This is a genomic window from Fretibacterium sp. OH1220_COT-178 (assembly GCF_003860125.1).
Classification (GTDB): domain Bacteria; phylum Synergistota; class Synergistia; order Synergistales; family Aminobacteriaceae; genus CAJPSE01.
The window spans coordinates 115,343-173,013 of the sequence record NZ_RQYL01000005.1 but is presented as its reverse complement, the minus strand read 5'-3'; the positions used below and the strand labels follow the sequence as shown (position 1 = coordinate 173,013).

50 protein-coding genes and 1 pseudogene (2 of these 51 running past the window's edge) are annotated in these 57,671 nt (G+C 64.4%); 25 read left to right on the top strand and 26 right to left on the bottom strand.

Annotated features, from left to right (window positions below; translation table 11 throughout):
* On the top strand, nt 1-2,195 hold the 3' portion of the coding sequence (locus EII26_RS03830) for a methyl-accepting chemotaxis protein (protein WP_148092541.1). 25 nt of this gene lie to the left of the window's left edge; the window shows 2,195 of its 2,220 coding nt (coding positions 26-2,220); its start codon lies beyond the left edge, outside the window; the stop codon is at nt 2,193-2,195.
* A gap of 94 nt (nt 2,196-2,289) precedes the next feature.
* Here EII26_RS03830 and thpR read toward each other — a convergent pair whose 3' ends face one another.
* The 6 genes from thpR to EII26_RS13090 form a co-directional block, all read right to left on the bottom strand.
* The gene (thpR, locus tag EII26_RS03825; protein WP_124887819.1) at nt 2,290-2,832 is read right to left on the bottom strand and encodes an RNA 2',3'-cyclic phosphodiesterase; all 543 of its coding nucleotides are present in this window, start codon (nt 2,830-2,832) and stop codon (nt 2,290-2,292) included.
* The gene (locus EII26_RS03820) at nt 2,825-3,484 is read right to left on the bottom strand and encodes an HAD family hydrolase (protein ID WP_124887818.1); all 660 of its coding nucleotides are present in this window, start codon (nt 3,482-3,484) and stop codon (nt 2,825-2,827) included. Before EII26_RS03820 ends, thpR begins: the two co-directional genes overlap by 8 nt.
* A gap of 119 nt (nt 3,485-3,603) precedes the next feature.
* Nucleotides 3,604-4,776 carry a tryptophan synthase subunit beta gene (trpB, locus tag EII26_RS03815; protein ID WP_199735056.1) on the bottom strand — a complete coding sequence of 391 codons (1,173 nt, stop codon included), beginning with the start codon at nt 4,774-4,776 and terminating at the stop codon, nt 3,604-3,606.
* 319 nt (nt 4,777-5,095) lie between these two features.
* Entirely contained in the window at nt 5,096-6,817 is a 1,722-nt protein-coding gene (locus tag EII26_RS13600) for a S8 family serine peptidase (RefSeq protein ID WP_124887816.1), read from the bottom strand.
* Between the two features lie 311 nt (nt 6,818-7,128).
* Nucleotides 7,129-8,712, bottom strand: coding sequence for a Na+/H+ antiporter NhaC (nhaC, locus tag EII26_RS03805; protein WP_124887815.1), 1,584 nt, complete (start codon nt 8,710-8,712; stop codon nt 7,129-7,131).
* 138 nt (nt 8,713-8,850) lie between these two features.
* A complete protein-coding gene (locus EII26_RS13090; RefSeq protein WP_158612144.1) occupies nt 8,851-9,261 on the bottom strand; it encodes a hypothetical protein in 411 nt (136 codons plus the stop codon).
* 176 nt (nt 9,262-9,437) lie between these two features.
* Here EII26_RS13090 and EII26_RS03800 point away from each other — a divergent pair, with 176 nt between their 5' ends.
* The 16 genes from EII26_RS03800 to EII26_RS13665 all read left to right on the top strand — a co-directional run bounded on the left by EII26_RS03800 (nt 9,438) and on the right by EII26_RS13665 (nt 25,483).
* The gene (locus tag EII26_RS03800) at nt 9,438-10,541 is read left to right on the top strand and encodes a dipeptide epimerase (protein ID WP_124887814.1); all 1,104 of its coding nucleotides are present in this window, start codon (nt 9,438-9,440) and stop codon (nt 10,539-10,541) included.
* A gap of 61 nt (nt 10,542-10,602) precedes the next feature.
* Nucleotides 10,603-11,907, top strand: a complete 1,305-nt coding sequence (locus EII26_RS03795; RefSeq protein ID WP_124887813.1) for a GntT/GntP/DsdX family permease — start codon at nt 10,603-10,605, stop codon at nt 11,905-11,907.
* Between the two features lie 5 nt (nt 11,908-11,912).
* Complete coding sequence (locus EII26_RS03790; protein ID WP_124887846.1) at nt 11,913-12,692, top strand: serine hydrolase; 780 nt, start codon at nt 11,913-11,915, stop codon at nt 12,690-12,692.
* A gap of 21 nt (nt 12,693-12,713) precedes the next feature.
* On the top strand, nt 12,714-13,910 hold the full coding sequence (locus EII26_RS03785) for a DUF819 family protein (RefSeq protein ID WP_124887812.1): 1,197 nt from the start codon (nt 12,714-12,716) through the stop codon (nt 13,908-13,910).
* 67 nt (nt 13,911-13,977) lie between these two features.
* A complete protein-coding gene (locus EII26_RS03780; RefSeq protein ID WP_124887811.1) occupies nt 13,978-15,225 on the top strand; it encodes a C40 family peptidase in 1,248 nt (415 codons plus the stop codon).
* Nucleotides 15,226-15,403: 178 nt separating this feature from the next.
* Nucleotides 15,404-15,811, top strand: a complete 408-nt coding sequence (locus tag EII26_RS03775) for a MarR family winged helix-turn-helix transcriptional regulator (RefSeq protein ID WP_124887810.1) — start codon at nt 15,404-15,406, stop codon at nt 15,809-15,811.
* A gap of 73 nt (nt 15,812-15,884) precedes the next feature.
* Entirely contained in the window at nt 15,885-16,772 is an 888-nt protein-coding gene (locus tag EII26_RS03770; protein ID WP_124887809.1) for a pirin family protein, read from the top strand.
* Nucleotides 16,773-16,954: 182 nt separating this feature from the next.
* The gene (locus EII26_RS03765; protein WP_124887808.1) at nt 16,955-17,503 is read left to right on the top strand and encodes a DJ-1 family glyoxalase III; all 549 of its coding nucleotides are present in this window, start codon (nt 16,955-16,957) and stop codon (nt 17,501-17,503) included.
* Between the two features lie 44 nt (nt 17,504-17,547).
* Nucleotides 17,548-17,829, top strand: a complete 282-nt coding sequence (locus EII26_RS03760) for a hypothetical protein (protein ID WP_124887807.1) — start codon at nt 17,548-17,550, stop codon at nt 17,827-17,829.
* Nucleotides 17,830-18,367: 538 nt separating this feature from the next.
* On the top strand, nt 18,368-20,722 hold the full coding sequence (locus EII26_RS13085) for a hypothetical protein (RefSeq protein ID WP_233572587.1): 2,355 nt from the start codon (nt 18,368-18,370) through the stop codon (nt 20,720-20,722).
* Between the two features lie 263 nt (nt 20,723-20,985).
* Nucleotides 20,986-21,861: an HlyD family secretion protein gene (locus EII26_RS03755; protein WP_158612142.1), complete on the top strand. Its 876-nt coding sequence runs from the start codon at nt 20,986-20,988 to the stop codon at nt 21,859-21,861.
* 1 nt (nt 21,862) lies between these two features.
* A complete protein-coding gene (locus EII26_RS03750) occupies nt 21,863-23,266 on the top strand; it encodes a TackOD1 domain-containing metal-binding protein (RefSeq protein WP_124887805.1) in 1,404 nt (467 codons plus the stop codon).
* A gap of 6 nt (nt 23,267-23,272) precedes the next feature.
* Nucleotides 23,273-24,598 (top strand): glycosyltransferase family 2 protein, encoded by a 1,326-nt coding sequence (locus EII26_RS03745; RefSeq protein WP_124887804.1) that lies wholly within the window; start codon nt 23,273-23,275, stop codon nt 24,596-24,598.
* Nucleotides 24,599-24,682: 84 nt separating this feature from the next.
* Entirely contained in the window at nt 24,683-24,937 is a 255-nt protein-coding gene (locus EII26_RS13255; protein WP_199735054.1) for a hypothetical protein, read from the top strand.
* The gene (locus EII26_RS13250) at nt 24,934-25,338 is read left to right on the top strand and encodes a DDE-type integrase/transposase/recombinase (protein WP_199735053.1); all 405 of its coding nucleotides are present in this window, start codon (nt 24,934-24,936) and stop codon (nt 25,336-25,338) included. Before EII26_RS13255 ends, EII26_RS13250 begins: the two co-directional genes overlap by 4 nt.
* Entirely contained in the window at nt 25,292-25,483 is a 192-nt protein-coding gene (locus EII26_RS13665; RefSeq protein ID WP_446718749.1) for an integrase core domain-containing protein, read from the top strand. The genes EII26_RS13250 and EII26_RS13665 overlap by 47 nt, the downstream gene beginning before the upstream one ends.
* A gap of 156 nt (nt 25,484-25,639) precedes the next feature.
* Here EII26_RS13665 and EII26_RS03735 read toward each other — a convergent pair whose 3' ends face one another.
* From EII26_RS03735 to EII26_RS03720, 4 genes are all read right to left on the bottom strand, one after another.
* Nucleotides 25,640-26,125, bottom strand: coding sequence for a prepilin-type N-terminal cleavage/methylation domain-containing protein (locus EII26_RS03735; protein ID WP_124887803.1), 486 nt, complete (start codon nt 26,123-26,125; stop codon nt 25,640-25,642).
* A gap of 131 nt (nt 26,126-26,256) precedes the next feature.
* Nucleotides 26,257-27,498 (bottom strand): type II secretion system F family protein, encoded by a 1,242-nt coding sequence (locus tag EII26_RS03730; RefSeq protein WP_124887802.1) that lies wholly within the window; start codon nt 27,496-27,498, stop codon nt 26,257-26,259.
* Nucleotides 27,499-27,525: 27 nt separating this feature from the next.
* Complete coding sequence (locus tag EII26_RS03725) at nt 27,526-28,611, bottom strand: type IV pilus twitching motility protein PilT (RefSeq protein WP_233572586.1); 1,086 nt, start codon at nt 28,609-28,611, stop codon at nt 27,526-27,528.
* Nucleotides 28,612-28,672: 61 nt separating this feature from the next.
* A complete protein-coding gene (locus EII26_RS03720; RefSeq protein WP_158612141.1) occupies nt 28,673-30,940 on the bottom strand; it encodes an ATPase, T2SS/T4P/T4SS family in 2,268 nt (755 codons plus the stop codon).
* A 362-nt stretch (nt 30,941-31,302) separates the two neighbouring features.
* Between EII26_RS03720 and hisS the strand changes: the two genes are divergently transcribed.
* Complete coding sequence (gene hisS, locus EII26_RS03715) at nt 31,303-32,568, top strand: histidine--tRNA ligase (protein WP_199735049.1); 1,266 nt, start codon at nt 31,303-31,305, stop codon at nt 32,566-32,568.
* A 126-nt stretch (nt 32,569-32,694) separates the two neighbouring features.
* On the opposite strand, the gene EII26_RS03710 is transcribed toward hisS, so the two are convergent.
* From EII26_RS03710 to EII26_RS13075, 8 genes are all read right to left on the bottom strand, one after another.
* A complete protein-coding gene (locus tag EII26_RS03710) occupies nt 32,695-34,332 on the bottom strand; it encodes an ABC transporter substrate-binding protein (RefSeq protein WP_124887798.1) in 1,638 nt (545 codons plus the stop codon).
* Between the two features lie 86 nt (nt 34,333-34,418).
* On the bottom strand, nt 34,419-35,378 hold the full coding sequence (locus EII26_RS03705; protein ID WP_124887797.1) for an ABC transporter ATP-binding protein: 960 nt from the start codon (nt 35,376-35,378) through the stop codon (nt 34,419-34,421).
* A gap of 66 nt (nt 35,379-35,444) precedes the next feature.
* On the bottom strand, nt 35,445-36,437 hold the full coding sequence (locus EII26_RS03700) for an ABC transporter ATP-binding protein (protein ID WP_124887796.1): 993 nt from the start codon (nt 36,435-36,437) through the stop codon (nt 35,445-35,447).
* A gap of 14 nt (nt 36,438-36,451) precedes the next feature.
* Nucleotides 36,452-37,360, bottom strand: coding sequence for an ABC transporter permease (locus EII26_RS03695; RefSeq protein ID WP_124887795.1), 909 nt, complete (start codon nt 37,358-37,360; stop codon nt 36,452-36,454).
* On the bottom strand, nt 37,353-38,279 hold the full coding sequence (locus EII26_RS03690) for an ABC transporter permease (protein ID WP_124887794.1): 927 nt from the start codon (nt 38,277-38,279) through the stop codon (nt 37,353-37,355). Before EII26_RS03690 ends, EII26_RS03695 begins: the two co-directional genes overlap by 8 nt.
* Nucleotides 38,261-38,410, bottom strand: coding sequence for a hypothetical protein (locus EII26_RS13080; RefSeq protein WP_158612140.1), 150 nt, complete (start codon nt 38,408-38,410; stop codon nt 38,261-38,263). Before EII26_RS13080 ends, EII26_RS03690 begins: the two co-directional genes overlap by 19 nt.
* 141 nt (nt 38,411-38,551) lie before the next feature.
* Nucleotides 38,552-39,727, bottom strand: a complete 1,176-nt coding sequence (locus EII26_RS03685; protein WP_124887793.1) for a M20 metallopeptidase family protein — start codon at nt 39,725-39,727, stop codon at nt 38,552-38,554.
* Between the two features lie 44 nt (nt 39,728-39,771).
* A complete protein-coding gene (locus EII26_RS13075; protein WP_158612139.1) occupies nt 39,772-39,936 on the bottom strand; it encodes a hypothetical protein in 165 nt (54 codons plus the stop codon).
* Between the two features lie 181 nt (nt 39,937-40,117).
* On the opposite strand from EII26_RS13075, the gene EII26_RS03680 reads away from it, so the two are divergent.
* The 3 genes from EII26_RS03680 (at nt 40,118) to EII26_RS03670 (ending at nt 43,875) form a co-directional block, all read left to right on the top strand.
* Nucleotides 40,118-42,025: a S9 family peptidase gene (locus tag EII26_RS03680; protein WP_124887792.1), complete on the top strand. Its 1,908-nt coding sequence runs from the start codon at nt 40,118-40,120 to the stop codon at nt 42,023-42,025.
* A 190-nt stretch (nt 42,026-42,215) separates the two neighbouring features.
* Nucleotides 42,216-42,896 (top strand): peptide-methionine (S)-S-oxide reductase, encoded by a 681-nt coding sequence (locus EII26_RS03675; RefSeq protein WP_199735048.1) that lies wholly within the window; start codon nt 42,216-42,218, stop codon nt 42,894-42,896.
* Between the two features lie 37 nt (nt 42,897-42,933).
* Nucleotides 42,934-43,875 carry a ketopantoate reductase family protein gene (locus EII26_RS03670; protein ID WP_124887791.1) on the top strand — a complete coding sequence of 314 codons (942 nt, stop codon included), beginning with the start codon at nt 42,934-42,936 and terminating at the stop codon, nt 43,873-43,875.
* Nucleotides 43,876-43,915: 40 nt separating this feature from the next.
* Here EII26_RS03670 and EII26_RS03665 read toward each other — a convergent pair whose 3' ends face one another.
* Together EII26_RS03665 and EII26_RS03660 are read right to left on the bottom strand one after the other, a co-directional pair.
* Nucleotides 43,916-44,776, bottom strand: a complete 861-nt coding sequence (locus EII26_RS03665; RefSeq protein WP_124887790.1) for an EFR1 family ferrodoxin — start codon at nt 44,774-44,776, stop codon at nt 43,916-43,918.
* A 54-nt stretch (nt 44,777-44,830) separates the two neighbouring features.
* Nucleotides 44,831-45,799, bottom strand: a complete 969-nt coding sequence (locus tag EII26_RS03660; RefSeq protein ID WP_124887789.1) for a ribokinase — start codon at nt 45,797-45,799, stop codon at nt 44,831-44,833.
* Between the two features lie 183 nt (nt 45,800-45,982).
* On the opposite strand from EII26_RS03660, the gene EII26_RS03655 reads away from it, so the two are divergent.
* Both EII26_RS03655 and EII26_RS03650 read left to right on the top strand, forming a co-directional pair.
* Nucleotides 45,983-46,348 (top strand): hypothetical protein, encoded by a 366-nt coding sequence (locus tag EII26_RS03655; protein WP_124887788.1) that lies wholly within the window; start codon nt 45,983-45,985, stop codon nt 46,346-46,348.
* The gene (locus tag EII26_RS03650; protein WP_124887787.1) at nt 46,345-47,724 is read left to right on the top strand and encodes a hypothetical protein; all 1,380 of its coding nucleotides are present in this window, start codon (nt 46,345-46,347) and stop codon (nt 47,722-47,724) included. The genes EII26_RS03655 and EII26_RS03650 overlap by 4 nt, the downstream gene beginning before the upstream one ends.
* An 86-nt stretch (nt 47,725-47,810) precedes the next feature.
* Here the strand turns inward: EII26_RS03650 and EII26_RS03645 are convergent, their stop codons facing one another.
* From EII26_RS03645 to guaD, 6 genes and pseudogenes are all read right to left on the bottom strand, one after another.
* A complete protein-coding gene (locus EII26_RS03645; protein WP_158612138.1) occupies nt 47,811-49,097 on the bottom strand; it encodes a DUF2254 domain-containing protein in 1,287 nt (428 codons plus the stop codon).
* 141 nt (nt 49,098-49,238) lie between these two features.
* A pseudogene (locus tag EII26_RS03640) lies at nt 49,239-49,550 on the bottom strand (arsenate reductase family protein); the annotation flags it as partial.
* Nucleotides 49,551-49,632: 82 nt separating this feature from the next.
* Nucleotides 49,633-50,976 carry a 23S rRNA (uracil(1939)-C(5))-methyltransferase RlmD gene (rlmD, locus tag EII26_RS03635; protein ID WP_158612137.1) on the bottom strand — a complete coding sequence of 448 codons (1,344 nt, stop codon included), beginning with the start codon at nt 50,974-50,976 and terminating at the stop codon, nt 49,633-49,635.
* A 131-nt stretch (nt 50,977-51,107) separates the two neighbouring features.
* A complete protein-coding gene (locus EII26_RS03630) occupies nt 51,108-52,490 on the bottom strand; it encodes a sodium-dependent transporter (protein ID WP_124887783.1) in 1,383 nt (460 codons plus the stop codon).
* 77 nt (nt 52,491-52,567) lie between these two features.
* On the bottom strand, nt 52,568-53,713 hold the full coding sequence (locus EII26_RS03625; RefSeq protein ID WP_124887782.1) for an aldo/keto reductase: 1,146 nt from the start codon (nt 53,711-53,713) through the stop codon (nt 52,568-52,570).
* A 141-nt stretch (nt 53,714-53,854) separates the two neighbouring features.
* Nucleotides 53,855-55,126: a guanine deaminase gene (guaD, locus tag EII26_RS03620; RefSeq protein WP_124887781.1), complete on the bottom strand. Its 1,272-nt coding sequence runs from the start codon at nt 55,124-55,126 to the stop codon at nt 53,855-53,857.
* Nucleotides 55,127-55,491: 365 nt separating this feature from the next.
* Here guaD and EII26_RS03615 point away from each other — a divergent pair, with 365 nt between their 5' ends.
* Nucleotides 55,492-57,426, top strand: coding sequence for a heavy metal translocating P-type ATPase (locus EII26_RS03615; RefSeq protein WP_124887780.1), 1,935 nt, complete (start codon nt 55,492-55,494; stop codon nt 57,424-57,426).
* 177 nt (nt 57,427-57,603) lie between these two features.
* On the top strand, nt 57,604-57,671 hold the beginning of the coding sequence (locus EII26_RS03610; RefSeq protein ID WP_124887779.1) for a Fic family protein. Its footprint extends 979 nt past the window's final position; 68 of the gene's 1,047 nt are visible here — the first part of the coding sequence; it begins with the start codon at nt 57,604-57,606; the stop codon falls past the right edge of the window.

The following is a 57,671-nucleotide window of genomic DNA, read 5'->3' as shown; positions in this document are numbered from 1 at the left end:
CCCGTCCCGGAGCCCTGCGTTTGAGGGGCAGAATGCTCCTGAGCATTTTGTCCGTCGTATTCGTCATCTTTTCCGCCGTCATCGCCTACGTGGCCGTGTCCTCCTCGGCCAAGGTATCGCGCGACGCCGAGGCCCTCACCCTGGCCTCCTCCAAGGCGGCCGCGCTCACCATCACGGACACGTTCACGAGCAACATCAATATCCTGACGACGATCGCAGGCGCCATCCCCCGTATCGACAGCAGCTTGGGAAGCGCTCGGAACACCGTGACCGCGTTGCTCGAGGCTGGGGTCCTCCAGAAACCCGAGATTGCCTCCATGTGGCTGGCCTTTGAGCCAGACGCCTTCGACGGCCGGGACAAGGACTTCATCGACGACGGGTGGTACGGCAAAACGGGGCAGTTCACCGCATCCTTCGTGGAGAGGGACGGCAAAGCCATCCGTACTCGCGACGTGACCCCGGAGACGATCTATGCTCCCGGCAGCGGAGATTACTATACCGTTCCCCTCAGAACGGGCGAGACCACCGTCGGCAACCCGCAGTTCTTCACCTTCGAAAACGGGACAAAGACCTTGATCACCAGTATCTCCGTCCCCATCAGAAACGCCAAGGACAAGCTCATCGGCGTCGTAGGCATCGACCTGGACTACGAGATCATCCAGGAGGAGCTGAAAAAACTCCGCATCATCAGCGACCGTGCAGCCATTATGCTGATGGACGACGACGGTTTTGTGATCTACGCCACTGTCGGTGACTACATCGGCCGGCAGCTTGGCGAGCTCATCCAGGGGCAGCCGAACGTCGACACGGTCCTTCGGAGCATCAAGGAGGGCAAGGAGTACTTCCAATACGCCCATTCCACCTCCACAAAGGGGACGGCACTGAAGACGTACACGCCGGTGCACCTCCCTCCCGCCAAGCAGACACTTTCCCTCAACGCCATGGTCCCGGTGGAGGACATGCTCTCGGAGTCCCGGGCCATGACCCGCAACACGATCCTGGCCGCCCTCCTGGGACTGCTCCTGATCTCCGGTGTGGTCTACTGGCTCACCGGGCGCATCCTTCGGCCCATCAATGCCTTCGGAGAGCTCCTGAAACGGGCCTCCACCCTCAACTTCTCGACCGATAACTCCAAGCTCTGGCTGTACGACTACAAGGACGAGATAGGCGACATGACCCGCAGCTACTCCCAGCTGAAGCACAGCATCGTGGACATGCTGCACAAGCTGAACGACCAGGCGCACAGCTTCGCCGATTCCGCCCAGAACCTCGCGGCCATCTCCGAGGAGGCCGTCGCCTCGATGGAGGAGGTCAAGGCCTCCGTCGACGAGGTAGCACGACTCTCCGAGGAGAACTCGAGCTCGTTGATGCGCACGAATACGGGCGTGGAGGAGGTCTCGCACGCCGCGACCGCCACGGCCCAGTCCGCAGAGGAGGGCGCGGGCATCGCCGCACGCACCGCCGACCTGACCGAGAAGGCCACCGTGGAGGTGAACGAGGCGGTCGAGAAGGTCCGTCAGGCCGGAGAGCGTTCCCGTACCGGCGGGGAGTCCATCCGCAAGGTCAACGGCTCCGTGGAGTCCATCGCCGGGTTCGTCTCCACCATCACGGGCATCGCCGACCAGACGAACCTGCTGGCCCTGAACGCGGCCATCGAGGCCGCACGGGCCGGAGAAGCGGGACGAGGCTTTGCGGTCGTCGCCGAGGAGGTGCGCAAGCTGGCGGAGGAGTCCGGACACGCCGCCCAGGAAATCCAGAAGCTCATCGCGGGCCTCGAGGGCGACGCCGACAAGGCGAGCTCGGTCGTTCGCGACCTCGAGACCCTGCTCGACGAGACGGTGCGGAAATCCGGCGAGGCCCAGGAGAGCCTGAGGAAAAGCCTCGACGAGGTCAACGCTTTGAGTGGACACATGCAGACCATCGCGGCCGCGGCGGAGGAGCAGGCGGCCTCGAGCAGCGAGATGGCCGAGTCCATCGGGCTGGTGACCGGCGCGACGTCGGAGGTGGGCGATACGCTCGAGAACATCAAGCGCGCCACGACGGATACCGCCACGGCCAGCGAGAACGTGGCCGGAGAGGCCCAGAGGATGACCGAGGGCGTCGCGCGCTTGGAGGAACTGCTCGGCCTCTTCCGGTATGACGGCAAGGGGGAGGGGACCGAGCCCCGGGGCGCCCTGCCCCCGTCCAAAGGCTGACTCCCGGCGGTACGAAACCAACTTGACGCCAGGTAAAAAGAGAGAGGCCTGCCCCTTATTCAACGGGGGCAGGCCTCTCTCTTTTTATCTGGGGTCACAATTTCGTGTAGACCGCCCCTCCCGGCATCAGGCGACTGCGCATCAGCGAGAAACCGGCGCAGCTCCAGGAAAAGGACGGCACGCTCCGGAACGCCTCCAGCAGGGCGGGGGGCGGAGGCGACCCGTCCGACCGCGCCAGGGTCAGGTGCGGCTTGAAAGGGCGCTCCTCCCTGGCTATCCCCAGGGCGAACAGGGCGTCGTCCACCCGCCGCGCCAGGTCCGTCAGCTCGGTCATTCCGCGGTCCCCGGCCAGCCAGAGCGCACGCGGCCGGTCCAGGTTGGGAAAGGCCCCGGCTCGGTTCAGCTCGATCTCGAACGGCTCGACATTCACCTCTGCAAGCCCGAGACGGACGCGATCGACGGCGGACGGCGGCAGTTCGCCCAGAAAGCGCAGCGTGACATGGAGCTGCGCCTGCGTCACCCAGCGGCAGCGCGCCAGAGGACGCAGACGGTCCAGCAGGCGCTCCATATCCCGCGCAACCGACTCGGGCGGCAGCACCGCGACGAAGGCCCGGATCCGATCCTCGACATCAGGCACGGTCCAGTGCCTCCAGGATCGGGATGACGCCGCTCAGGGAGTCCACCCGCCCGTAGAGGAGGGGCTCCACCTCGGGGATCGGCGGAAGCAGGTCCGGGATCATCACCGGGCGCATCCCCGCCGCATGGGCCGCTTTGATGCCGTTGTAGGAGTCCTCCAGGACCACGCAGTCCGCGGGCGTGGCGCAAAGCTCGGAGGCGGCCTGAAGAAAGATGTCGGGGGCCGGCTTGCTCCGAGCCACCCGGTCGCCGGTGACGATCGCGTCGAAGGAATGCCCCAGATCGGCGTGCGCCAGGTAAAAATCGACAAATCGCCGTTCGCTGGACGTGGCTATGGCCGTCCTCAGCGCCTTTCCTCTCAGCCAGGCAAGCAATTCCCGAAGCCCGGGCTTTTCGGGCATGCCGTTCCGTTCGATCTGAGCGAAGGCCCACGCCACCCGGTCCGCCCGTACGGCGTCGAAATCGAAACCGGGCCCGAAGTGCTCGGTCATCAGGCGCCGAGTGGTGGCAAGATTGGCGCCGATGTGGCCGTACACGACCTCCTCCGTCATCTCGTAGCCATGCCGGCGTCCGGCTTCCATCCAGCCCTTCATGTTCAGGGCCTCCGTGTCGAACATCAATCCGTCCATATCGAAGATAACCGCAGCGATCAACCGCCTCAGCCCGCCTTTCCCCTTGAAGGTGCGAAAGGAAACGCCCGGAAGGTCCGAGCCCTTTCCCAAGCCTTCATTATAGCGCGTCCTGCCCGCTGGCTCAGCGGCCCGTCAGGCCCTCAGCTCTTGTACGCCTCCGGGATGACGTGAAAATCCTTATCCCCGCGGCCCGAGAGGTTGACCAGGACCGTCTCGTTTTTCTCGAGCCCCGGCAGGACGCGCAGGGCATAGGCCAGCGCGTGGCTGCTCTCGAGCGCAGGCAGGATGCCCTCCCTGCGGCAGAGGGTACGGAAGGCCGAGAGCGCCTCCTCGTCGCTGACCCGCTCGTAGCGCGCACGTCCCGTGTCCTTCAGGTGGGCGTGCTCCGGCCCCACACCGGGGTAGTCGAGCCCCGCGGAGATGGAGTGGACCGGAGCGGCCTCTCCGGCCCCGTCCGTAAGGACGTAGCTTCGGAACCCCTGAAAGACCTTCGGGGCACCGAAGGCAAGCGTCGCCGCATGGTCGCCCAGCTTGCCCGTCCCCCGCCCGTCCGGCTCGACCCCGACCAGGCGCACCTCGGAGTCCTCCAGGAAGCCCGAGAAGAGGCCGATGGCGTTGCTGCCGCCCCCCACGCAGGCCACGGCGAAGTCCGGAAGGCGTCCCGTGCGCTCCAGAAACTGTTCCCGTGCCTCGCGGCCGATGACGCTCTGAAACTCCCGGACGATGGAGGGATACGGGTGCGGCCCCACGGCGGAGCCCAGAAGGTAGAACGTGTCCGGCTCCGAGACATAGACGTCCAAGGCCTTGTCCACGGCCTCCTTGAGGGTCTGCTGTCCGTCGGTCACCGCCACGACGCGGGTCCCCATCGCCCGCATCCGCTCGACGTTGGGCCTCTGCCGCTCCACGTCCACGGCCCCCATGTACACCGTGCAGTCCATCCCGAAGAGCGCGGCCGCCATCGCGCTGGCCGTCCCGTGCATCCCCGCGCCCGTCTCCGCGATGACGCGCTTCGCCCCCATACGCTTGGCCAGCAGAATCTGACCGATGCAGTTGTTGATCTTGTGGGCTCCGCTGTGGTTCAGGTCCTCCCGCTTCAAAAAGAGGCGCCCCCCGCCCAGATCTTTCGAGATGTTGCGGCACTCCGTCAGCGCCGTGGGACGACCGACAAAGTCCTTGAGCAGCCGAAGGTACTCCCGCTCGAACGAAGGATCCGCCATGGCGTCCCGGAAGGCCTCCGCCAGACCGTCCAGGCGCTTCTTCAGGGGATCGGGGATGAACTGACCGCCGTACTCTCCGAAAAATCCCGTGCTCATAGCTTCTTTTTCACAGTGCGTCATCTTCTTCGTCCTCCCTTTGAAATGAAAAAGCTCGGGGCCTGAATCGGCCCCGAGCAGGTTCGCTCTCTGAAACGGGTATAAAAGGGCCGGAGGGTTTCATTGTCCCCTCCGGCCTCCAAGCGCTGGTCTCACTTAGGATACGTACGGACAGAGGGCAGCTTTCAGGGCTGCCACCACCACATGCCGATATTCTCAAGCCGCACCGTTATCCTGTCCATGGTCTTCATCATCCTCATCGAATTCGCCCTAGTCGAAACAACCTTTGGAGGAAGAATAGCACCCCGCCACAAAGGTGTCAAGACGCCCGGCGCGCTTGGGCTCCTTCGCGCCGCCTCCATATCGCCGCGGGCAGGAGAACCGCTCCGGCCAGCCAGAAATTCGCAACACCGGCATCGCACCCCCCGCCTCCCGAACGCGCGCCGGGCCCCTGCGGCGAGGAGGGAGGCGGGGGCTCCGGGAGGGGTTTGGGGTCAGGCAATGGGGACGGCCACGGATCCGGGTCCGGCTGCGGATTCGGTCCCGGCTCTGGGGCAGGTCCCGGCTGCGGCGTCGGCCCTGGCTTCGGCGCCGGCCCCGGGGCTGGAAACTGGTGGTGATGCGCGCTCAGCCAGTCGAGAGAGCCCTTCAGGTTGAGGAGCCCGTGTGCGGAGAGCTTTTGTCCCCCCGGATTGGCGTTGCGGTACGGTCCCTTGTTGTCATAGGGTGCGGCCACGGGGTTGACGCCCGCCTTCGCCCCGTTGAGAATGGCGGCCTTGATTGCGTCCGCACCCACAGAGGGGTACTTCGACACCAGCAACCCAGCCGCCCCAGCCACATGAGGAGCGGCCATGGAGGTGCCCGAATCGGCCTCGTACAGGCCATAGGGGATCAATCGGTGGGGAGGGAGAACCCCCGGAGGGGTCGTGCTGTAGATATCCACCCCGGGAGCCACGACATCCACCTTTGTCTGGCTCCAGTTGGAGAAGGAGGCCGCGCTTCCGTTCCGCCCCACCGCTCCCACGACGACCATGTTTTTGAGGCCGACGAAGGAGGCGGGATAGCAGTAGTCCCCCTTCCGGAACCTGCCGAGCTTCAGGGGATCGTCGAACGGCGCGGGCCTGCCGACCTCCAGCCCCTCGTTTCCGGCCGCAACGACGATGAGCGTTCGGTTCGTATCGTCCAGAACCTTGTAGGCCCGCCATTCCACGGAAAGGGCCTTCATATCCTCGGGGGCCTGGTCGGCATATCCCCCCAGGGACAGGTTGACCGCCGCGATCTTCATCCCGGGATCGCTCCCGAGCATGGCGAGCAGGTCGTCGATCGCCTGCACGATCTCGGCGGACGATCCCTCGCCATAAGCGTTCAGCACCTTGCAGGCGATGATCCGGACCTTCCAATTGACGCCCGCAACACCCTTCCCGTTATCGCCTATGGCCCCGATGATGCCGCTCACGTGGGTCCCGTGCCCCATGTCGTCCTCGTAGCTGTCCAAAGCCGAAAGGTAATTGCGGCTTCTGGCGGCATCGACGTTGGCCCCCAGGTCCTCGTGTCCGCTCGCGATTCCCGTGTCCAGCACCGCGACGTGAATGGCGGCATCCCCCGTCGTTTCGAGCCACGCGAGAGGGGCGTCTATGTCCGCCATCCCCCAAAGCCTGCCGAAAAAAGGATCGCCGGGGACCTTGCCCGCAGCGCAGACCCTGCGGTTCGGAGAGGCGGCAAGGACGTTGTCGTTTGTCCTCAGCGAGGCGATCAGCTGCTCGGTGGTCCTGCCCTCCGCGCGCACCAGAACGAAGACCTCGTCGGCGGCCTCGGAAAGCGCCCCGAAGGTCCTGACGACCCGCGCCCCCGACGCGGCGGCTACCGAGGCCGCACGGTACTGAGCCGTCCCGTGCATGGACGAAAAGCGCGTCAAACGATCTCCCTCCGCGTTTCGCAACAGGACGAGAGCCTCGCCCGCACGCTCGATTTCCGCTTCCGACGGTCCCGAAGTCGAAAACACGAGCAGACAGCAGAAGATCAGAGCATTCAGCTTTCTCATCAAGAATGAAACACTCCCCAGCGTTTCGTCCGTCTGCGGATGAATGGCCCCGGGCTGCGTCGGCACCCCAGCGCAGAAAAGCGCCGGGACGAAGAGCAAGAACACCCCCGCTCCGACCGCGGCCACCCCTCCGCCCTCGGCGGAAAGGCCGATCGGACGGCATGATTAAGAGATCTGCACGGAAAATATTGTACCACTTTTGCCCCACCCGGAAATCCCTGCAGGGCACGATCTCCAACGAAAAGTCCGGGCGATCCCGCGGAAGCCGTGGACGAAGCGGGGAAACAAAAACGTCTCCGCGGCAAGGGAGGCTACTCGACGGCCCCCTCCGCCGCCAGGGCCGCATCCATGACGGACTCGAGACGCGGCTCCGTCCTCTGCCAAATCACGGCGACGCCGAACCAGGTCAGAAGGAGCGCGACGATCGGGTTCAGCCAGTTGAGAAAGCAATAGGGGGCGTAGGCCAGGGTCGGGACGCCCAGAACGGCCGAGACGTACACACCGCAGGTGTTCCAGGGAACGAGGACGGACGTCATGGTCCCGCTGTCCTCGAGCGAGCGGGAGAGCATCACGGGCGCCAGTTTGCGGCCGTCCCAGGAGCGCTCCTCGAAGGCCCTGCGGAACATGCGGCCCGGTACGATGATCGCCAGGTACTGTTCGCTCAGGAAGACGTTGGCGATGAAGGACGACCCGATCACGGAGGCGACGAGCCCGAACACGGACCGGACGCGGCGCATCAGGGCCTCCAGGATGGCGTCCAGGAATCCGCACATCTCCATGATGCCGCCCAGGGAGAGCGCGACGACGATCAGGCAGATCGTCTCCAGCATCGAGGTCATGCCCCCGCGGGTGAAGAGCTGGGTCAGGAGACGGCCGACCTCGGAGAACGCGGCCGGATCGGTCGACGCGGAGAGGAACGCCCCGGCCCCGGAGGCCGCCTCCCGAACGGCCTCGGGGGTGACGGCGGCGGCGAAGGCGCCCAACTGAGTCGGCTCATAGCCGGAGAAAAGGACGTTCATGGCCTCGCGAAGCGACGCGCCCTGAGTCAGGGAGAGGAGCACTCCCGCACAAAGCCCCGCCACGATTCCGGGTATGGCGGGAACCTTCAGCAACGCCATGACCAGGATCACCGCGGGGGGAACGAAGCCCCAGGCGGAGATGCGGAATTCCGCCGACATCATGCTCTGGATCAGTCCGACGCGGCTGTTGTCCATGTCCTGGGCGGCATTGCCCATGAGGAGCGAAATTCCCACGGTGATCAACAGCGTGGGAACGGTCGTCCACATCATTGCGCGGATGTGTTCGAAAAGCTCGCTGCCGGAGACCGCGGGGGCGAGATTGGTGGTGTCGGACAGCGGCGACATCTTGTCCCCGAAATAGGCGCCCGAGATGATGAATCCGGCGGATACGGGCAGAGGGAGCCCGAGTCCGGCGCTGATGCCGATGAGGGCCACGCCCACGGTGCTGCTCGTGGTCCAGCAGCAGCCCGTCGCCAGGGAGACCACGATGCTGATGAGGAGTGCCGCACAGTAAAAGTAATGGGGATTCATGATGTCGAGCCCGTAGTAGATCATGGTGGCCACCACGCCGCTGTGGATCCACGAGCCGACCAGACAGCCTACGAGCACGAGGATCAGAATGGCCTGGATGGAGACCTGAATGGCGGCGCAGATGCCGCGCTCCAGCTCGAGCCAGGAGACCTTGAGGACGAGAACCCCGACCAGCGCGGCGAAGGCCGCCGCGAAGAGCAACGGGACCTGGGCCGGGAGGCCCAGACCGATACGAAGGCCCGACTCCAGCTGGATGTCGACCACCCCGAAGCTGACGATCAACGCACAGACAAGCAAAACGACAATGGCCGCAAAAAGCCCCGGCCGACGGCACGACGGCGCCACTTCACATTCCCCCCACACCGCGAAATAGTTTGATGCTCGGTACTGCCGCTTCGCCTATTCCCGGACAGGTTGCCTCAGCGCGAGAGGAATGTTTTGCTTTTGGTCTTTGCCGGCTTACTTCGAAGCTGGGCAAACATTTTAGGGCATTTCGGGGAAAATGCAAGCCGCTTCGGCCAGCGGCTGAAAATGCAGAATGCCCCCAGGACCGCATTCGCTATGGCGTCCGGGCAAGCCCCCGTCGATATTCCGCAACGCCGCCACGAGACGCGCCAGGAGGGCGCAACGGGAGTTGCCCTTTGCGATACTCGCCCGACGCATTTCGCCCGCAGAACCGCAAATGTCGCCAAACGGACGGCGATGAATCTCCGCGGGCGCAGTCCAGGTTCCCGCTCCCGGGAAGTCCAGGAAGCCGCTTTCGACCGGCGCGACGTTTTTTTCTTGCCGAGCCTTTCCTCTTCGCGCGCCAGCGCCCTTTTCATTGACAAAAGCCCGCTCTCGTGAGATAAAATGTCCCAGCGAAACGCTTTGTTCACAGGCTGCTTTCCTCATCGGCGGAGAAGCCGCCGCTCTCGACGGGCGCCATTTTCCGGACGGAAGCCCCGAGACAGCGTTCGTCCTTCCTCCGTTCACGTGAGAAAAATCCAGCGGATGACGGTCTTACCTCAAGGTAGGGCAGTTGTCCGTTTTTTGTTCTCGGGAACACACCTAAGAGGAGAGGATCGTTCATGATAATCACCGAGATGAGTCTGGGCACGCTGTCCATCCCCCTCAAAAAACCTTTCAGGACGGCGCTTCGAAGCACCGACGTCGTGACCACGAACATCGTGGCGCTCGCGACGGATTCGGGTACCGTCGGCTACGGCGAGGCCCCCCCCACCGCGGCCATCACCGGGGATACCGACGGGTCGATCGCCTGCACGCTCGCCACGCGGATCGCCCCGGCGCTGCTGGGCCGCGACGTGAGCGAGCTGCACGACGCCCTGACGGCCGTCGAGCGTTCCGCGGTGGGCAACACCTCGGCCAAGGCGGCCGCGGACATCGCCCTGCACGACCTCTGGGGCAAGCTCTGCGGACAGCCCCTATACCGCCTCTGGGGGGGGACGAAGCGAACCTTTGCGACCGACTACACCATCAGCCTGAACGCGCCGGACGAGATGGCGAGGGACGCCGCCGAGGCGGTCCGCGACGGTTACGACGCGCTGAAGATCAAGGTGGGGGTCGACTTCCGCCTGGACATGGAGCGGATCGGCGCCGTGCGCAGGGAGGTGGGGCCGGACGTTCTGCTCCGGGTCGACGCCAACCAGGGCTGGACGCCGAAGGAGGCGATCCGCATCATCCGCCATATGGAGGACGAAGGGCTGGACATCGAGCTGGTCGAACAGCCGGTGGCCCGCCACGACGTCGAGGGGCTGAAGCGGGTGACCGACGCCGTCGACACGATCATCCTGGCCGACGAGTCCGTCTGTTCCCCGCGCGACGCGATACGCCTGATCGCGATGCGCGCCGCGGACATGCTCAACATCAAGCTGATGAAGAGCGGCGGGCTCTCGGGCGCCCTGAGGATCTGCGCCATGGCCGAGTCGGCCGGAATGGAGTGCATGATCGGCGCCATGATGGAGAGCAAGGTCTCCGTCACGGCCGCAGCCCATCTGGCGACGGCACGCCGGGTCGTGACCAAGTACGACCTGGACCCGCCGATCCTCTGCGCCTCCGATCCCGTGAAGGGGGGTGTGCGCTACGACGGAGCCGTCCTGAGCCTCACCGATGCCCCGGGACTGGGCATCGATGCGGTCGAGGGCGTGGACTGGAAAGAGAGCGTCAAGGGATAGCCGGCGGGGAGCTTGCAGGCGTCGTTTTTGGGATCGATTCGGGAAAGGGAGGAATTTGTCCATGGAAGCTGCGGCATCGCCGTCCCTGTGGGGACTGCTGCCTTTGGTGCTCTATATCGCGCTCTGTTTCAGCCGGTACGGCCAGATCTTCGCCGTGCTCGTCGGAATCCTGTCCGCGGCCGTCATCGGCGGGCACGGGATCATGGAGGTGGCCCAGGGGATTCGCGGAGGGCTGGGGTCCTTTCTGGGCTACATCGGGATGATCATCCTCCTGGGCGGAGGCTTGGGCCAGGTCCTCAAGCGCACGGGGGTCGTCCACATTCTCGTGACGATGGTGACCAGCCGGATGAAGGTCGACTCCGAGCGCAAGGCCTTCGCCGTGGTCATGATCTGCTCGGTCGTCATCGTGAGCCTGCTCGGCACCATGGCGGGGGGCAACGCGATTCTGGCCCCCATCCTGATCCCCATCGCGGCGTCCGTGGGCGTCACCCCCAACGCCATGGCCGTGCTGCTGCACGGCGCCGGGGCGACGGGGCTGTTCCTCGGGCCCTTCACCCCGCCGATGGTCGCCCTGATGGAATTCACCGGGCTCTCCTACCCCCAGGTGCTCCTGAACGCCGGGATCCCGGTCTCCGTCATCATGTGGATCACCACGTTCATCTGGGCCGGCGTGGTGCAGAGAAGGTACCGCGGCAGGAACAGCTACGAGGCAACGGAGGGGACGGCGGTCGCCACACATCCCGCGGACCCGCGCACGGCCTCGCGCGCCGCGGCCGTGTTCCTCGTCTCGATGGTGACCTTGGTCGGGTACGGGATCGCCATAGGCGGCGGCTCGACCTTCGTGCTGCCGATCATGGGCGTCACCGCGTTTCTGACCGGGATCGCCGGCAAGCTCGGGGTCACGGAGATCATCGACGCGATCTGTGAGGGCGCCAAGAACCTGATCTGGCTTTTCTTCTTCTTCGTCCTCCTGGATCCGTTCATCAACTTCATCTCCGCGGCCGGGGCCTTCGAGGCCATCTCCCGGTTCCTGGCCCCCTACGTGCAGGAGAGCAGCAGCGCCGCCTTCGTCGCCATGACGACCCTCGTGGGCGTCTTCGGCGTTCCCGGGGCCGCGGTGGCCCAGGCGGAGGTGCTGAACAAGATGTTCCTGCCCCTGGCCCGGTCGATGAGCATCCCCATGACCGTCTGGGTCATCGTGCTGCTGGTGGGGTCCCAGATGACCTCCTTCGCGATCCCCGAGGGCGACATGCAGGGACAGATGGGCCTGGCCCGGTCCGACGACCTCAAGTCGGTGCTCTGCAACGGCTGGCTGATCGTCCTCTTCACCACGATCTACGCCCTGCTGCGAGGGTATCTGCTTTGAGCTCCGTGAGGGGCTGGACGGAGGAACTGGAGCGGACCTGCCTCGATTTTCCGGCCGTCGCCTCGGTTTTCGTCCTGGAGCCTGCGGGAGGGGAGACGTTCGGGCACCGCGCGGACGAGCGTCTTCCCTCCGCCAGCCTCATCAAGCTCTTCGTCCTCTGGCATCTTTTCGAGCGCGCCGACTCCGGGGATCTCGACCTCCTCGAGGAGACGACCCTTTCCCCGGGTGCCGTGGCCGAGGGAGGCGTGCTGCACCGCGCCTCCCCGGGAGCACGCCTGCGCCTGGAGGACCTGGCGCTTCTGATGCTCTCGGTGAGCGACAACACGGCGACGAACGCCCTGATCGATCGGCTGGGCATCGACGCCGTGAACGCGTCCATCCGGCGTCTGGGCTGCATCAAGACGGTTCTGGGAAGAAAGATGCTGGATTTCGAGGCGCGGCGGCGGGGACTTGACAACTACACCTGTGCCCGAGAGGTGGGGGAACTGCTGGCGCGGATCGCGCAGCGCGGAGGGCGCATGCTGGACCTCCTGTCGGTCCAGAAGAACGTCGGAAAGCTTCCCGCGGAGATCCCCTTCGAGGACGCCGACGACCTGGAGCCCCTTCTGGCGCACAAGACGGGCGAGCTTCCGGGCCACGAGCACGACGCCGGCATCCTCTTCCACCGCTCCGACCGGCCCGTGATCGTGGCAGCGCTGACCGCCGGCCTGCCCGACCGCCTCTCGGGATGCCGCCTCTGCGCCCGCGTCGGCGGCATCGTCTACGAACGCTTCAAACGACCATGAAAAAATTTCGGAGGTGACGGAATGATTACCAGTGGTTTCATGTACATCGCGTCCCTGACGCTGTTCGCGGGGATCGTGGCCAGCCTGGAGATGAGGTACAAGGACACGGCGTTCTTCAAATACGTTCCCACGCCGGTCGTCCTCTACATCGGCTGCATGATCTTCGCGACGTTCGACCTGTGGGCGGGCAACGACGAGATCCGAACGGCCTACCGGACCGTGCGGGGGCACATCATCCCCGCGATGATCTTCGTCATGCTTCTGCGCTGCGACATCAAGAAGATCCTGCGGCTGGGGCCGCGGATGCTGCTGGGCTTCTTCTGCGCCACCTTCACCATCATGGCGGGGTTCGGCGTGATGTTCCACTTCATGAAGGGCGGCTTCGCCCCGGAGGCCTGGAAGACCTTCGGCGCCCTCGCGGGCAGCTGGATCGGCGGGACGGCCAACATGGTCGCCATCCAGGGGGCGCTCGGCATCGACGACTCGGCGATGGGCTACACGCTGCTCATCGACAACGTCAACTACTCCATCTGGGTGATCCTGCTGTTGGCGACCGTTCCCCTGGCCCACGCGTTCAACCGGTGGACCCGATCGGACACGCACCTGATCGACGAGCTCGGCACCCAGCTCGCCGCGAACCAGGAGAGGGCCCGGACCAACATCGAGGCCGCGGACATCGCGCTCCTGTTCGGGCTGGGGTTCATGGCCTCCGCCGTCGCCTCGGCCTCCGCCGCCATACTTTCGCCCAAGCTCATCGAGGCCTTCGGCAAGAGCGACTTCCTGTCCGTCAGCACCCTGTCGGTGGTGATCGCCACGATTCTGGGCATCGTCTGCGCCATGACGCCCCTGGGAAGGGTGCCGGGCAGCCCGCAGGTCTCCATGTCCCTGCTCTATCTGATGATCTGCCTCATCGCCTCCCGGGCCAGCTTCAAGGAGCTGACGGACGCCCCGTACTACCTGATGGCGGGCTTCTTCATCCTTGCGGTCCACGCCGTCCTGATGGCCGTTCTGGCCAAGATCTTCCGCCTGGACCTCTTCACCTGCGCCACGGCGAGCCTGGCCAACATCGGCGCGGTGGCGTCCGCCCCGCTGGTCGCGGCGGCCTACAAGGAGACGCTCGTGCCCATCGGCGTCCTGATGGCCCTGATGGGCTACGTCTTCGGGACATTCGGCGGGCTGGCCGTCGCCAAGATGCTCGCCCTGATCGCGGGCGTCTGATCCTCGGGATGCGGACCGCAAAAGGACATCTTTCCCGGCGTTCCCAGCAGTCGCCCGGGAGGGGACGATGAACAGGGCGGCCCTTCCCGGGACGCCCTGCCGTTCCGGCCGCCGGGCCGTCGTGACCTCCCCCGTGGCCCCCACGCTGTACGGCGGCGAGCGGGACGACGAGGTGCTCTACGGCATGGTCGGGGAGATTTTGAAGGACAAGGACGAAAAGGGCCTCTACTCGGTCCGGATGCAGTACGGCTACGAGACCCTGATCGAGGAAACGTACCTCGGGATCGTCTCGAAGGCCGAGGCCGACGCATGGCGCGAGTCCGCAGCGCACCAGGTGATCGCCCCCTTCGCCGACGTGCTTCCCGGCCCGGACACCACGGCCTATCCGCCGCTCGTCACCCTGCCGCGCGGGGCGGTCCTGAGGGTCGGGCCCCCCGACTCCGAGGACGCCCGCTGGCTCCGGGCCGAGCTCTTTGGCGGGGCCGCGGGCTGGATCCGCAGGGAGATGGTGCGCCCCGTCAGGACGTGGGGCGCCCTGGACGAGGCGCAGACCCGCGCGAACCTGGGCGCGGACGCCCGGCTTTACCTCGGGACGAGCTACCGCTGGGGCGGCAAGACGCCCTACGGCGCGGACTGCTCCGGGTTCACGTCCATGGTCTACAGGCTGAACGGGCTCGACATCTACCGGAACTCCCGTCCCGAGGCGGGCTACCCGATCGCCCTGATGCACCTGGAGGGCGCGTCCGACGACCGGCACACGCCGGAGACCCTGGCCCGGGCGAAGCCGGGCGATCTGATCTTCTGGAACGGGCACGTCGGGCTCTACCTGGGGGACGGAAGGTACATCCACGCCAACGGCGCCTCCTACGACACCCGGATCAACTCCCTGCTCCCCGGCACGCCGGACTATCGCGAGGACCTCGCCAGGCCGTCGGCGATTTACGCCTGGGGCACGGCCTATCCCGAGAGGCCCGAGGAGATCGTGGTGAGGGATTTCTACGCCCTCCCCTTCGTCTCGGAGGATGTCACGGGGTACCGCTTCTACGTCCGTGCGGACGGCTACGCCCCCAACCGGGCGATCCTCTACCCCGAGGGCAGGGACGGGCCGGCCGTCGAGATCGGCAGGACGCGCCGCATGCTCTACGACGCGCCGAAATCGACCCACAAGGACGTCCCGACGTACTTCTATACCAAGCCCGGAAGCTATCGCCCCGCCATCGTGCTGGTGAACGACGCCGGCTGGCGCCCCGACGGAAAGACCATCGACAGCGGCCTCGTCGAGATGGCCCGTCCCATCGTCGTGCCGCAGCGCTGAGAGCCCGGGAGGCCCCCCGAAGCGAACTCATAATTGAAGAACGGGGTGCGCAAGAGACCTTTTGCGCACCCCGTTCCTTTTGGCCCTTTTTCCGGCCAAGCCGGGGGCCCCTCCCCTTGACGCGGAGGAAACCCCGCGATAGAATATCTTTAATTCAAGATATTGGGAGCGGCATAAGATGCATGAAAACTTCCGTTTGCTGGAGTCCCTGATGAGGAGCAGCGAGTGCCTGAAGCGACGGATTGCCTTGCTGGCGGAGGCGCACTGTCTGGGGCTGACGGAGTTCGGCGTTCTGGAGGCGCTGAGCGCCCTGGGACCACAGCCCATCCAGTGCATTGCGGAGCGCATCCTGGTTACGAGCGGGAGCATGACGTATATCGTGGACAAGCTGGTCGGGAGGGGGTTGATCCTCCGAGCTCCCTGCGAGCGCGACCGCAGGATCTGCTACCTGAACCTGACGGAGGACGGGGAACGTCTCCTGGCGGAGCTGATGCCGGAGCACGATGGGGTGATTGAAGATTTTTTCGGAGGTTTGGAGGATGTTGAGAAAATGGTACTGATCGGGCTCCTGCGGCGACTTTACTGAACGGGCCGCAACCCGAAGCGCTATAGACGACCGTTGTACTTTTTGTGTGCTGTTGTACAGGGAGGATTTCATCATGTCGGGCTTCAGAACGATCGAACAGAGTTTCAGAGGAGCGTCCCCTCATTGGGTCGGCGACGGTTTTTGGGTGAACCAGTACTTCCCCACGGGCAGGGGGCAGGAATTCTTTCAGAGATTTTCGCCGTTTCTGCTGCTGGACTACAACGCGCCCCGCTACTTCGAGCCGACGTCTGTTCCGGTAGGCGTGGGAGCGCACCCGCATCGTGGGTTCGAGACCGTAACCTTCGCCTTCGCCGGCAAGGTGGAGCATCACGACAACAAGGGCAACCGCGGAGTGATCGAACCCGGGGATGTGCAGTGGATGACCGCCGGTTCGGGAATCCTTCACAAGGAGTACCATGAGAGGGAATACGCCAAGCAGGGGCGCGTGTTTCACATGGTGCAGCTCTGGGTCAATCTTCCGCGCAAGGACAAGATGACCGCTCCCGACTACCAGGCCCTGGAGAAGAAGGACATGGGAAGCTACGCATTGCCGGAGGGCAAGGGAAGCGTATCGGTCGTTGCGGGTTCGGCCTTTGGCGTCAAGGGTCCGGCCAGGACCTTCTCCCCCATGAACGTCTACCGCGGAACTCTGAAGGAGGGGGGCGTTCTGGATTGCATGGAGCCCGCGGGCTTCAATACCGGGCTGCTGCTCATCGACGGAACGATCGAGATCAACGGGGACAAGCGATTCGAACACGGGGATTTCGTGCTGTTCTCGCACGAGGAGGGCGCCATTCGACTGAAGGGCGTAAGCGAAAGCGCATCCTTCCTTATGTTGAGCGGAGAGCCGTTGAACGAGCCCGTGGCGGCTTCCGGCCCCTTCGTGATGAACACGCTGGAGGAGGTGCACCAGGCGCACCGCGATTTCCAGAGCGGCATGTTCGGGGACTTGAATTTTTGATTGCCGTTGGCTGTTTTCCTCGAGAGGGGCCGGTTCTCCGGCCCCTCTCGTCATCGGGAGAATAAACGACGGAGGCGGCGTGCTTTGGGATCCGCCGCGTTCCCCGACACGAACGGCAGTGGAAAGGCGCTTGCCGGATCGGCCCCCTCGGGGGAAAATGTGTGCTCGGGAGGTGAGCCCTTATGGCGAAGGTTGCGTTGTTTCTGATCGACGGCTTCGAGGAGACGGAGGCCCTGACGACCGTGGACATCCTGCGGCGCGGGGAGGTGGACGTGACGACGGTCTCCCTCACGGGGAACGAGCGGGTGACGGGCAAGCATTCCGTCCCCGTCGTTGCGGACGCCCTGTTCGGGGACGTGAAGGACCGGACGTTCGACATGCTGGTGATCCCCGGCGGGACGATCGCCTACACCGATCACGCGGGCCTTCTGGAGCTGGTCAAGCGCTACGACGGCGAGAGGAAGCCTTTGGCCGCCATCTGCGCGGCCCCGGCGGTGTTCGGCAAGGCCGGAATTCTGAAGGGCAGGCGCGCCGTCTGCTACCCCGGCATGGAGTCCTGGCTGACGGGCGCTTCGGTCGGCACGGAGATCGTGGAGACGGACGGGCACGTCACGACCGCAAAGGGCCCTGCGGTGACGCCGTTCTTCGCGCTGCGCCTGCTGGAGCTCCTGAGGGGCAGGGACATCGCCGAACAGGTGGCGGAGGCGTTCCTTATCCCTTTGGTCCGTTGAGGCGGCTCAAGGCCGGAACACGGGAAAGTTTGAGGTGGAGAGAGATGACGAACGAGGAGTTCTCCCGCTGCATTCAGGAGGCGGGGGAGAAGGATTTCATGAACTTCCAGTCGGGGATCATCCTGCTGAGCAAGATGCGCCCGATCATGGCCAAGTACGGCCTGAAGACCAAGGAGGAGCAGGACGCCAAGATCCGCGAGGTGGCCGCCTCCGGTACGATCGCCGCCCCGATGCAGTACTGCCCCGCCGCCGAGGCGGAGGCCAACCTGTACGTGGACGAGCGCGGCGGCAAGTTCGACGCCCTGATGCTCAAGACCGGTCGCTAGCCCTCACCCGAGGGTGCGACAGGAGGGCCGGGACGCCTGAAGGCGTTGCGGCCCTCCTCCGTTTTTTACCCCATGCAGGCCGCCACCGAGGGACAAAGGAACGCTTGAAGCGGAGGCTTGCCCTTGTCGCCTCCCTCGCTTTTTGCCCCAATACCGCACCGGACAGGGTTTCTTTTTACGTAATATCCCCTAGAAAAAATTAGTGATATTGCTTGAAAAAACTCCGTCCTTCTTTGCAATTGAATGATTCGTTGTACCCATCCCTTCAAGTCCAAATTGCCCAAACCGTCCTGAGGACAGGACAAAAAAGGATTCCCGACCTCCCCGAACGGCCGGAGGCCCAAACGCTTATCGTTTCAGTACTTTTCCGCCCCAAGGCGCAAACCCAGAATCCGTCGGCCCGAGGATCGGCGCAACACGACCGCCGAAGGCCTTTATTACGCCTGTCAATCCTTATTCCAGCGCTATTCTGGGGCTTTGCTATAATGTCCCAAATTTTTGACGCGCACGTATTCGGAGGAACCGCAAGATGTCGGAAATGAACAAGAAAGCTTCGGCGTTACAAGCCATCCTGTTCTGCTTCTGTGCCTGTCTGTGCTTTGCGGAGAGCGCCTTTGCAGGGGAAACCGGAACGGAGGCCGCCCCCCGCCTCTCCGATCGGAGGGAACTGCCCCCTCTCGAGCAGCTCGAACCTGGGATCGGCGACGGACCGGAGGCGCTCGCGGCCCTGGCCGCCCTGGCGCGTGACGGACATATCCTGCAGGTGGAGGCCGAGCGCCTCTCCCCCCGCCTCTTTGCGGGGGTCACCTACGGCTATAGCGACGAGCCTCTCTCGGCGACGGACGACGAACGTCACGCCTACGGCAAGCTCAGCGGAACGGTCGGGGTATCCTTCCCCCTGCTGGGCACATGGACGCGGCAGAAAATAGAGCGAATAAGGGCGGATCTGGCGCGGACGGAGAGCCGGTACCGCTCGGAGCTGATCCGCTACAACAATCTTCTTGCGCTGCGGAAGGCTTATGCCGTGCTGTGGTCGGAGGGAAAACGCCGGCCCATTCTGGAGACGTTCCTGGCGGACGAGGCGCGGGTCCTGGGCATTCTCTCCGAACGGGCGGGAAAACACCTGCTCCTGGACTCCGACCTCCTGGAGTTCGCCTCGGCCTTCGATATGGTGCGAAGGGATATCGTCGCCTCGAAGCTCAACGTCTCCCGCGCCCTTGCAACGATCGCGGCGGCAACGGGCCGGAGGTGGGATCTTCCGGAGAGGGTGGAGCGACCCCTTCTGCCCGGGATGTCCGAGCTGGCCCTGCGCTTGTCCGGCCACCCCGAGCTGCGCGGAAGGGAGGAGGCGGTCCGTCTCCACGAGGAGATCGCAGGATTGGCGAAGCGGAACGACCGCGATGCCCACCTCGATATGGGCCTGACGGCGGCCCGGGATTTCCCGGGGACCTGGGGGGCGGGAGCCCATGTGGGATTGAGCGTCAGGGAGCCGTTCGGCTCCCTCTCCTCCCGGTCGGACGGAGCGCGGGAGGCCGCCCAGTCCGACCTCGAGCGCGCACGGTGGGACGTCGTCAGCACCGAGATGCGTCTTCAGGACAACTTCGAGGAACAGCTGCTGTGGAACGACTACGCGCGGGAGTCCCTGCGCGTCGGCACAACCCGCCTGGAGGCCGCCCAGGCCAACGTCAGGGAACGGACGCTGCGCTTCCAGTCCCTCCCCGGCGACACCTTCGAGCAGCTGCAGCGAGGACGCTACGCGTTGCTGCGTACGGCAATGGACGTCATCGATGCGGAATCCCTGGCACTTCAGACCTATATCGAGCTGCTGGCCTTTTTTGCCTCCGAGGGAGACGAGGACGAATCGCGCGTCTTCCCCCTCGGGGACACGGAGCGCCGCGACCTGTTGCTGGCCTTTCCGCCCCTTCCGCACCCGGAGCTTCCCTCTCTTCCCCCAAGGGCTCCGGCCGCTGCCATGCCGCAGTCAGGGGAGGGACGGATGCCGTCATCCTCACCCCATCCGGCATCCAAGTCCGTCAAACCGCTGCAGAGTCCGGAGATGGCCCTTGCGAATCGGAACAAGCCAGAGGATGCTCCCACTGCACCGGCACCCAAACCCCTTCAGAACCGTAAAGCCGTCTATGCCTGGCGTGCCGCCCCCCTCCTGAGCGAGGCGACACGGACGGAATCCCTTGCACGCCTGAAGCGCGACGGCTTTGACCGAATTCTCCTCTCGTTTTCGCCCCAGGAAGTTCAGGGACTGCGCAACTCCGAGGGGGCCGAAGGGCTTCGGGCGCTTTTGCGTCACGCTTCCCGGGAGGGGGTCATCGTGGATCTTCTGCTGGGCGATCCCGCCTGGATTCTGCCTGAGGCCCGCGAGGGCCTGGAGGGCGTGCTTCGTTTTCTCGCCCCCTTCCCCTTCCGGAGCGTTCATCTGGATCTGGAACCCGACATGCTGCCGAACGCGGAGCGGAATCGGGACACCCTTTCGACGCACCTGCTGGACACCCTCAGAATGGCCCTCATCGTCGTAGGACGCCCCATCGAGCTCGTTGTCCACCCCCGCTACCTCGAGGGCGAGCTGGGGGAGAAAATGGCCGGAGCCTTGGTGGAAATGGGAATTTCGGACCTTGCCGTCATGATCTATTCCACGAACATGGATGCGGTGGCAGATCGATTCAAGGCCATATGCCGAGCGCATCCGCGATTGCGCTTTGCCCTGGTGCAGAGTGTGGAGAAGGGACTGTCGCGGTCGGAGAGTTATTTCGAAGCCGGCCGGGACGGCTTCGAGAAACGTATGCAGAGGCTTCGGGAGAGCATCGGAACCGAGGGACTGTCGAACTTCGCCGGACTGATCGTTCAGTCTCGGGAGGACTATATTCTGATGTCCAAGTAGCTGCAGAAGCCTGCCGACTTGTTGACGAGCTAAGGAGAGAAGACATGAATTTTTCGTTAGGTCCGGATCGCGGCAAAGCCACGATCCGGAAGGATGTACGGGTGGAATACGCGCCGGGAAAACGGGTGGTTCCCTGGTTGCGTTGGTACGTCATTTTGTTTCTGGTTTTCAGCCCATTGATTTTTTTCCTTTATCGATCCGTATTGCCGTGGTTCGTCGTCAACTCTCCCGCTTCGCTTCTAATGAAGAGGACATCGATCACCATGCCCAAGACGGGAACGATCATCGAGGTCCCCTTCCCGGTGGGCAGCGAGGTCAGGAAGGGCGACATCCTGTTTCACGTCGAGGACGATGCTTTGGATGCGAAGTACGAGCGTCTCGCCCTTCTCCGTGCCAGACTGCAGGCCATGGGGCTTTCCGGAGATGTCCTTCCCGGCCGTCCGACAGTGTCGGGAGGGGCAATCGCTCTGGCCTCCGAGGTCCTGAATCAGGCGGAGAAGGACAGGAAAAAAGTTGAGGAGCTTCTGCGCAATCGGGCTGCGACGGAGGCCGATCTTCGGCTGGCTCGCCAGGCGGAGGACCGGGCCAGGGCGGATCTGATCCGGGAACGGGAGGAGCACAGAGCTCTTTTGCTTCAGGCGCAGCGCAACTTGGACACCATGCGTGCCGAGCGCCGTCAGATGGAGGCCGAGATCGAGATCCTGGAGGCTCAGGTCGTTCCCCTCGAAGTCATCAGTCCCGTGGATGGGAAAATTCTCCATATCGGCGTCACTCCCGGGGAGACCCTGACCCAGGGGGTGCCGCTGGCCACGATCGTCGACCCCGATTCCATCTCCATCGTCGTATTCGCAGACAACGAGGCGTTGCCCTTCATCCGCAAGGACGCCATGGTCGAGGTACGTTTTCCCGGAAAGGTCTCCCTTCCCGCCCGTATCGACCGGCTCCCGACCGAAACCCAGGCGATACCGGGAGAGTTCATGACCTTTGCCGGATCCAAGAGAACGATACGCGTCCTTCTGACGCCCATATCCCCCATTCCCTCCGAATACCTGATCGAGGGACTGCCCCTCATCGTTCGCTGGGGAGTCCGGCTTCCCGGGATTTTGAAGCGATTCGTAAACGAAACGGAGGGGCTCTGATATGGAACCGCGTTTTGCCCGTTTAAAACTCGACGCCCACGCGGTGCTCCCCGCTCGCGAGTGGCTGCGCGAGGCAAACTCGCCCTCGGACCTCCTCGACGGCGACGCCAACGCCTTCATCCTGGACGGAAACGACCCGGAACTCGCTCTGAGGACGGCGGAGGCGATACGCCGGAATCCGCACACCTTTGCGGCCCCCGTTTTCTTCACCTGCAAGCAGCCTCCCCGAGCGTCGGCCCTCGCCGACGGGCCGGTTCTCGATCCGGAGGAGGCCATCTCCGCCGCCCGTCCGATCCTGGACGTTCTGGAGGAGATCGACCACGAGGCGCCCCTTTCCGGGGCGGACTTCCGATTGCTGGGGTGGCTCTATTCGCGCAGGGACAGGGAACTGGAGCCCGTCCCCGACGCCTTGACGCCGGCGATCTACGGGTACCCCCTTGCGGAATGCTTCGCGGACGACGGAATGGATGCCTATCACTGGATCCAGGAGATGCAGGACCAGGGCCAGATCGCGTCGGGACGCCTCGTCGCCCGTATCCGCGTCTGTCCGAAGTGCAACTCGCCGCACCTGAACTTCATCGATGTGTGCCCCGAATGCCACAGCATCGAGATAGCGACCAAGGAGCTGGTGCACTGCTTCACCTGCGGCCGGATCTCGGCGATGGAGGACCTGCTGAAGAATGAGGGAATGCGCTGCATGCACTGCCGGACTCGTCTGAGGCATCTAGGCAGCGACTACGACCACCCCTTGGAATCCATGCTCTGTTCGACGTGCAGGAGCAACTTCGTCGAGCCCCAGGTCCTCGCCTCCTGTTACGGGTGCGGCACGGCCAGCCTTCCGGGGGAGCTCGTTCCCCGCAGCTTTCATTCCTGGCGCATCACCGACAAGGGACGCATCTCCGCACGAGTGGGCAAGATGGAGGTTGCCTATGCCCTGCTGGACAGGCTGGGAAACGTCACATTCCCCTACTTCGAGCAATTTCTGGGATGGAACCTGCACTTTGTGCGGCGCTACCCGGAGCAGACCTTCACCCTGCTGGTGCTGCGCTTCGTCAACCTCGAGTCCATAGCCGACGCCCTGGGCAACCACCGCATGGTCCAGCTGATGGACGCCATCGTCTCGCGTCTGAAGGAGCTGCTGCGCCTGACGGACGTGACGTCGCGCTCCACGCTGGACACCCTTTGGTTCCTTCTGCCCCGAACCTCCGGGGCCCAGGCCGGAAACGTTCTCAAGCGCTTGGAGTCCCTTCGGGATCTGGTCTCGGTCGAGGACGCCCCGCGCCTGGAGATGGGGGTCGCCTCCTGCTCCTTTCCGGACGATTTTCGGCAGGAGGGCAGGGAGAAAATCATTGGGGCGAAGGACCTTCTCTTCGAGCTGAGCGCCCGGTTGGGCGACAAGGGGTAGGACGCCATGGAGGCTCTGTCGGAGCTTTTTTCTTGGAATTTCCTCACTCCCATCGTCCGGGCCGACATGACGGTGCTTTGGAAGTTTATCCCCTTCGTCCTGTTCTTCGAGGTACCCGTCTATCTGATGGTCTTCCTGGGCGTGGTGCGCGCGACCATCCGCCGATGGGGGGAGCGGGACCGTACCGCCTGGTACCCGTCCGTCAGCTGCATCGTCACCTGCTACAGCGAGGGGGCGGAGATCCGCAAGACGATTCGGTCGCTCTGTACGCAGATCTACCCCGGCTCGATCCAGCTCGTCGTGGTGATCGACGGTGCCGATCAGAACCGGGACACCTACGATGCCGCACAGGCCATGCGCGGTTTCGTCTCGGCCCACGCAAATCGCAGCATCATCGTGGTCCCCAAATGGCAGAGGGGCGGGCGGGTATCCACCCTGAACACCGGGCTGAAATTCTCCACAGGAAAAGTCATCATGGCTTTGGACGGCGATACCTCGTTCGACAACAACATGGTGGAGCGGGCGACCCGGCATTTCCAGGACCCCTCCGTCGCGTGCGTAGCCGGCTCCCTGCGCGTCCGCAACGTCCGGGCGAGCATCGTGACCCGCATGCAGGCCATCGAATACTTTCTGTCCATCCACGCCAGCAAGACCGGGCTCAGCGAGTTCAACCTGGTGAACAACATCTCGGGCGCGTTCGGCATCTTCCGGCGTTCCATCCTGGAGCTGATCGTGGGATGGGATGCCGGAACGGCCGAGGATCTGGACCTGACCCTGCGGGTCAAGAGCTATTTCGGGCGCCAGGGGAAAAAGATGCGCATCGTCTTCGACTCCGAGGCGATAGGGCACACCGACGTGCCCGTGTCGATGCTGGGCTTTCTGCGGCAGCGCCTGCGCTGGGACGGGGACCTCTCCTTCATCTATTTCAGAAAGCACCGCAAAGCCTTTTCCCCACGGATCCTGGGGTGGCCCAACTTCCTCTATCAAATCCTGTCCGGATTGATGTTTCAGATCATGATGCCCATCCTGCTTCTGATCTATACCGTCTACCTCTTCATCGCCTTTCCCATCCGGGTGGCTGTGTCCCTGATGGTTCTGGTCTACCTTTTCTACCTGACGCTGACCTTGTTTATCTGGATCTCCTCAGTGCTGATGCTCTCGGAGCGCCTTCGCGAAGATCTCAAACTGACCGTGTGGCTGCCCCTTTTTCCTCTTTTTGCCTTCGTGACCCGATTGAACAGCTGTTTTGCGACATTCTGGGAACTGTGGGGCCATGGCCATGCCGACACGTCCATGGCCCCTTGGTGGGTGACCCGGAAGAGCAAGTTCTGAGATCTACTGTGTAGAACAATCTAGGGTTGTTTACAAACCGGGTGAGGTTGCAGGAGGCAAACGCCCGGGAAGGAGCCGCCCGAAATGAACGTCCACAAACGCACAAAACTGACACCCCAGCAACGAGAGGAGATTTACCGGAGGCATCACACAGAACACATACGCGTTGCTTCGCTGGCCGAGGAATATCACGTCTCCCGTCCGACCATCTATAAGATTTTGGCACGAGGCCACAAACGGGATTTCTCTATTCACAACAGCTGTAATGCTCGTTTCCGCACTCTGGCCTGGGACATGAAACGTCTTGCCAAAGTAGAAAGACAATTGAAGCCAGATTGAAAAAGGAGGCCAAACGCTACAACAAAAGCTATCCGGGAGAAATGCTTCACCTTGACTGCAAGCGTCTGCCTTTACTGAAGGGACAGGTCAATACCGACCCGCGAGATTATCTTTTCGTGGCGATCGACGACTACAGCCGTGAGCTCTATGCGGCAATCCTGCCGGACAAGACAGCCGCTTCCGCAGGGAGCTTTCCGGGTCAAGTCCTGGAGGAATGCGCCTATACGATTGAGACAGCCTATACGGACAACGGCAAAGAATTTCAAGGGAATCCGGAGCATCACGCTTTTGCGGAGCTGTGCATGAGAAAGGGTATCGGGCAGAAGTTCACGCGCCCGGCAACACCGAAGACCAATGGCGGAACGGGTCATACGGACCTTGATGGAGATGTGGCACGATAAGGAGCATTTCGAGTCTCCGGAGCTTCGCAGAAAATCACTGGCCCGTTTCGTCAATGACTACAACTGGGTCAAACCTCACAAAGCTCTGGGTAATTTGACACCGGGAGAAAAGCTCTGTTTATATTTTTCAGCCAGGATTTTGTAAATAACCCTTGACTTTCTTACACTCTTTACTCGAGGGAAAACAATTCTCATGGCCGGAAGCTACATGAACCCCCGGCTGTGCCGGAGGTTTTCAAAAGACACAAAAAGCGAAGGACCCCTCGCGGGATCCTTCGCAAAGCGCCTGAACTTTTCAGAACTAACGGGCGATCATCCATATAACGTTTTCGTTGTTGTACTCGGCTTTAGGAGCGCTACCCAAAGCCGCCGAGCCCATAAGCCCCAGCGATTTCCTCTTACCGATCAGCTTTGCCGCCACCTCATCCTTCGTGCTGCTGGGGACCTTGCTCAGGTCATAACCCACATACCATTTCTTGTTAGTATCCGAAACCAAAGCATACTCCGTCTTTTTGTACTTGCTGGGGTTATCGGTATAGATAGCCAAGTGTTTCTCAAAATCAAATTTTGCGGGCACCTTACCGTTCTCAGCCTCGACGTCATCCATGCTGGTCATGTAGAACATCAGAGCAGCGGCCTTCAGGCTACGCAGGTTGCTGACGACGTTGGAGGCCTCTGCAGAAGCTGTCGCCGAACCGCTGGAAAGCAACATAGCAGCCGCCAAAATACCGATGATGACGATGACGATCAGAAGCTCGACGAGGGTGAAACCTTTACGCATATTCATGGAAAATTCCTCCTTTAAATTTAGCCCTTGATACCTAGGGCTTGATGACAATAAGTATAGGGATTTTTGCATCAAATGCAATAGGTCCTAAGACCCAATCCACTGACTTTATCCGAACAGACATCACTCCATCAGAACTGCGAAATTGCCGCTGTGATGGGGCCGAAGATGGCCATTGCGATCAGGGCCACGATTCCGCCCACGATCACGATCATGATGGGCTCCATCAAAGAGGTCATGGCCTTGATCTGTTCGTCCAGCTCCTGGTCGTACCAAGTCGCCACGCGCTCCAACATGTCGTCCAGGTGGCCCGTTTCCTCGCCGATGCGCATCATCTGACACACCAAAGGGGGAAACACTTTGGCCTGCTTGGCGGCGTCGCCCAAGTGCAGGCCCGCCTTGGCCGCGGCCTGCAAGTCGGCGAACCCGACGCGGATCACGTCGTTGCCTGCCACCTCCTCCGACATCTCGAGCCCCCTCAGGATGGGCACACCCGCAGTGACCAGGGACGCCAGGGTCTGGGTGGCCCGGGCCATGGAGGACTTGAACACCAGGCTCTTGACCACCGGCAGCTTGAGCTTCAGCCGGTCCATGAAGGGCTTGGTCACAGGACTCTTCATCATCCAGACCAGGGCCGTGATCACGGCGAACGTCACCCCCACGATCAGCTTCCAGTTCTCCTGGCAGTAGTCCCCCACCTCGAACATGATCTGCGTCAGCATCGGCAGCTCGATGTTCATCCCCGCGAAGACCTGCTTGAACTTCGGCAGGATGAACGCGATGAAGACCACCACCACGCCGATCGCGAACAGGATGACGAAGGTGGGGTAGAACATGGCGGACTTGATCTTGCCCCTCAGGGCCGCCTGCTTCTCCAGCAGGCTCGCCACGCGCTCCAGGGACTCGTCCAGAAGCCCCCCTTCCTCGCCCGCCTGCACCAGCGAGATCATCATGGTGTTGAACTCCTTGTGCTGCTTCATGGCCTGGCTCAGGGAGACACCCCGGTCGATGCTGGCCTTGACGTCCAGCAGGACGTCCTGGAAGATCAGGTTCTTCTCCTGCTCCGCGATGATGTCGAGCGCCATGGTCAGGCTCAGCCCCGCCTTGATCATCGTGGCGAGCTGGCGGAAGAAGACCATCTTGGTCTTCCCGGGCACCGTCCCGATACGCTTCAGTTTGTCCAAGAGCGACATGCCCTCGGTGGAGCGCCGCGAGACGCTGCCTGCATCTCCTCCGGACCCGGCCGCGTTGATCGCCAGAACCAGAACGCCCCGTTGCTTCAGGATGTCCAGGGCCATATCCTGGGTGTCCGCATCCACCTGCCCCTCGACGACGCTGCCGTCCGCGGAACGGCCTCTGTACTTGAAATTCATGTGGGCCTCCAATCCGTCCGGGCCGCGCTAGCCCGCCTGCATCATCAGGATCCTCTGAAGGTCCTGGGGATCGTAGGCGTAGGCCAAAGCAGCGTCCAGGGGCAGTATTCTGTTTTTGACAAACTCCGAGAGCTTCTGCTCCATCGTGTGCATCCCGATGCCGGCCCCCGTCTGGATCACGGTCTTGATCTGGCTGATCTTTCCTTCCCGGATGCAGTTGCGCACCGCAGGGTTGGCGATCAGGAGCTCCGTGGCGCAGATCCGTCCGCCGGTGGTCCCCTTCGGGATGAGCTGCTGCGAACAGATGCCCACCAGGACCGACGCCAGCTGCACCCGGATCTGCTGCTGCTGGTGGGGCGGAAAGACGTCGATCAGGCGGTCGATGGACTGCGCCGCGTCCTGAGTGTGGAGCGTGCCCAGAACCAAGTGCCCCGTCTCCGCTGCCGTGACCGCCGCCGAGATGGTCTCCAGGTCCCGAAGCTCGCCGATCAGGATCACGTCCGGGTCCTGGCGCAGGGCGCGCCTCAGGCCCTCGGCGAAGCTCGCCGTGTCCGACCCCACCTCCCGCTGGTGCACCAGGCAGCGGTCCGAACGGTGCACGTACTCGATGGGGTCCTCGATTGTGATGATGTGCTCGTAACGGGTGGCGTTGATCTCCTTGATGATCGCCGCCAGGGTGGTGCTCTTGCCGTGGCCCGTGGGCCCCGTCACCAGAAAGAGCCCGCGACGCTTGCGGGCGATCTCCTTCAATACGGAGGGAATCCCCAGATCGTCGATCGAGCGGATGTAGGCCGGGATCAGACGGAAGGCGGCCGCCAGCCCGTGGGCCTCCTGGAAGCAGTTGCCGCGAAAACGCGCCTCCTTGCCGTTCGCCGCCCTGTGGGCGAAACTGAAGTCCATCTCCCGCGACGCCTTGAAGATTTCGTACTGGCCCTTCGACAGCACCTCCAGAAAGGCCTTCTCGATGTCGGCGCCCGTCGGCACCCCCGCCCCCTCGACGTGGCGAAGCTGGCCGTCGATCCGTATCGCCGGGGGGACCCCCACGCCGATGTGCAGGTCGCTGGCGTCCCTTGCAATGACCTCGTCCAACAGGGATCTCAAGCTGATAGGCAAGGCAAGACCTCCCATGAAATAAAATGCGACGCCCCCTCGAGGGGCGTCCTTTTGTTGCCCGTTAAAGCGTGGTGGCGAAGACCTCCTCCAGCGAGGTGTGTCCCCCCAGTGCCGCGTTGATGCCCGATTGGCGCAGCGTCTTCATCCCGCGATTGATGGCCTCCGCACGGAGCTGGATGTTGCTGACCCCGTCCAGGATCATGCGCCGCAGCTCGTCGTCCACCACCATGATCTCGTAGATGCCGCGCCGCCCCTTGTAGCCGTTCCGGCACTCGTTGCAGCCGCGGGGCCGGAACGCGTGGGTCCCCTCCGGTACGTTCAGCGTCTCGCACATGTTGGCGGTCAGCTCGTACTCCTCCCGGCACAGGGGGCACAGGCGCCGGACCAGGCGCTGGGCAATAACGCCCGACAGCGACGCCGAGACCAAAAAGGACGGGACCCCCATGTCGATCATACGGGTGGCGGCGCTCGGCGCGTCGTTGGTGTGCAGGGTCGAGAGCACGAAGTGCCCGGTGAGGGCCGCGCGGATGGCGATCTGCGCGGTCTTCTGGTCGCGGATCTCTCCCACCATCACCTTGTCGGGGTCCTGGCGGAGGATGGAGCGCAGGGCGGACTCGAAGGTCAGGCCCGCCTTCTCGTTGACGTGGACCTGGTTGATCCCCGCCACGGAGAACTCCACCGGGTCCTCGACCGTGATGATGTTGACGTCCGGCTGATTGATCCTCTGGAGCATGGAGTAGAGCGTCGTCGACTTTCCGCTTCCCGTGGGACCCGTCACCAGCATGATGCCCCACGGCATGGTGCAGAACATCTCGATCTTCTCCATGTCGTCGACCTCGAGCCCCAGGCGGTCCAGCCCCACGGCGGAGCTCTCCTGGTCCAGGATACGCAGAACGACCTTCTCCCCGTTCATCGTGGGCAGGACGCTGACGCGCAGGTCGATGCGCCGGCCGTCCACGCGGATCAGGATGCGGCCGTCCTGCGGTTTGCGTTTCTCCGCGATGTCCATGCCGCTCATGATCTTGAGGCGGGCGGAGACGGAGGGGTGCAGCGCCACGGGATAGTCGAACGCGGTGTAGAGCTGGCCGTCCACGCGGAAGCGCACGCGCGCCGACTTCTCATAGACCTCGACGTGGATGTCCGAGGCCGACTCGCGCACGGCCTGCTGCAGCAGATTGCTGACCAGCTGAATGACCGGGGCGTCGTCGGCGCTGGAGTCGAAGTCGATCTCCTTGTTCTCCTCCAGGCTGGGGTCCACCTCGACGATCGCGTCCTCCAGGCTGCCCTGGAGGTTGTAGAGGCGGTCCAGGTTCTGGAGGATATCGGTGGTCGTCGCGATCCCCACCTTCAGGTTCCGGCCCGTGAGCATCCGGACCTCGTCCTGGGCCAGCAGGTCCAGCGGGTTGGCCATCGCCACCAGCAGCAGGTCGTCCTCCACGATCGCGAGAGGGATGAGGGTCAGCCGCTCCGCGACCGCCCGGGGCACCATCTTGATGGCCTCCGGCATGGGGCGGTAGCGGGTGAGGGTGAACATGGGCAGCTTCAGCTGCGTCGAGAGCGCCTCGGCAAGCCGAACCTCGGACACGATCCCCTCCGAGACGAAGATCTGGCCCAGCCTCTTTCCGGAATCCCTTTGAACCTGAAGGGCCCGGGTCAGCTGCTCGTTGTTGATGACGCCCGCCTGAACCAGGATGTCCCCCAATTTGGGCTGAGCCGCGTGGAGGGCGGCAAAGGCCGGAATGAGGGAGGTGTCGTCCGAGGTCTCCACGGGACTTTCCTTGGGAGGCTCCGGGCGCGACGGCGCCGGAAGCTCGATGGGGACAGCCCCGTCCCGCCCGTCGGCTGCGGCAGGGGAAGGGGCCGGCTGCGGGGGCTGAGCCGCCGCCGGGGCGCTCTGCCCGCCGCTGAGCGCCCAACGGATCTCCTCCGCGGGGGCCAGCGCAAAGCGGAGCTTCAGGGAGGAGTTCTCGCGCAACTCAGCCTGGGTCGCGGCGTCCAGGGGGTCGGATATCGCGACGAGCAGGACCGAATCGTTGCTCTGAAACTCCAGGGGAAAGGCGTTCAGCCGCTCGAGGAGCTCACGGGGCAGGGCATTCTGGGCCGTGACGTTGACGAGGTACTCCCCCACGTTGACCACGGGGAGCATGAACTGGAGACCCAGAGCCTCCGTCACCTGACGGTCCGTCAGGATGCCCAGCCCGATCAAGATCGTACCCAGACGCTTGTCGGGCTCCGAGGCCTTGACAGCCAACCCCCTTTCAAGATCCTCGGGCGTTATGCTGCGCGCCTCGAGCAGGATGTCTCCTATCCGTCTCCTCGACGTTGCCATTTCCCGTACCCCCCAACAAACATACACCACAATCGTGGCTTCCGCCGACTCAGGCTTTCCGGGCCTTAGTTTCAGTACCCGTCGATCCATCCCAACAGCGGAAGACCATCACCCACGTGCCCCTGAAGAGCCAGGGGCCGACACGCTCTTATGCATCCCTTTCTCTTTCAAGGGCACTTCCTTGCATTTTAACATGATTGTAACACTTCAATAGGCGGAGCACCACATGTAATTTGTATCGGACGAACGCGGAGGCGACTCAAGCCCCAAACGGCACTGAAAAAACGCCCCTTTTGGGTTATACTGCTTCTATCTGCCTGCCATTCATTTTTTACGAAAATGCAAGGAAACGGGGTTGGTTCGTGATGGACATCAAGGCGCCCAGAGGCGTACGGGACATCCTGCCCGACGAGTCGTGGAAGTGGGCCTACGTGGTGAGGACGACGGCCGAGACGATGACCGATTTCGGCTGCGCGGAGGTCCATCTGCCCCTGTTCGAGCACACGGAGCTGTTCTCCCGCGGAGTCGGCGAGACCACGGACATCGTGGAGAAGGAGATGTACACCTTCGTCGACCGGGGGGACCGCAGCGTCACCCTGCGTCCGGAGGCCACGGCGGGCATGGTGCGCGCCGCGCTGGAGCACGGGCTCTGCGCCCAGGGAGCCTTCGCCAAGCTGTGGTGCTGGGGGCCCATGTTCCGCTACGAGCGCCCCCAGAAGGGACGCTACCGCCAGTTCTATCAGATCGACGCGGAGTTTTTGGGCATCCCCGGCCCCGTCGCGGACGTCGAGATCATCGACCTGTCCGCGGAGATCTTCCGGCGGCTGGGGCTGAAGAACCTGGAGGCGGTCCTGAACTCCGTGGGGTGCCCCGTCTGCCGCCCCGTCTACCGCAGGGCGCTGCTGGAGCACTTCGAGGCCCGCAGGGGCGAGCTCTGCGAGACCTGCGTGGGACGCATGGAGCGCAACCCCCTGCGCATCCTGGACTGCAAGAGCCCCTCCTGCGGGGCCGTCGCGGACGCCGCCCCGTCCATCCACGACCACCTCTGCCCGGAGTGCCGGGACCACTTCCGGGAGGTCCGCTCCGGGCTGGAGCGCCTGAACTTCCCCTACCGGCTGGACAAGCGCCTGGTGCGCGGGCTCGACTACTACACCAAGACGGCCTATGAGATCCTCTCCGGCGACCTCGGAGCGCAGAACGCCGTCTGCGGGGGCGGGCGCTACGACAACCTGTCCGAGGCCATCGGCGGGCCCCGCCTGCCGGGCGTGGGCTTCGCGGGCGGGCTCGACCGCATCGTCCTCGTGATGGAGGAGCAGGGCTGCTCCTTCGGCCGCGCCCCCTCGGCGAAGGTCTATGCTGTGGCCCTTGACGAATCCGCCCGGAGCGCCGTCCAGGTGCTGACGCACCGGCTGCGGCAGCACGGGATCGCCGCCGAACAGGACGCCGCCGCGCGCGGCTTCAAGTCCCAGATGAGGAGCGCGGGCGCCTCCGGCGCCGCCTGGGCCTGCATCATCGGCCCCGAGGAGATGGAGAAGGGCACGGTGACCGTCAAGAACATGGCCGACGGATCCCAGGTCTCCCTGGCGTCCGAGGCCGTGCCGGAGTTCATCGCAACGGACGAGAAATAGTCTCGAGTCCAATTGAAAGGTGCCGGCACCTCGTTGGCGCCGGCACCTTTCAATTTTGTTGCCTTGAGCGGGGGGATTTGCTCGTCCGTTTCCGCCCTTCCCGTCCACGGGGACGGCCCCCCAGGCTCACTCATCCTTCCAGACCGCGGTCAGAGAGGTGTTATGTTCGCCGATGAACGACAGCTTGATGTCATGCAGTTTCGGTCCCGCCACTAGGTTCGTGGTGTCGTAGAACAGAAACACCCAGGGAGCGTCGTCCACAATCTGCTGCTCCGCCTTGCGGTACAGCTCCACGCGCCGCTGCGGGTCCGAGATCGTCCGGGCCTCCTTCAGCCACTCATCCACGTCATCGTTCTTGTAGCGAGCATAGTTGCCCTTGGGGCCGAAGTTGTCGGAGCAGAACAGGTTGTACAGAAAGTTGTCCGGATCCGGATAATCCGCCGACCACGCCGCACGGAAGAAGGGGACGTCCCCGCGGCGAACCCCGTCGTAATGCGCCCCCAGCTCGGAGGATTGCAGCTCCAGCTTGATGCCGACCTCCGCAAACTGTGCCTGAACGGCCTCGCCGATCAGCTTGTGGCGGGGGTTGTTGTTGTATTGGAGCGTCACGGAGAGCCCCTTCTCGTATCCGGCCTCCTTCAGCAGCGCCCTCGCCTTGTCCGGATCGTAGCCGTAGGACTTGAGGTCGGGGTTGTACCCCGGCATCCCGGGGGGCAGAACCCCCTTGCCCTCGATGAACACGTTGCTCATGACCAGTTCGTTGATCGCCTTGCGGTTCACCGCGTAGTTGATCGCCCGGCGCACCCTCACGTCGTCAAACGGCTTCTTCTCCACCGCCATGCCGTAGTATTGGGTCACCAGCGTCGGACGCATCTGGAAACGGTCCTTGTAGTTCTTCGAGATCTCGTCATAGAACTCGGTGGGGACATCGGAGAGGACATCCAGGTTCCCCTTGCGGAACTCCAGATAGGCCACGCTGCTGTCCGGAACGACGACCAGCTCCACCCCGTCCAGATAGGGAAGTGCCCGGCCCGCCGAATCCCTCATCCAGTAGTCCGGATTTCTCCTGAAGGTCACCTTGTTGTCGTGTTGCCAGTCGTAAACCACGAAGGGCCCGGTCCCGACGGGCCGGAAGTTGAAGTCCTTGCCCAGCTTCTCCGCGTCCTCGTGCGGGACGATGCAGTAGGCGGTGTAGCTGAGTGCCGCCAGGAACGGCGCATAGGGCGCGGAGAGCGTGAAACGCACCGTATGGTCGTCCACGACCTGGATGCCCGCCCACTCCTTGGCCTTGCCGTCGAAGTAATCCTGATACCCCTCGATGCAGTTCAGAAAGTAGGCACGGGCGGATTTTTCGCGAATCAGACGCTCGAACGAGTATTTGACGTCCGACGCCGTGAGCTCGCGCCCCCCGTTGGCGGTCGGCTCCCCTTTGTAGGCGGTTTTGTGGAACTTGACGCCCTTGCGGAGGCGTAACGTCCACATGGTGGAGTCCCCATTCACATCCCAGGATTCGGCCAGGGCGGGAACGACCTGCATTCCATCATCATCGAGGTCGACCAGAGGCTCGCAGAACAGGTTGGTCCCGCGCGCGGAGGTGGTGATGTCGGAATGCGCCGGATCCAGTGCCGGCGGCTCGTTGATCAGCCGCCACGTAAGTACCCCGCCGTACCGGGGCTCGGCCCCGGCAGCCCACCCCACACCGCAGGCAACGAAGAAAAACCCAAAGACCAGTGCAGCCAAAAGGATCCTACCGCTTTTTCTCATGCTTCTCCCTCCTGAAATATGATGATTCAATTTTCATAGATTTTAGCACAGAACAAACACCTTCCCAAGGGCACCGAAAAAAAACCTCACGAAAGGAGGAAACACGCGACCTCATGCCCTTCTCCGCAGTCCGTCAAAGATGGCTCCCTGGAGGAACAGACGTCCATGGCCCGGGGACAGCGCGTATGAAAGCGGCAGCCCGAAGGAGGGGACACCGGCGAGGGGATGTCGCCCTCCAACAGCTCGGGCTCCATCCTCCGCAACGGATCCGGGATGGGAACCGACGCGAGGAGCGCCTGTGTGTAGGGGTGCAGGGGATTCCGAAAGACGGCCTCCGTCCGGGCGATCTCCACGAGCTTGCCCAGGTACATGATGGCCACACGATCGGCTATGAACCGCACGACGGACAGGTCGTGCGTGATGAAAATGTAGGTCAGGCCCCGAAGCTCCTGGAGGTCCTTCAGCGTGTTCAGCACCTGACTCTGGATGGAGACGTCGAGCGCCGAGACCGGCTCGTCGCAGACCACGATCTCCGGGTCCACGGCTATGGCCCGCGCGATGCAGATGCGTTGACGCTGCCCCCCGCTGAACTCATGGGGGTAGCGGAATCGGTGCTCCGGCTGAAGGCCCGCCTGCTCCAGCGCCGCGACGACGCTGCGCTCCAGATTCCCCGACCCGGCCAGCCCATGGAAACGGATTCCCTCCCCGACGATCTCGTTGACCGTGAGACGGGGGTTGAGGCTCCCATAGGGATCCTGGAAGATTATCTGCATCCGCCTGCGCAGATCCTTAGGCCGCTCACGGAGCAGTTCCCCCACGTCACGTCCCTCGAGACGAACGCTGCCCCCGGTGGGCTCCATCAGACGGATCAGAGTCCGGCCAACCGTGGTCTTTCCGCATCCGGACTCCCCTACGATGCCAAGCGTACGCCCCTTCTCCACCGAGAACGACACCCCATCGACCGCCCGAACCTGCCCCGCAACCCTGCGGAAAACCCCTTTGCATATCGGAAAATACTTCTTCAGCCCCTGGACATCCAGGTACATATTCCCTCCCCCTTTTCCGAACCGTGCCGAGACCGGCGCCTCCTCCCCCACGGGCCCGCAGCTACGCTAGACACACCCCGAAAAATCATGACGGCCGTCGCGATGCAGCCAACACCGGACGGCAGCCCCCTTCTCGAACCCGAAGAGCGGCGGCTCCTCGCTCCGGCACAGGTCAAAGGCAAGGGGACAACGGTTGTGAAATCGACAGCCGTCGATGCGCTTCAGAGGACTGGGGACGACGCCCGGCACCGTGGCGAGTCGCTTCTGCCCTCCCCCAAGAGCGGGGATGGCGCGCATCAGACCGCGCGTATAAGGGTGCAGCGGGCTCCGAAACAGGGGGACCGCATCCTGCTCCTCCACCGCCCGGCCCGCGTACATCACCAAAACGCGCTGCGCCATCTGTGCGATGACGCCGAGGTCGTGCGTGATGAAGAGGATTGAGGTCCCCGTCTCCTGTTTCAAGTCGTTCATCAGGCGCAGGATCTGGGCCTGAACCGTCACGTCCAGCGCGGTCGTCGGTTCGTCCGCGATCAGCAGGGCCGGACTGCACACCAGGGCCATGGCGATCATCACGCGCTGACGCATGCCGCCGGAAAGCTGGTGCGGGTACTCCCGCATACGCTGCTCGGGCTCCGCGATCCGGACCTTGGCCAGCATCTCCGCAGCAGCCGCGCAGGCCCCGCGGCGGCTCATGCCCCGATGCAGCATCAGGGGCTCCATGATCTGTTCCCCGACGGTCATCACGGGATTCAGACTGGTCATGGGCTCCTGAAAGATCATCGAAATCCGGTTGCCGCGGACGCCGCACATGGCGGACTCGTCCAGCCCCAGGACATCCATCCCGTCGAAGGTGATCGTCCCGGCCTCCACATACCCCGAGGGCTCCGGCAAAAGCCGCATGACGGAGAGAGAAAGAACGCTCTTGCCGCATCCGGATTCCCCCACGATACCCAGCGTCTGCCCCCGTTCCAGCGAGAGGGAGACCCCGTCGACGGCACGGACCAGACCGGAATCGGTGTCGAAATACGTCTTGAGATCGGAAATTTCAAGTAAGGACATACCGAACCCCTCCACTAGCGCTTCAGACGGACATCAAGCGCGTCGCGCAGACCGTCCCCCAGAAAGTTGAACGCCAGCACCGTGTACATGATGGCAAGGCCGGGAAAGACGGCCCACCACCACTGTCCCGTCGCCAGATACTGCTGACCGTCCGAGACCATGAGCCCCCAGCTGGGAGTGGGCGGCTGAGCCCCGAACCCAAGAAAGGCCAACCCCGCCTCCGTCAGGATGATGCCCCCGATGCCCAAGGTCGCCTGAACGATCACGGGCGCCAGGGTGTTCGGCAGGATATGTTTGAAGAGGATCGTCCTGACGGGAAGCCCCAGAGCGCGTGCGGCCTCGACGTACTCCCTCTCCCTCAGTGACAGAAACTGCGCCCGCGTCACCCTGGCTATCTGAACCCAGCTCACCAGGCCTATGGCCGTGAACACGACGATCATGCTGGGATTGTTGAGCACCGCCACGATAGCCAGGACGAAGAGCATGAAGGGAAAGGCGAAGATCACGTTGAGCAGCCACGAGATGAGATCGTCCACGACGCCCCCGAAGTACCCCGCCACAGCACCGAGCGGCACTCCGACCGCCAAGGCGACCAAGGTAGCCAGAAGTCCGATCTGGAGTGAGAGGCGCGAACCGTGAATGACACGGCTCAGGATGTCGCGGCCATAGGCATCCGTCCCCATGAGATGCCCCAGAGAGGGCGCCGCCAGCTTCGCCTTGGCCCCCTCGGTCCAGAGCAGCTGTTTGTAAGGATCATAAGGCGCCACGTAAGGGGCCAGGACCGCCACCAGCAGAAGAAAAACGATCATGAACAGCCCCAGCATCGCCAGCCGGTTGCGGCGAAAACGCAGCCAGGCCTCGTACCACAGGTTGCCGACCGCGCCCCTTCTCGGCGCGGTGCCTCGCTCCGTCCGGTCACTCATAGCGGATCCTCGGATCAAGAAAGGCGTAGGAGATGTCGACCAGCAGATTGGTGACAAGGAAGGTCACGGCCATGAAGACCACCACGCCGCGGATCATGGGCAGGTCCCTGGCCAGAAGCGAGTCCACAGAAAGCCTTCCCACTCCGGGCCAGGCAAAGATGCTCTCCGTGAGGACCGCACCGGACAGGAGCGAGGAGATCTGCGTCCCGATCACCGTAACGACCGGGATCATGGCGTTCTTGAGAGCGTGACGGGCCACCACGGTAAACCTCCTCAGCCCCTTGGCCTTGGCCGTGCGCACATAATCCTGGCTCAGGACCTCGAGCATACAGGACCGCGACAGACGCGCCGTCAGGGCGGCAGGACGGACCCCGAGGGTGACCATGGGCAGAATCAGGTACTTGAAGGAGCCGTCGCCGTAGCCCACACCCGGAACCCAGCCCAGGGTGTAGGCGAAGAGCAGGAGCAGGAGCAGTCCCACCCAGAATACGGGCGCACTCACTCCCGCCACGGCAACCAGCATCGCGGTATAGTCGAAGACCGAGTACTTCCTTACTGCGGATAGAACCCCAGCACCGACCCCCAGCAGGGTGCCCAGAAGCAGAGCCCCCGAGGCCAGCTTGGCCGTCGCCCCGAAACGGGACGCAATCGCCGAGGTCACCGGCTCGTTGTTGCGGTACGATGTCCCCAGGTCTCCGCAGCAGAGCTGCCCGATGAAACGGAGATACTGACGACCGATCGGAAGGTCGAGCCCCATGTCCGCACGGATCTTGGCGAGAGTCTGCTCGTCCCCACGCTGTCCCGTCATGATCGTGACGGGGTCCCCCGGAACGATGTTGACGACCAGGAACACCACCGTGACGACCCCCCACAGGACCGGGATCGTGTACAAAACCTTTCTCAAAATGTAAGAGAACAAGGCAACACCTCCCCCTTTCGTGCCTTCTGCTTATGGAACGCCCAACAGAGCGGCGTTCCCCTCACCGTTGCCGGAAACGCCGCCGCCTCTCCTCCGGCGCGTTCCCGCGCCAGGACGACGAAGAACTTCATGATCCAGGCCTTCAGCCGATTCGCTTACCAAACACCTTCAGATGTTTCAGGGCTCTTGAGGCATCCAGCCCCCTTGAGGGCGCGCTTTCCTCGTCCTCCGTCGTCACTCCCCGCAGTTCGCCCCGATCCCCTGCCTGCAGCTCACCCCTGCCACTTGAGGGCGAAGGCGGCCATCGCGGCGGCGCCGGTCCAGAGCACGGATTCGTTGACGTCGAAGCGGGCGTTGTGGTGCGGGTAGTCGCGCTCGTCGCCGAAGGTGGAGCAGTGGTAGAAGAACGCGCCCGGCACCTTCTGGAGGTACTCGGCGAAGTCCTCCGCGCCGGAGGAGGGCAGGGCGACCTCGCGCTCCGCACCCTCGCCCAGGGTCTCCCTCACCACGTCCCGCATCTTCAGGGCGATCGCCTCGTCGTTGAGCACGGGGGGCAGGTGCCCGCTGAAGGTCACCGTCCCGCGGCCGCGCATGGAGGCCGCCACGCCCTCGACCGTCGCGGTGATACGCTCCTTGAGAAAGGCGTCGGTCCTCGTGTTGAAGCAGCGCATCGTCCCGAAGAGCTCGCAGGTGTCGGCGATGATGTTGTGGGCGCGGCCGCCCGCGATCCTGCCGAAGGTGACGACGGCCGGCTCGAAGGGGCTGATCTCGCGGCTCACCAGGGTCTGGAGCTGGGAGACGACCTCCGCCGCCATCACGATCGGGTCCACCGTAAACTGGGGCGTGGCCCCGTGCCCGCCCCGGCCCTGGAGCTCCACCTTGATCGTCGTCGTCGAGGCCATCATGGGGCCCACCCGCCAGCCGACCTGGCCGGGCTCGAGCCCCTCCCAGATGCTTCCGGTGTGGAGCCCGATGATCGCGTCCACCTTGTCCAGCGCACCGCTCTCGATCATGGAGACGGCACCCGCGACGGTCTCCTCAGCGGGCTGAAAGATGAAGCGCACCGACCCCGCCAGCTCGGACCGGGACTCGGCGAGCAGCCGCGCCGCGGTCAGCAGCATCGCCACGTGGGCGTCGTGCCCACAGGCGTGCATGCACCCGTTCGTGGCGGCGAAGGGCAGGCCCGTCTCCTCCTTCACCGGCAGCGCGTCCATGTCCGCGCGCAGCGCCAGCGTCCTCCCCGGCCTGCCCCCCACCAGGGTGGCGCAGACCCCATGGCCTCGTCCCAGCCCCGGGCGCAGCTCGTCGAGCTTCAGCTTCTCCAGCTCCCGAACGATCACTCCCTCCGTGAAGGGAAGATCGTGCTCCAGCTCCGGGTGGGCATGCAGCTCCCGGCGGAGCTCCACGGCGTAGTCGTTCAGCTCCGAGGCCCTTTTTTTGACGTCCATATCCAAATCAACACCCCTCCAAGAATTATGCCTGTTGGGCAAGGCTACCCCAGGTATCCCCAGGCAAAGATCGCCATAAACAAGGCCATCATAAGGTTCAGCAGGGCGCGGCCCCGCCATCCGGCCCGCCAGCGCCGCGTCGCCATCACGACCATGACCGCGGCGCAGCCGAAAAGCACCGCCGCGGGAACGGGCATCCCCATCGTCATATCGATCGCCCCCCGCCTTTTTTTCGCGGAAGTTCCGCATAAAAACTCATGGCACGAAACATCCCAACCTGTAGAGTAGCAGAGATGCGTCAGGACGCAAGAGGGGGGCGCGGCCAAGCGCTCCCCTCCTCGCGCCGCCGGCGCACGCCCATCTTCGCCATTTTTGCAGGAGGTCTCGTTCATGAGCTTTGCGGGTCTGCTTTCCCTGGGTTTTGTCCTGAGCTGCGTTCTGACCGTTTCGGGTGCGGCGTGTGCCGCGGAAAGCGGGGGGGTTCCGCCCCTCTTTCCGATGGAGGATTTCTTCCGGAACCCCGAGGTCGGCGCCTTCGCGCTCTCCCCCGACGGCACCAGGCTGGCCTTCGCCAAGCCCTGGGAGCGCCGGATGAACGTCTACGTCCGGGATATCGCCACGGGCGACGAGAGGCGCGTGACGGGCGCGACGGAGCGCGACATCGCGGGCTTCTTCTGGAAGGGCAGCGACCGCATCGTGTACATGCAGGACAAGGGCGGGGACGAGAACTTCCACGTGTACCTGACGGACATCGAGGGCAAGGCCTCGCGGGACCTCACGCCCTTCGACGGCGTCCGGGCCGGGGTGCTGGACGACCTGGAGGAGGATCCGGAGCACATGCTCCTGGAGATGAACCGGCGCAACCCCGAGGTCTTCGACGTCTACCGCTGCACGCTCGCCACGGGCGAGCTGACGCGGATCGCCGAGAACCCCGGCAACATCACGGGCTGGATGACCGACCACGAGGGCAGGCTCCGGGCGGCCTACGAGACGGACGGCGTCAACGCGTCGCTCCTCTATCGCCCCACGGAGAAGGACGAGTTCAAGACCCTGGTCACCACCAACTTCAAGGACTCCTTCTTTCCCCTGATGTTCAGCTACGACAACAGGCTCCTCTACGTGGGTTCGAACCTCGATCGGGACAAGATCGCCATCTACACCTTCGACCCCGACGCGAACAAGACGCTCTCCCTGGTCTTCGAGCACCCCGAGGTAGACGTGTCGAGCCTGATCTCCTCCAAAAAGAGAAAGGTCGTCACGGGGGCCGTCTACACCACGGACAGGAGCCGCTACCATTTCTTCGACAAGGACCGGGAGGAGCTCCAGAACACCCTGGAGAAGTTCTTCCCGGACCACGAGGTCGCCGTCACCGACATGGACGACGCCGAACGGAGGGTCATCGTCAGGGTCTACGGCGACCGGACGCGCGGCGGCTCCTACCTCTTCGACCGGGAGAGCAACAGCCTGACGAAGCTGGCGGACCACTCGCCCTGGCTCAAGGAGAACACCATGGCCCCCATGCGGCCGATACAATACACCTCCCGCGACGGCCTGACGATCCACGGCTACCTGACCCTTCCCCTGGGGGTCGCCTCCAGGGACCTCCCCGTCGTGGTGATCCCCCACGGGGGCCCCAGCGCACGGGACACCTGGGGCTTCGACTCCGAGGCGCAGTTCCTGGCCAACCGCGGCGCGGCGGTGCTGCAGGTGAACTTCCGCGGCTCCACCGGCTACGGAAAGAAGTTCTGGCAGGCGGGTTTCAAGCAGTGGGGGCGCGCCATGCAGGACGACATCACGGACGGCGTCGAATGGCTGATCGGACGGGGCATCGCCGACCCCAAGCGCCTGGCCATCTACGGCGGGAGCTACGGCGGCTACGCGGCCCTGGCCGGCGCGGCCTTCACGCCCGACCTCTACGCCTGCGCGGTCAGCTACGTCGGGCCGTCCAACATCTTCACGCTGCTCGAGAGCATCCCGCCCTACTGGGAGCCCTTCCGGGAGATGGAGTACGAGGAGATCGGGCATCCCGAGAAGGACAAGGCCCTGCTGGAGGCGATATCGCCCGTCTTCCACGCGGACAGGATCCGGATCCCGCTCTTCGTGGCCCAGGGCGCCAACGACCCTCGGGTCAAGCGCTCGGAGTCCGATCAGATCGTCGAGGCCGTCCGCAAGGCCGGCAAGGACGTCGTCTACATGGTGAAGGACAACGAGGGACACGGGTTCCGCAACGAGGAGAACCGCTTCGACTTCTACCGCGAGATGGGCGATTTCCTCAAGAAGCACCTGGACCTGCGCTGAGGCTTCCGCAAGATGCCGGATGGGGCGCCCCCCTTCGGCATCTTGCGCATTCTCCTTTCCGTCGTCCCGATGCGGGATATGACGATGACGCGTCCGGCACGCTGCGCGATAATGGGGGCGGGATTGAAACGGGCGGGCTGCCGCCTCGCCCGGACGTTCCCGGGACAAAAAAGTTGGGAGTGACGGTTTGGTGAGGACGATACTGTCCGAAAGAAGTCCACGCATCGACGCGATGGCGCCGGCTCGGCTCGAGGTGGCGCTGTTTTCCATGGGGTGTTTCAAGAGCTCGGAGGCGCGGCTCGGCATCACGCGGGGGGTCTGGCATACCTGCGTGGGCTACGCGGGCGGAGCTTTCCCCTCCCCCACCTACGACGATGTCGGCGACCACACCGAGGCCGTGATGGCGGAGTACGACCCCGGGGCAATCAGCTACGGACAGCTTCTGGAGCTCTTCATGTACTGGTACTGTGCCTCGCCCCTGGAGACCTCGCCGCGCCGGGCGCCCCGCATCTTCGTTCGGGACGTGAAGGAACGGCGTCTGGCCCAGGCGGCCGTCGAACGCAACGCCCTCTGCGGGAAGGACTATCCCAGGGCGCACATCGTGCCCTTCAAGACCTTCTACCGCGCGGAACCCCGGCTCCAGAAGCATCACCTGCGCCGCGAGCCCTGGCTCTTCGAGGAACTGCTGGCGCTGTACGGCACCGAGGAGGACCTGCTCCGCTCGACTTCGGCCGCCCGATTGAACGGCCTTCTGGGACAGGCCCCGGCACCGGCCCTGCGATCCCTGCCGGAGAGCATCGACCTCTACGGTCTCAGTCCCGAAGCGGTCTTGACTTTGCAGCACCTTGGAGACCAGGCCACATACCCATGAGGGCCGCGTCCCCTTAAGGAAGGAGAGAACAACCGTCATGAAAATCGTCGTCGTCGGATTGGGCGGAGTCGGAGGCATCGTGGGCGGTCGCCTGGCGTCCGCCATGGCGGACGATCCGGAGCATCGGGTCGTCTTCTGGTGCCGGGGCGAGACCCTGAAAAACGTCCGGGAGAACGGCCTCAGCCTGACGGCCCAGGACGGGACGATCGTCGTCCGGCCCTCGCTCGCGACGTGCGACGCCGCGGAGGCGGGCACCGCCGACGTCCTGCTCTTCGCCACCAAAGGACATCAGCTCGAGAAGGCGGCCCAGGCGACCGCGCCGCTCGTTGCGCCCTCCACCCGCGTCGTCCCGCTGCTCAACGGCGTATCCGCCCTCGGAGCGCTCGAAAAGACGTTGCCGCCCTGCGACCTCCTCGGCGGGTGCATCTACGTCTCCTCGCACATCGTGTCCCCCGGGGCCGTCCGCCAGGTGGGCGCCGTGCAGCGCCTGATCTTCGGCAAACAGGGCATCAGCGAGGCGGAGAACCGCATGCGCCACTCGGACCTGGAACAGGTCCTCAAGCGCAGCGGCATTCAGGTCACCCTCACGGAACGCATCGACGTGGAGATGTGGGCAAAGTTCCTGTTCCTCTCCCCCCTGGCGGCCGCCACGACGTACTACCGCAAGAGCATCGACGAGGTGCTCGACGACCCGGCGGGACGAGGGGCGGTCATCGACATGATCCGCGAGGCCGAGGACCTGGCCCGCGCCCTGGGGACGAACCTGCCGGAGAACATCGGAAACCTGACGCTCGAGAAGGCCCGGGGCTTCGCCCCCGGAACGAAGACCTCCATGCAGCTCGACCAGGAACAGGGAAGGGTCACGGAGCTGGAGTTTCTGGTGGGGCACGTCTGCCGCGAGGGCCGGGCCAGGGGCGTCCCCGCCCCGACCTACGAGACCTTCTACGAGGGGCTCAAAACCTGCTGCAGAACGAGCTGAAACGCACCGCACGGGGGACCGGGACACGGTCCCCCGCCCTTTATCCGAAGCCCCGGAGATCGTGCTCGAACTCCTCCCGGCTCATCGCCCTGTAGGGCTCCGCGGGCTTGCCGGGCACGTGTAGCGCGCCGACCGGACAGAAGCCGATGCAGCGCTGGCAGGACTGGCAGACCTTCGGGTCGATCGCCGGCAGGGGGTCCATCGTGATGGCCCCCTCGGGACAGTGCTCCGCACACCAGCCGCACCGGACGCACCGCTCCCCGTCGACCGCGATCGGATAGAGCCTGTAGAAAAAGTCCCACGGCCGCCGGGTCTGGGACAGGCGATACAGGAACCGGGAGAGCAGCGGTATCCCGCACCGGACCGAGGCCTCGCCCCGGACGAGCTCGGAGGCGAACTGCCGGAGGTCCTCCATCGCCCTGGCGACCCGCGCCGCGTTCCGCTCCGTCGGCATCGTCCGGTTGTCGTAGTTTCCGGGCATCACGAAGAAACGGGCCCCGACGGGCCGGTACCCCCTCGCCCTCAGGACCTCGCCCATGGGCGCCTGCATCCCTCCGGAGTAGCCGCCCATGGTCCCGGCGATGAACACATCCCGCCCCTCCCCGGGGGGAAGCGCCCGTATGAAGCGCCAGACCGTCGGATACGTCGAAAAGCACGCGACGGGAAAGACGAGCCCCAGGACCGTTCCCCGATCCAGAAGAGGCAGGGGGACCTCCATCCCCCTCAGGTTCGCGGAGACCCCCTCTCCTCTCAGGGCATCGGCGAGGGCCCGGGCGATCATGAGGCTGTTCCCCGTCCCCGAGAAGACGCACAGCTCCACCGTGCCGCCGGGGACCAAGCCCGAGCGTCCGTGGGACGAAACGGGCCGATCCGGGCAGGACCGATTCTCGAATCGCTTCATCACGACTCCCCCTCGAAAAAACGAAAGGCCCGGCGCCCCGGGCCTCGAGGATATCTACCGGGTTCCGCTCTCCGGAGCTCTTTCGCCGCGGTCCCCATCCGTCTCGAGCATGGCCTCCACCTCGTGCCGCCAGGGCATGGAGGGCTGGGCGCCGAACCGCGTACAGGCGAGGGCCCCGGCCGCGGCGGCAAAGCGAACCGCCCGCTCGATCGGCATCCCCTCCGAGATCCCCACGCTCAGCGCGGCACAAAAGGCATCCCGGGCTCCCGTGGAGTCCAGAGCCTGTACCTTGAAGGGCAAAAAGTCAAAGGACTTCCCCCGGGAGAACACCATCCCCCCGCGGGCGCTTCGGGTCACCACCACCGTCTTGACGCCCCGGGCGATGAGCTGCTGCGCGAGGTCCGCGATCTTCCGCTCCGGAACCGCGTCCCCGCTCGATTGCCCCGGCGAGTAGAAATCGAGGGCCGTCTGGTTCAGGACCAGGCAGTCGATCATGTGCCAGGCCTCCGGGGGCAGCGGAAAAAGCGGGTCCGCGGACAGAAAGGTCCGGCACCCCGTCCGACGGGCCATCTTCAGCCCGAAGGCCACGGCTTCGGGGGGGCTCTCCAGCTGGAACAAAACGGCGTCGACCTTTTTGAACAGCTCCTTGGCCCGCTCCAGGACCGCCTCGTCGAGCAGGGCATTGGCCCCCTGGGAGAGCACAATGGTGCTGGCCCCCCCGTCCGCCACGGTGACGACGGCGACCCCCGTCCCCGCCTCGGAGCGCGTCTCGAGACAGTCGCAGCCGATCCGGCTTTCCGTCAGCGTCGTCCGAAGCCTCGCGCCAAAATGGTCGTCTCCGACGCACCCGATCATGTGGGACTCGGCCCTGAGGCGGGCACAGGCCACGGCCTGATTGGCCCCTTTCCCTCCTCCGGTCATGCCAAACGAGCCCCCGAGAAGGGTCTCCCCCAAACGCGGCTGGCGCGGAGCCCGGATGACCAGGTCCATATTCAAAGAGCCGACGACTGCTATGGCGGCCACACAAAATACCCCTTTCAGCTTGATGGTTTCAATCTTGTCATGATACCATATCTTTGGGGAAGCTTCTCGAGGAACCACCCACCCCACACACGGAATCCTCCGGCCGAGTGCGCAGGGTCCCTCGCTCCTCCGTCCCCATCGTCGCCGACACAGGACTCCATATCTGTTCAGAGGTGAATTTGAATGCCCTTTCAGCCCCCCCGGTATCAGGCGCCCGACTTCGACGCACCGTGCTCCAGGCAGGCTCCATCCGTCCGCACCGTCCCCGTCGAAATGGATGGCGTCGCCCCTCACGGCTTTCGCGCCGCGTCCATCCTTCTCGAGTCCTTCAAGGTCGGCGGACGCTGGCTGCTCCCCGAGAAGGGCCGTAGGGACCGCGCTCCCGTCCCGAGGGGAAACCGGATCGGCATCGTGGAGTTCCGCCGCCTGCGGGACCGGGGCTCCCGGTCCGTCACCATCGCGACCGACGCTCGGGACTTTCCGATCCGCCTGAAGAACAATCCGATGGAGCCGTGCCCGGAGAGCGCGGCCGCGGGGGTGCGTTCATGAACCTTCCCCGCCTGATCATCGCCGACGAAATCGGGGAGAAGAGCGTACCGGCCTCCCTCCTGCTCATCCAGGCCCTGCGCAGCCGCGGAGCGCGCGTGAACGTCTTCATGAGCGGCCGGCGGGAGGAGTACCTGCGCCTGATGGAGCTTTTGTCCGGCGCCCCCGTTTGCTGCATCGACACCTACAGTGCCGGCAGCGGCCGGAACCTCAAGACCCTCTTTCAGCGCAGGGCCGCGCCCGACGCCATCAACGTGGTCTCCGTGCCGCTGGGAAAGGCCGTGGACGAAAGGACGTTCCAGACCTACCCCGAGCCCCAGGAGCTCGCAAAGGTCCTGGACTGCGGCATCCTTCCGATCCTGAACGCTTCGACCTCCGCCGTGGCGACCACAAATCGCACGCTGTCCGTATTCGCGTCGCTCAACGAGGCCGTTCGGGACAGGGTGCAGGGGCTGCTCCTGGCCTCGGTCAAGAACCCCAGGGACTTCCAGCTCCTGGAACAGGAGCACAACCGGCGCTCCCCCGTCCTCAGCCTGGGTTACATCCCCAAGAACGTCGAGCGCGCCATGCCGGCGCTGATCGAGCTGGCCCCGCACGGGGCCTCCATGAAGCTGCTTCAGCTGAAGAGTGCGTCCCTGCAGCTGGGAAGCGCCGTCCGCCAGGTCGAGTGGTCCGTAATTGAGGCCCTGGCCCGCCTGAACGAGCCCTGGACGCCTCCGGAGCTGCTGAGATATCCGTCCTGCCACCTCAATGTGGCCGTCATAGGCCAGGACATCTCGCTCGAGGGGGAGGGCAACATCGAGGCCCTTCGCGCCATGGGCTGCACCCCCCACCCCTGCGACCCCACGCGCGACCCCTTTCCGATGGCCGCCGACATGCTCTATTTCCCCCACGCCCTGGCCGATACGACCGCCGAACGCATCCTGACGAACGCGGGCTTCCGGGAGGGGATCCTGAAGAGCGTCCAGAACAACAAACTGATCCTGGCCACTGGGGCCTCCGCCGTCCTCTTCGGACAACAGTACCGGACCACGGCCCAAAACGTTCTGGAGGGGCTGGGCGTCTTTCCGTTTCACGCCTACTCCATCCCCAGGGACGAGGAGCACGGAGCTCGGAAGATCGAGATCCGGGGGACGCGGGACACGTACTTCACCAGGACGGACGAGAGGCTGCGGGGCTACGAGATCAAAGGGGTGGCCATCGCCAACCCCGGCAATCTGGGGCAGCCCTGCCTCTCCTACCGCAACATGAACGGCGACGCCGAGACGGGCGTCTCGGGCTGGAACTCCAGCTACTGCTTCGTCACGGGGCTCCGCCTGGACCTTTGGAGCTCCCTCGACGTCCTCCACCGCTGGCTTTCGCTTCGAAAACGCAAGTGAGCCCGAGCGGCGGAGGGCGCGTTTCCGGCCTTCCGCCGCTCGGAAGGAAGGGCAAAGGCAATCCGTCCGCGCGGCGTTTCGCCCCCTCAGCTCAACAGGTCCCGATACGCCTCACGGAGCCTGTCCATCTCCAGCTCGTCATATTTGCAGGCCGTCCACTTTTCAAAGAGGTAAGCCGCATACTCCTCGACGGTACGGACGCCGCTTTCCGAGGCTCCCGTCTTGATCGAACGCAGGGACCGCAGCACCTCCATGGCGATGGTCACGTCGCCCTTCCCGTACAGGACAATCTGATGGTAGGCCCCGAACAGCAGACCGGAAAGGTCGTGCGCCCTGAAAAACAGGCATTCGTCTCCCTCCATGTCCTCCGGAACGAGATAGCCCTCCCGCAGTCCCGCCACCTCGCGCAGCGACAGCCCGATGAACTTCAGGCAATGGACCGCCGTGTTGGGATCGTTGATTCCGGGCGAAAGGGCCTTCAGAGCGATCTCCACGATTTTCTGGATTGCGAAGCCGAAGTCCTGCGACTGCGTCCTCTTGTTGCCTATCCGAACGCAGCTCCGTATCCTTTCGACGAGGTCGTCCTCCAAATCCTCGTCCTGGCCGGAGTGGAGGGTCAAGATCTCCGTATCCCTGGATACGGGCTGTCCGACGAGCTTTCGGATGCAGACGTTCAGGGAGTGTTCCTCCACGATCTCCTCGAGCCTGGACCGGTCGATCTCCTGAATGAAGCCGTCGGCCAAGCCGGGGACGGACAAAGCTCTGGTGCGGCGCAGCCTTTCCTGCGCCACCGACGACGGAACCGCCCGGCAGCGCTCCACGAAGGTGCGGTACCGTTCGATCTCCTCCAACGCCTGCCTGTGCAGCCTCAGGATCAGGTTGTCGACCTGGATGAACATCGACACGTTGTGGATGAAAACGAGGAAATAGATCAGGCCCGCGATGGAGTAGAGCACCCCCGCCCCCGCAGCGAGAACGCGGACGTTCTGCCGGCCCGCATCCATGAACATGAGGGAGGTCACGGCATAGACGAATCCGCCGAGGAAGAGCCCGAAGGACTTCATCGTGGTCCTGTTGTCCAGGAAATTCTCCACCACGCGGGGAGTGAATTGGGAGGAATACATGGTCAGGACGACCATGGTCGTCGAAAAGGTGAAGATCGCCGTGGTGATGAAGGCACCGGCGACAATGCTCAACACGGTCTGGGCCAGCTCCGGCGTCGTATAGAAAAGGGCATACCCCCCCAAGGGGACGCCGCCGCGGCTGTCGACGGTGGCCAGCACCAGGGCAAGACAAAGGGAGAGTGTGCCGTAGAGGACCGGATACAGCCAAATGCTGTTCCGAACCCTCTCGATCGTTCTTTTGACGAACATCCTGATCATCGCGCAACGCTTCTTTCCTGGAAAATGATGTACGAGAGCGGCACGGCGCGCTTCCGGTCGGCTATTGTCCTCCTCCGGAGGGGCCGCCTCCGCGCACCTCGCGTCCGCACCAAGGGCAAGCCCCCAAGCGCCCTAAAGCAGCGCCTCCGCCCACGCCGCCTCGCGGAACCCGATCAGGACGGCCCTGTCGGCGACGAGCAGCGGACGCTTCACGAGCATCCCGTCGGACGCCAGGACCGAGAGCGCCTCGGCCTCGCCCATCGCGGGCAGCCTGTCCTTGAGCCCCAGCGCGCGATAGGCCATGCCGCTGGTGTTGAAGAACCTCGCCAGGGGCAGCCCGCTCCGCCTTAGCCACTCCGCCAGCTCCACAGCCGTCGGAGGGTCCTGGACGATATCCCGCACCGTGTGCTCCAAACCCTTTTCATCCAGCCAAGCCTTGGCCTTCCGACAGGTTCCTCACTTGGGATGACAGAGAAACAGCATGCAAACTTCCTCCTTTGATGATGATGGGGCTCGAAGCTGCGGCCTACCGTTCCAGCACCGCCACGGTCTCCACGTGGACCGTCTGCGGGAACATGTCGAAGGAACGGATGGAGGCCAGGCGGTACCCGTGTCCGGCCAGGATCCGGGCGTCGCGGGCCAGGGTCGCGGGGTTGCACGAGACGTAGACCACCCGCGGGACGCGAAAGCCGTGGATCGCCTCCAGCACCGCACGGTCGCAGCCGTCCCGGGGCGGATCGACCACCACGGTGCCGTAGGAGCCGTGCAGGTCCCCCACCGCCTCCTCGGCCCGGGCGCAGAGGGTCCGGACCTCCAGGCCGTTGGCCTCCATGTTCCGCTCCGCCATTTTCACGGCGCTGCGCCATTCCTCCACCGCCGTCACGCGCGCCCCGCGCGCCAGATAGCAGGTCAGGGACCCCACGCCGCTGTAGAGCTCCAGGACGTCCGTCCCCCGGACCTGCTCGGCCGCGTATCGAAAGAGCCGCTCCGTCTGGCCTGTGTTCACCTGGAAGAAGGACGTGGTGTCGAACTCGAGCGTCCAGCCATCCAGCCGCTCCGCGATCCGGCCGCTCCCGATCAGCGGCTCGGTGTGGGTGCCCAGGATGACGTTGCCCGGCTTGGAGTTGTGGTTCAGCGTGAGGGTGGTGGGACGCCCCGACGCCCCCGCGGCCACCAGCGCCTTGATCCCCTTGGCCGCGAGGCGTCCGTTGACGACGAAGGAGAGCAGGGTCTGTCCCGTATTCAGGCCCGCACGCATCACCAGATGGCGCAGCTTGCCCTCGTGGGTCCTCTCGTCGTACCCCGAGAAGGGCAGCGAGGGCAGGGCCCTCAGGACGGTTCCGTAGAGCGCGTCGAGGGGGCCCGCATTGACGGGGCAGCGCTTGAGCGGCACCAGGCGGTGGGTCCCCGCCCGGTAGAACCCCGTGACGATCCGGCCCCGCAGCGACTGCACGGGAAAGGACGCCTTGTTGCGGTATCCCCAGGGCAGAGGCGAGGGCACGCACTCCAATGCCTCGAAGAGCTCGGGTGGGAACCCCCCGATGCGCGTCATGGCGTCGCGGACCAGCTCGGCTTTCAGCGACAGCTGGAGCGGGTAGTCCACGTGCTGGAGCTGACAGCCCCCGCACTGCCCGAAGACGGGACACCTCGGGACGACGCGCCCCGGCGAGGGACGCACCACGGCGGTGGTGCGCGCCAGAGCGAAGTCCTTTCGGCGCTGCACGATCTCCGCGTCGACTTGCTCGCCCGGCAGGGCACCGGAAACGAACACCACCCCGCGGTCCGTGCGCGCGATGCCGCTGCCGTCACTCGACAGCCTCTCGATCTCGAACCTCGACGTCTCCCCCGACGCCGTCCTTGGACGTTCCACCCGCAAGACTCCCCCTCATCTTCGGCCGAGCCGGATTCTCCGTCTATCATACCCCAAACCGAGCGCCGCGCCACACGGAAAACGGGGGCGGACCCTGCCCGCCCCCGCGCCCTCCACAACGGAATCCGTGCTTATTTGAAGAACTTCTCGTAATATCCGAAGGCGAAGATCACCAGCATGATCACCGGCACGACATAGAGCAGATACCCACGCAGGGCACGGGGAAACTTCAGGCCCCGGCCCATGTCGGCCTCGGCAATGAAGTTGTCCCATCCCCAGCCGTAGCGCGTGGTGCAGAACAGCAGATAGACGATGGAGCCCAAGGGCAGCAGGTTGTTGCTGACGATGAAGTCCTCGAGGTCCAGGATGATGGTCCCCTTCCCCAGCGGCGCGACGTGCGACCAGATGTTGAAGCCGAAGACGCAGGGCAGCGAGAGCAGCAAGATGGCGAAGAAGTTGACCGTGGTCGCCTTCCTCCGGTCCCAGCCCAGCAGGTCCATGGAACAGGCGATGATGTGCTCGAACACCGCGACGACCGTGGACATGGCCGCGAAGCTCATGAACAGGAAGAACAGGCTGCTCCAGATGCGCCCCTGAGGCATGTGGTTGAACATGTTGGGCAGGGTGACGAAAATCAGGCCCGGTCCCGCATTCGGACTGACCCCATAGGCGAAGCACGCGGGGAAGATGATGAGGCCCGCGGTGATGGCCACGAAGGTGTCGAGCGCGGTGATGACGACCGACTCGCCGGTCAGGGCGCGATCGCGGCCGATGTAGCTGCCGAAGATCGCCATGCTGCCGATGCCCAGGCTCAGGGTGAAGAACGCCTGCCCCATGGCGGCATAGATGCTGTTCCAGAGCCCGTTTTCCATCAGCTTGCCGAAGTCCGGCCTGAGGTAGAAGTCCAGCCCCTTCTCCGCTCCGGGCAGGGTCACGGAACGCACGGCCAGGGCGATCATGATCAGCAGCAGCCCGCACATCATGATCTTGGTGATGCGCTCGACCCCCGTCCGAAGGCCGATGAAGCAGATGGCCGACCCGATCAGCACCGTCACGAAGAGCCAGAATATCAAGGCCTTCGGATCCCCGAGCAGAGCACCGAAGTTCGCGCCGATCTGTTCGGGCGACAGCGCCGTCAGGGTGCCCGACGCCGCGTACCAGGTGTAGGCCAGCATCCACCCCGTCACCGTGGTGTAGAACATCATCAGGATGTAGTTTCCGGCCAGGGCCAGACGGCCGAAGAGCCGCCAGAATCCCCCCTCGGGCTTCAGGACTTCGAAGGACCCCGCCACGCCCTGCCTCGAGGCGCGCCCCACGGCAAACTCCATAACCATGATCGGCATCGCCAGGAACAGCAGGAAGAGCAGATAGATCAAAACGAAAGCGGCACCGCCATGCAATCCCGTGATGTAGGGAAAACGCCACACGTTCCCCAGCCCTATGGCACAACCGGCGGAGAGGAAGATGAACCCCAACCGGCTTCCCAACGATTCCCTGGTACGCTTCTCCTCCATCTGCAAAACCTCCCTATGCTGTATGGCCGCCCGTCTCAAAACGACGCCGGCGGCTTCTCCGCAATTTAAATCCGCCCCTATGCCTCCGACTCGAAGGCCGCGGCCACCTCACGGAGCCTGTCCGGTATGGGAATGCCCTGAGGGCACTTGGGGACGCAGGCCCCGCAGTTCACGCAGGCGGACGCCCGCTTTCCGTCCCGGTCCGGCGCCAGGATGTACCGGTAGTTTCGGCCCTGGGCCTCCCAGTTTCCGGAGACCGACGCGGTGTTCAGGTTCGTGAAGCACTGAGGGATGTCCACCCCCTGCGGACAGGGCTTGCAGTAGCCGCAGGCCGTGCAGGGCACCCTCACGCGGTCGGTGAAGAATTTCCACACCCGGTCCGCAAAGCGACGCTCGGGCCCGGACAGGCCGTTCGCCAAGCCCCTGTCGGCGCTGGCCAGGTTCTGGGCCAGCTGCTCCGGCGTGGTCATGCCGCTCAGCACCACCGAGACGCCGGGATGGTCCCAGACCCAGCGCAGGCCCAGGTCCGCCAGGTTGGGCGAGGCGTACCCCGCGAGCCGTGCCTCCTCCTTGAGCTCTTCAGGGACCGGAAGACTGATGTTGCCGCCCTTCAGGGGCTCCATCACCACGACGCCGATCCCCTTGGCGGCGGCGTAGTCCAGCCCCTCCCTTCCCGCCTGGAAGTTTCGGTCCAGGAGGTTGTACTGGATCTGGCACATCGTCCACGGGTAGGCGTCCACGATCTCCTTGAAGCTGTCGATCCCGTCGTGAAACGAGAAGGCGATGTGCCGAATCCTGCCCGCGGCCCGGGCCCGCTCCATGAACTCGAGCGCCCCCATCTCCCTCATCCTCCGCCATCGGTCCCCATTCAGGGAGTGGAGCAGGTAGATATCCAGGTGGTCCGTGCGCAGAAAGTTCAGCTGCCTCTCCAGAAAGTCCTCCATATCGCTAGGCTCGCGCACCAGCCACACGGGCAGCTTGGTCACCAGCGTCACCTTGTCCCGGTAGCCCTCCAGGGCCCGTCCGACGAACTCCTCGCACTTGCCCTCGTGATAGGGCCAGGCCGCATCGAAATAATTGATGCCGCCGTCGAATGCGGCGCGCATCAGGCGCTCGGCCGCGGGCTCGTCGATGGCCCCGCCCGCGGTGACGGGCAAACGCATGCAGCCGAAGCCCAGGACCGAGAGCGCCCCCTCCACTCCCGATATCTTTCTGTAAAGCATGACGGCTCCCCCTCAAAAAAAGATTCTTGCTATTATAGCAGGTGAAGAGCACCAAGGGGCAGCCCCTTCGAAAAGCAGAACCACCGGCTTGGCCGGTGGTTCTGCTCAGCGGAAGAAGACCGGGGCGGGACCGCCTCCCGGTCAGCCTCCCCTCGGCTCGCTCAGGAGCGCGCCGTCCACGTAGCGGGCCCGGATCTCCCGATCGTCGCCCAGGTAGATGAAACGTTCCAGCCGCTCCTCGGGTGAGCGCGGGGTCTCGTCGCTCAGCCGGGCATCGTCGACCACGAGGCAGTCCATCGCGTAGCCGGGCTCGAAGCTCCCGACCCTGCCGAAGAAGGAGCCCCCGCCCTTCGTCGCCAGGTAGAGGACCTCCGCCGTCGTCAGGGGCGCACGGCCGTCCACGTACTTCCACCGCATCTTGGAGCACTCCACCGCCGAGGCCATCACGTCCGTCATGGACAGCCTGTGCCCGCCGGACACGTCCGACCCCAGCCCCACGTTCAGCCCCTCGTCGAGAAAGCGGCGCACCGGGGCGATGCCGCTGGCCAGGTTCAGGTTCGAGAACGGACAATGGGCCACGTAGACGCCCCGGCGCAGCATCAGGGCGATCTCGTCGTCGGTGACGTGGACGCAGTGGGCCATGACGGTCTTCGTTTGGCCGAACAGCCCGAAGGCGTCGTACACGGAGGCGTAGTCCCGGGCCCAGGGGTGCAGCTCGCGGACCCAGGCGATCTCTCCCTCGTTCTCGGAGAGGTGCGACTGCACGGGCAGATCCCGGCGTGCCGCCATCCCGCCCAGCCCCCGCATCAGCGCCTCCGTGCAGCTGGGCGCGAAGCGCGGAGTGAGGATGGGCCTCACGCGCCCCTCGGCGAACCCCTCGACGAAGCGCTCCGTCTCCGCCAGCGACGCCCCGGTCGTCTCGATGAGGTCGTCGGGACCGTTCCGGTCCATATTGACCTTGCCGACGAACCCGCCCAGCCCGGCCTCCCCCATCAGCTCCGCGAGGATCCGCGCGGCCGGAGCGTGGACGGTGGCGAACACGGCCGCCCGCGTCGTCCCCACCCTCCAGAGCTCCCTCACAAAGCGGCCGTAAACGCGCCTTGCATAGGCCTCGTCCCGGAACTTCGCCTCCTCCGGAAACGTGTAGGCGTTCAGCCAGGGCAGCAGCTCCTTGTCCATGCCGAGCCCGCGGTTCGGGAACTGGGGCGCGTGGACGTGAAGGTCGTTGAAGCCCGGGACGATCAGGCAGTCCCCCCAGTCCTCCACACGGACGCCCGCATAGGCTTCCGGCAGGGCGTCGTAGACGTCCGCCACCCTCCCGCCCTCCGCCACGAGATAGGCGTCGGGCCTCACGGTCAGTTTTTTGGGGAACGGGGCATAGACGATCTGCCCCCTCAGTACGAGTGCATCCATAGCAACGATTCCTTTCCGGGCGGGAACCGTACTCCCGGCCTCCCCCGCCCCGTGCTCCGGCGTTCGCGCCCGCCGAAAAAATCGCACACTACTCACTTTATATCATAACCGACAATCCGGAAGGGGCAACATCCCCACCTCTCCGAACGGGCGCTGCGGTCGAGGGATCCGTCGCAAGGCCCGCCGCTTGCGGACATTTTCCGTGATGTGTCCCATAGGGAACACATCACCCCCAACTGATTCTTCCCCTCCCGGAGTCCAATCACTATAATCACTAATGAACAATATGTTCAATAACGATGATTTCGTTCTCTATTTTATCGCCCCTCAGGCTTCGTACAGGGGCGAGGACGCGGGAGGGCATCATGTTCGGGAAATGGATGGAAAACGAGACGCGCACCACGGTCGTCTGCGTTCTGGTCTCGGCGGTTTCCCTGGCGCTGAGCCTGGCGGGCACGTTCGAGGGCAGCCTCCCGGCGGACATCGCGTGGGTGGCGATCGTCCTCTGCGGCGTCCCGATCGTCGTCGGTGCCGCAAGGGGAGTGATTTTCGAGCGCGACATCAAGGCCGACCTCCTGGTCGCCATGGCGCTCGCCGCCTCCGTAGGGATAGGGGAATATTTCGCGGCCGGCGAGGTTGCGCTGATCATGCAGATCGGGTCTTTGCTGGAGGACTACACCTCCGAAAGGGCGCGCCGCGGCATCGAGAAGCTGATCGGGCTCACGCCCCGGACGGCGCGCGTCAGACGGGAGGGGGCCGACGTCGTCCTGCCCGCCGAGGAAGTGCGGGAGGGCGACGTCCTGACCGTGCTCGCCGGCGAGACGATCCCGGTCGACGGGACCATCCTGGAGGGACGGACCTCCATCGACCAGTCCGTGATGACCGGCGAGAGCATCCCCGTGGACAAGGGGGAGGGCGACTCGGTCACCAGCGGCACGATAAACCGGTTCGGGACGTTCTCCATGCGTGCGGACCGGGTCTGCGGCGACAGCTCGCTCCAGCGGATGATCCGGCTCGCGGAGGAGGCGGACGAGAACAAGGCGCCCATCGTCTCCCTGGCCGACGCCTGGGCGACGTGGCTCGTCGTCGCCGCGCTCGCCTGCGCCCTCCTCACCTGGCTCCTCACGGGCGAGTTCGTCCGGGCCGTGACGGTGCTCGTCGTCTTCTGCCCCTGCGCCTTCATCCTGGCGACGCCCACGGCGGTCGTCGCGGGGATGGGAAACGCGGCGCGCCATGGAATCCTGATCCGTTCCGGCGACGCGCTGGAGCGCCTTTCGAGGGTGAGGCGCGCGGCCTTCGACAAGACGGGGACCCTCACCCACGGGCGGCCGCAGGTCGTCGCCTTCAGGAGCCTCGACGCCTCCCTCTCGGACGGGGACGTCCTCCGCATCGCGGCGCGGGTCGAGCGCCGCTCCGAACACCCGCTCGGCAAGGCCGTCGTCGCGTCCTTCCTGGAGAGGACGGGAGAGGATCCCGAGCCCGTCGCCGACTCCCGGGCGATCGCCGGCCGGGCCATGAGCGGCACGATCGACGGGACGGAGGTCGCGGTCGGGAAGGCGGATTACTTCGCCTCGCGGGGAATTTCACCCGACGGGGCCGCGGAGGCGGCAGAGGAGTTCCTGGATCGGGGGGCGACGGTCGTCCTCCTCTCCCGCGGCGCCCGGATCGTCGGCCTGATCGCCCTGGCGGACGAGATCCGTCCGGACGCGAAGGACACGGTTCGGGCCCTGGAGGGGCTCGGCATCTCCTGTATGCTCCTCACGGGGGACAACGAGCGTGCGGCCGCGGCGGCGGCAGAGGCCGCGGGGATATCGGAGGTTCGCGCCAACCTGCTGCCGGAGGAAAAGGCATCCATCGTCAAGGGAGACGACGAGAGGGAACCGACCTGCATGATCGGGGACGGGGTGAACGACGCTCCGGCCCTGAGCGGCGCCTACGCCGGCATCGCGATGGGCGGGATCGGCAGCGACATCGCGGTCGAGGCCGCGGACGCCGTCCTCGTCGGCGACGACATCAAGCGCCTCCCCTACCTGTTCCGGCTGACGAGAAGGGCGATGGATAAGGTGAGGACCAACATCATCGCCTCCCTCGTCATCAACGCCAGTGCCGTCTCGCTGTCCGCGGCGGGGATCCTGACTCCCGTCACCGGCGCGCTGTGGCACAACTTCGGCTCCGTCTTCGTCGTGGTCAACGCGGCGCTGCTGCTGCGGGAAAGGGACCGATGCCGGGTCGGGACCGGTGGAGCGGAGGGCGCCATTCCCCCTCAAAATCAACCGCAGACCTCCGTCGTCCGCGATTGATTTGACGTATCCCGCCCCCATCGACGATGTCTTGAGCACCCCCAACTTCTGCGGCATGGGCCTATACGAAAAAGAATCTGCATATATTCCAGGCGATTATATGCAGATTCTGCTTTGAGAGGCTTGATAATCTGCATATAGCCTGGTACTTTTATATGCAGATTGGAGGCTGGCATCATGAGAAGATTTGATTATTCTTTTCTTGGCAATGGGCTGCTGCCTGCAAACCTGGCGAACCTGACGGC

Coding starts and splice junctions, on each gene's coding strand:
- EII26_RS13090 (WP_158612144.1), bottom strand. CDS start 9,261: ATGAGGAAAGCAGCCTGTGAACAAAGCGTTTCGCTGGGACATTTTATC.
- EII26_RS03630 (WP_124887783.1), bottom strand. CDS start 52,490: ATGGAGGAGAAGCGTACCAGGGAATCGTTGGGAAGCCGGTTGGGGTTC.
- EII26_RS03695 (WP_124887795.1), bottom strand. CDS start 37,360: ATGAGTGACCGGACGGAGCGAGGCACCGCGCCGAGAAGGGGCGCGGTC.
- EII26_RS03720 (WP_158612141.1), bottom strand. CDS start 30,940: ATGGCAACGTCGAGGAGACGGATAGGAGACATCCTGCTCGAGGCGCGC.
- EII26_RS03760 (WP_124887807.1), top strand. CDS start 17,548: ATGACGAACGAGGAGTTCTCCCGCTGCATTCAGGAGGCGGGGGAGAAG.
- EII26_RS03700 (WP_124887796.1), bottom strand. CDS start 36,437: ATGTCCTTACTTGAAATTTCCGATCTCAAGACGTATTTCGACACCGAT.
- EII26_RS03775 (WP_124887810.1), top strand. CDS start 15,404: ATGCATGAAAACTTCCGTTTGCTGGAGTCCCTGATGAGGAGCAGCGAG.
- EII26_RS03780 (WP_124887811.1), top strand. CDS start 13,978: ATGAACAGGGCGGCCCTTCCCGGGACGCCCTGCCGTTCCGGCCGCCGG.
- EII26_RS03745 (WP_124887804.1), top strand. CDS start 23,273: ATGGAGGCTCTGTCGGAGCTTTTTTCTTGGAATTTCCTCACTCCCATC.
- EII26_RS03800 (WP_124887814.1), top strand. CDS start 9,438: ATGATAATCACCGAGATGAGTCTGGGCACGCTGTCCATCCCCCTCAAA.
- EII26_RS03770 (WP_124887809.1), top strand. CDS start 15,885: ATGTCGGGCTTCAGAACGATCGAACAGAGTTTCAGAGGAGCGTCCCCT.
- EII26_RS03765 (WP_124887808.1), top strand. CDS start 16,955: ATGGCGAAGGTTGCGTTGTTTCTGATCGACGGCTTCGAGGAGACGGAG.
- EII26_RS13085 (WP_233572587.1), top strand. CDS start 18,368: ATGAACAAGAAAGCTTCGGCGTTACAAGCCATCCTGTTCTGCTTCTGT.
- EII26_RS03730 (WP_124887802.1), bottom strand. CDS start 27,498: ATGAATTTCAAGTACAGAGGCCGTTCCGCGGACGGCAGCGTCGTCGAG.
- EII26_RS03685 (WP_124887793.1), bottom strand. CDS start 39,727: ATGGACGTCAAAAAAAGGGCCTCGGAGCTGAACGACTACGCCGTGGAG.
- EII26_RS13080 (WP_158612140.1), bottom strand. CDS start 38,410: ATGAAGTTCTTCGTCGTCCTGGCGCGGGAACGCGCCGGAGGAGAGGCG.
- EII26_RS03755 (WP_158612142.1), top strand. CDS start 20,986: ATGCCCAAGACGGGAACGATCATCGAGGTCCCCTTCCCGGTGGGCAGC.
- EII26_RS03680 (WP_124887792.1), top strand. CDS start 40,118: ATGAGCTTTGCGGGTCTGCTTTCCCTGGGTTTTGTCCTGAGCTGCGTT.
- EII26_RS03785 (WP_124887812.1), top strand. CDS start 12,714: ATGATTACCAGTGGTTTCATGTACATCGCGTCCCTGACGCTGTTCGCG.
- EII26_RS03650 (WP_124887787.1), top strand. CDS start 46,345: ATGAACCTTCCCCGCCTGATCATCGCCGACGAAATCGGGGAGAAGAGC.
- EII26_RS03750 (WP_124887805.1), top strand. CDS start 21,863: ATGGAACCGCGTTTTGCCCGTTTAAAACTCGACGCCCACGCGGTGCTC.
- EII26_RS03615 (WP_124887780.1), top strand. CDS start 55,492: ATGTTCGGGAAATGGATGGAAAACGAGACGCGCACCACGGTCGTCTGC.
- EII26_RS03710 (WP_124887798.1), bottom strand. CDS start 34,332: ATGAGAAAAAGCGGTAGGATCCTTTTGGCTGCACTGGTCTTTGGGTTT.
- EII26_RS03655 (WP_124887788.1), top strand. CDS start 45,983: ATGCCCTTTCAGCCCCCCCGGTATCAGGCGCCCGACTTCGACGCACCG.
- trpB (WP_199735056.1), bottom strand. CDS start 4,776: ATGAGCACGGGATTTTTCGGAGAGTACGGCGGTCAGTTCATCCCCGAT.
- EII26_RS03705 (WP_124887797.1), bottom strand. CDS start 35,378: ATGTACCTGGATGTCCAGGGGCTGAAGAAGTATTTTCCGATATGCAAA.
- EII26_RS03735 (WP_124887803.1), bottom strand. CDS start 26,125: ATGAATATGCGTAAAGGTTTCACCCTCGTCGAGCTTCTGATCGTCATC.
- EII26_RS13600 (WP_124887816.1), bottom strand. CDS start 6,817: ATGAGAAAGCTGAATGCTCTGATCTTCTGCTGTCTGCTCGTGTTTTCG.
- EII26_RS13075 (WP_158612139.1), bottom strand. CDS start 39,936: ATGACGATGGGGATGCCCGTTCCCGCGGCGGTGCTTTTCGGCTGCGCC.
- EII26_RS03670 (WP_124887791.1), top strand. CDS start 42,934: ATGAAAATCGTCGTCGTCGGATTGGGCGGAGTCGGAGGCATCGTGGGC.
- guaD (WP_124887781.1), bottom strand. CDS start 55,126: ATGGATGCACTCGTACTGAGGGGGCAGATCGTCTATGCCCCGTTCCCC.
- EII26_RS03795 (WP_124887813.1), top strand. CDS start 10,603: ATGGAAGCTGCGGCATCGCCGTCCCTGTGGGGACTGCTGCCTTTGGTG.
- EII26_RS13665 (WP_446718749.1), top strand. CDS start 25,292: ATGGCGGAACGGGTCATACGGACCTTGATGGAGATGTGGCACGATAAG.
- EII26_RS03645 (WP_158612138.1), bottom strand. CDS start 49,097: ATGTTCGTCAAAAGAACGATCGAGAGGGTTCGGAACAGCATTTGGCTG.
- EII26_RS03665 (WP_124887790.1), bottom strand. CDS start 44,776: ATGAAGCGATTCGAGAATCGGTCCTGCCCGGATCGGCCCGTTTCGTCC.
- EII26_RS03625 (WP_124887782.1), bottom strand. CDS start 53,713: ATGCTTTACAGAAAGATATCGGGAGTGGAGGGGGCGCTCTCGGTCCTG.
- EII26_RS13255 (WP_199735054.1), top strand. CDS start 24,683: ATGAACGTCCACAAACGCACAAAACTGACACCCCAGCAACGAGAGGAG.